The 57,671-nt window shown below is 35.5% G+C and carries 54 protein-coding genes (2 of these 54 cut by a window edge); 1 reads left to right on the forward strand and 53 read right to left on the reverse strand.

Going from position 1 to position 57,671, the window contains the following annotated elements:
- The 18 genes from LT143_RS13930 to LT143_RS14015 all read right to left on the reverse strand — a co-directional run.
- On the reverse strand, positions 1–41 hold the start of the coding sequence (locus tag LT143_RS13930; RefSeq protein WP_246943825.1) for a LacI family DNA-binding transcriptional regulator. It extends 970 nt beyond the left edge of the window; the window shows 41 of its 1,011 coding nt (coding positions 1–41); the start codon lies at positions 39–41; its stop codon lies beyond the left edge, outside the window.
- A 130-nt stretch (positions 42–171) separates the two neighbouring features.
- Positions 172–2,118, reverse strand: a complete 1,947-nt coding sequence (locus LT143_RS13935) for a beta-galactosidase (RefSeq protein WP_246943826.1) — start codon at positions 2,116–2,118, stop codon at positions 172–174.
- Positions 2,119–3,051 carry an aldose epimerase family protein gene (locus LT143_RS13940; RefSeq protein WP_246943827.1) on the reverse strand — a complete coding sequence of 311 codons (933 nt, stop codon included), beginning with the start codon at positions 3,049–3,051 and terminating at the stop codon, positions 2,119–2,121. It abuts the gene before it with no gap.
- A complete protein-coding gene (gene galT / locus LT143_RS13945; RefSeq protein WP_246943828.1) occupies positions 3,048–4,568 on the reverse strand; it encodes a UDP-glucose--hexose-1-phosphate uridylyltransferase in 1,521 nt (506 codons plus the stop codon). Before galT ends, LT143_RS13940 begins: the two co-directional genes overlap by 4 nt.
- Positions 4,569–4,570: 2 nt before the next feature.
- Positions 4,571–5,557: a UDP-glucose 4-epimerase GalE gene (gene galE, locus LT143_RS13950; RefSeq protein ID WP_246943829.1), complete on the reverse strand. Its 987-nt coding sequence runs from the start codon at positions 5,555–5,557 to the stop codon at positions 4,571–4,573.
- Positions 5,554–6,732: a galactokinase gene (locus LT143_RS13955; protein ID WP_246943830.1), complete on the reverse strand. Its 1,179-nt coding sequence runs from the start codon at positions 6,730–6,732 to the stop codon at positions 5,554–5,556. Before LT143_RS13955 ends, galE begins: the two co-directional genes overlap by 4 nt.
- A gap of 12 nt (positions 6,733–6,744) precedes the next feature.
- Positions 6,745–8,985, reverse strand: coding sequence for an alpha-galactosidase (locus tag LT143_RS13960; RefSeq protein WP_246943831.1), 2,241 nt, complete (start codon positions 8,983–8,985; stop codon positions 6,745–6,747).
- 13 nt (positions 8,986–8,998) lie between these two features.
- Complete coding sequence (locus LT143_RS13965; protein WP_246943832.1) at positions 8,999–9,820, reverse strand: carbohydrate ABC transporter permease; 822 nt, start codon at positions 9,818–9,820, stop codon at positions 8,999–9,001.
- On the reverse strand, positions 9,817–10,671 hold the full coding sequence (locus LT143_RS13970; protein ID WP_246943833.1) for a carbohydrate ABC transporter permease: 855 nt from the start codon (positions 10,669–10,671) through the stop codon (positions 9,817–9,819). The genes LT143_RS13965 and LT143_RS13970 overlap by 4 nt, the downstream gene beginning before the upstream one ends.
- Before the next feature lie 83 nt (positions 10,672–10,754).
- A complete protein-coding gene (locus LT143_RS13975) occupies positions 10,755–12,047 on the reverse strand; it encodes an ABC transporter substrate-binding protein (RefSeq protein WP_246943834.1) in 1,293 nt (430 codons plus the stop codon).
- Between the two features lie 359 nt (positions 12,048–12,406).
- Complete coding sequence (locus tag LT143_RS13980) at positions 12,407–12,970, reverse strand: TetR/AcrR family transcriptional regulator (protein ID WP_246943835.1); 564 nt, start codon at positions 12,968–12,970, stop codon at positions 12,407–12,409.
- A gap of 12 nt (positions 12,971–12,982) precedes the next feature.
- Positions 12,983–13,690, reverse strand: coding sequence for an MBL fold metallo-hydrolase (locus LT143_RS13985; RefSeq protein ID WP_246943836.1), 708 nt, complete (start codon positions 13,688–13,690; stop codon positions 12,983–12,985).
- A 125-nt stretch (positions 13,691–13,815) separates the two neighbouring features.
- The gene (locus LT143_RS13990; protein ID WP_246943837.1) at positions 13,816–14,268 is read right to left on the reverse strand and encodes a threonine/serine exporter family protein; all 453 of its coding nucleotides are present in this window, start codon (positions 14,266–14,268) and stop codon (positions 13,816–13,818) included.
- Positions 14,269–14,286: 18 nt separating this feature from the next.
- On the reverse strand, positions 14,287–15,045 hold the full coding sequence (locus LT143_RS13995) for a threonine/serine exporter family protein (protein ID WP_336296619.1): 759 nt from the start codon (positions 15,043–15,045) through the stop codon (positions 14,287–14,289).
- A 122-nt stretch (positions 15,046–15,167) separates the two neighbouring features.
- The gene (locus LT143_RS14000) at positions 15,168–16,883 is read right to left on the reverse strand and encodes an ABC transporter ATP-binding protein (protein ID WP_246943838.1); all 1,716 of its coding nucleotides are present in this window, start codon (positions 16,881–16,883) and stop codon (positions 15,168–15,170) included.
- A 75-nt stretch (positions 16,884–16,958) separates the two neighbouring features.
- Entirely contained in the window at positions 16,959–17,951 is a 993-nt protein-coding gene (locus LT143_RS14005) for a Gfo/Idh/MocA family protein (protein ID WP_246943839.1), read from the reverse strand.
- A 156-nt stretch (positions 17,952–18,107) separates the two neighbouring features.
- Positions 18,108–19,217: an ABC transporter substrate-binding protein gene (locus LT143_RS14010; protein WP_246943840.1), complete on the reverse strand. Its 1,110-nt coding sequence runs from the start codon at positions 19,215–19,217 to the stop codon at positions 18,108–18,110.
- Positions 19,218–19,682, reverse strand: coding sequence for an ABC transporter substrate-binding protein (locus LT143_RS14015; protein WP_246943841.1), 465 nt, complete (start codon positions 19,680–19,682; stop codon positions 19,218–19,220).
- Between the two features lie 151 nt (positions 19,683–19,833).
- On the opposite strand from LT143_RS14015, the gene LT143_RS14020 reads away from it, so the two are divergent.
- Positions 19,834–21,165 carry a hemolysin family protein gene (locus tag LT143_RS14020; protein WP_246943842.1) on the forward strand — a complete coding sequence of 444 codons (1,332 nt, stop codon included), beginning with the start codon at positions 19,834–19,836 and terminating at the stop codon, positions 21,163–21,165.
- Between the two features lie 58 nt (positions 21,166–21,223).
- On the opposite strand, the gene LT143_RS14025 is transcribed toward LT143_RS14020, so the two are convergent.
- The 35 genes from LT143_RS14025 to LT143_RS14195 all read right to left on the reverse strand — a co-directional run.
- Complete coding sequence (locus tag LT143_RS14025) at positions 21,224–22,483, reverse strand: MFS transporter (protein WP_272495806.1); 1,260 nt, start codon at positions 22,481–22,483, stop codon at positions 21,224–21,226.
- Positions 22,484–22,561: 78 nt separating this feature from the next.
- Positions 22,562–22,861, reverse strand: coding sequence for a DUF5658 family protein (locus tag LT143_RS14030; RefSeq protein ID WP_246943843.1), 300 nt, complete (start codon positions 22,859–22,861; stop codon positions 22,562–22,564).
- Between the two features lie 92 nt (positions 22,862–22,953).
- Positions 22,954–23,418 carry a VanZ family protein gene (locus tag LT143_RS14035; RefSeq protein WP_246943844.1) on the reverse strand — a complete coding sequence of 155 codons (465 nt, stop codon included), beginning with the start codon at positions 23,416–23,418 and terminating at the stop codon, positions 22,954–22,956.
- Between the two features lie 187 nt (positions 23,419–23,605).
- On the reverse strand, positions 23,606–25,417 hold the full coding sequence (locus LT143_RS14040; RefSeq protein ID WP_246943919.1) for an ABC transporter ATP-binding protein: 1,812 nt from the start codon (positions 25,415–25,417) through the stop codon (positions 23,606–23,608).
- 219 nt (positions 25,418–25,636) lie between these two features.
- Positions 25,637–25,930, reverse strand: coding sequence for a lasso peptide biosynthesis PqqD family chaperone (locus LT143_RS14045; protein WP_246943845.1), 294 nt, complete (start codon positions 25,928–25,930; stop codon positions 25,637–25,639).
- The gene (locus tag LT143_RS14050) at positions 25,923–26,888 is read right to left on the reverse strand and encodes an ATP-binding cassette domain-containing protein (RefSeq protein WP_246943846.1); all 966 of its coding nucleotides are present in this window, start codon (positions 26,886–26,888) and stop codon (positions 25,923–25,925) included. The genes LT143_RS14045 and LT143_RS14050 overlap by 8 nt, the downstream gene beginning before the upstream one ends.
- Positions 26,889–27,117: 229 nt before the next feature.
- Positions 27,118–27,273 (reverse strand): paeninodin family lasso peptide, encoded by a 156-nt coding sequence (locus LT143_RS14055; RefSeq protein ID WP_246943847.1) that lies wholly within the window; start codon positions 27,271–27,273, stop codon positions 27,118–27,120.
- Positions 27,274–27,564: 291 nt separating this feature from the next.
- The gene (locus tag LT143_RS14060) at positions 27,565–28,713 is read right to left on the reverse strand and encodes a nucleotidyltransferase domain-containing protein (protein ID WP_418909838.1); all 1,149 of its coding nucleotides are present in this window, start codon (positions 28,711–28,713) and stop codon (positions 27,565–27,567) included.
- Between the two features lie 125 nt (positions 28,714–28,838).
- Positions 28,839–30,650 carry an ABC transporter ATP-binding protein gene (locus LT143_RS14065; protein ID WP_246943849.1) on the reverse strand — a complete coding sequence of 604 codons (1,812 nt, stop codon included), beginning with the start codon at positions 30,648–30,650 and terminating at the stop codon, positions 28,839–28,841.
- A 1-nt stretch (position 30,651) separates the two neighbouring features.
- Positions 30,652–31,086 carry a lasso peptide biosynthesis B2 protein gene (locus LT143_RS14070; protein ID WP_246943850.1) on the reverse strand — a complete coding sequence of 145 codons (435 nt, stop codon included), beginning with the start codon at positions 31,084–31,086 and terminating at the stop codon, positions 30,652–30,654.
- Positions 31,087–31,120: 34 nt separating this feature from the next.
- On the reverse strand, positions 31,121–32,089 hold the full coding sequence (locus tag LT143_RS14075; protein ID WP_246943851.1) for an HPr kinase/phosphorylase: 969 nt from the start codon (positions 32,087–32,089) through the stop codon (positions 31,121–31,123).
- Between the two features lie 80 nt (positions 32,090–32,169).
- Complete coding sequence (locus LT143_RS14080; RefSeq protein WP_246943852.1) at positions 32,170–32,328, reverse strand: paeninodin family lasso peptide; 159 nt, start codon at positions 32,326–32,328, stop codon at positions 32,170–32,172.
- Positions 32,329–32,333: 5 nt separating this feature from the next.
- Complete coding sequence (locus LT143_RS14085; RefSeq protein WP_246943853.1) at positions 32,334–34,274, reverse strand: asparagine synthase-related protein; 1,941 nt, start codon at positions 34,272–34,274, stop codon at positions 32,334–32,336.
- Between the two features lie 185 nt (positions 34,275–34,459).
- On the reverse strand, positions 34,460–35,344 hold the full coding sequence (locus tag LT143_RS14090; protein ID WP_246943854.1) for a glycosyltransferase family 2 protein: 885 nt from the start codon (positions 35,342–35,344) through the stop codon (positions 34,460–34,462).
- A gap of 5 nt (positions 35,345–35,349) precedes the next feature.
- Entirely contained in the window at positions 35,350–36,462 is a 1,113-nt protein-coding gene (locus LT143_RS14095; protein ID WP_246943855.1) for a glycosyltransferase family 1 protein, read from the reverse strand.
- Positions 36,463–36,490: 28 nt separating this feature from the next.
- Positions 36,491–37,483: an SDR family oxidoreductase gene (locus tag LT143_RS14100; protein WP_246943856.1), complete on the reverse strand. Its 993-nt coding sequence runs from the start codon at positions 37,481–37,483 to the stop codon at positions 36,491–36,493.
- Positions 37,484–37,485: 2 nt separating this feature from the next.
- Positions 37,486–38,871, reverse strand: a complete 1,386-nt coding sequence (locus LT143_RS14105; protein ID WP_246943857.1) for a nucleotide sugar dehydrogenase — start codon at positions 38,869–38,871, stop codon at positions 37,486–37,488.
- On the reverse strand, positions 38,858–39,970 hold the full coding sequence (locus LT143_RS14110) for a glycosyltransferase family 4 protein (RefSeq protein WP_246943858.1): 1,113 nt from the start codon (positions 39,968–39,970) through the stop codon (positions 38,858–38,860). The genes LT143_RS14105 and LT143_RS14110 overlap by 14 nt, the downstream gene beginning before the upstream one ends.
- A gap of 270 nt (positions 39,971–40,240) precedes the next feature.
- Positions 40,241–41,470, reverse strand: a complete 1,230-nt coding sequence (locus LT143_RS14115; protein WP_246943859.1) for an acyltransferase family protein — start codon at positions 41,468–41,470, stop codon at positions 40,241–40,243.
- Between the two features lie 326 nt (positions 41,471–41,796).
- A complete protein-coding gene (locus tag LT143_RS14120; RefSeq protein ID WP_246943860.1) occupies positions 41,797–42,894 on the reverse strand; it encodes a hypothetical protein in 1,098 nt (365 codons plus the stop codon).
- An 18-nt stretch (positions 42,895–42,912) separates the two neighbouring features.
- Positions 42,913–44,370 carry an MBOAT family O-acyltransferase gene (locus tag LT143_RS14125; protein ID WP_246943861.1) on the reverse strand — a complete coding sequence of 486 codons (1,458 nt, stop codon included), beginning with the start codon at positions 44,368–44,370 and terminating at the stop codon, positions 42,913–42,915.
- Positions 44,371–44,448: 78 nt separating this feature from the next.
- Positions 44,449–45,147 carry an acylneuraminate cytidylyltransferase family protein gene (locus LT143_RS14130; protein ID WP_246943862.1) on the reverse strand — a complete coding sequence of 233 codons (699 nt, stop codon included), beginning with the start codon at positions 45,145–45,147 and terminating at the stop codon, positions 44,449–44,451.
- Positions 45,140–46,291, reverse strand: coding sequence for a UDP-N-acetylglucosamine 2-epimerase (gene neuC / locus LT143_RS14135; protein ID WP_246943863.1), 1,152 nt, complete (start codon positions 46,289–46,291; stop codon positions 45,140–45,142). The genes LT143_RS14130 and neuC overlap by 8 nt, the downstream gene beginning before the upstream one ends.
- A 53-nt stretch (positions 46,292–46,344) precedes the next feature.
- On the reverse strand, positions 46,345–47,388 hold the full coding sequence (gene neuB, locus LT143_RS14140; protein ID WP_246943864.1) for an N-acetylneuraminate synthase: 1,044 nt from the start codon (positions 47,386–47,388) through the stop codon (positions 46,345–46,347).
- A 115-nt stretch (positions 47,389–47,503) separates the two neighbouring features.
- Complete coding sequence (locus LT143_RS14145; RefSeq protein ID WP_246943865.1) at positions 47,504–48,412, reverse strand: 6-hydroxymethylpterin diphosphokinase MptE-like protein; 909 nt, start codon at positions 48,410–48,412, stop codon at positions 47,504–47,506.
- Entirely contained in the window at positions 48,384–49,211 is an 828-nt protein-coding gene (locus tag LT143_RS14150; RefSeq protein ID WP_246943866.1) for a 6-hydroxymethylpterin diphosphokinase MptE-like protein, read from the reverse strand. Before LT143_RS14150 ends, LT143_RS14145 begins: the two co-directional genes overlap by 29 nt.
- 41 nt (positions 49,212–49,252) lie before the next feature.
- The gene (locus tag LT143_RS14155; protein WP_246943867.1) at positions 49,253–49,747 is read right to left on the reverse strand and encodes a KdsC family phosphatase; all 495 of its coding nucleotides are present in this window, start codon (positions 49,745–49,747) and stop codon (positions 49,253–49,255) included.
- Positions 49,744–50,754 (reverse strand): KpsF/GutQ family sugar-phosphate isomerase, encoded by a 1,011-nt coding sequence (locus LT143_RS14160; RefSeq protein WP_246943868.1) that lies wholly within the window; start codon positions 50,752–50,754, stop codon positions 49,744–49,746. Before LT143_RS14160 ends, LT143_RS14155 begins: the two co-directional genes overlap by 4 nt.
- Complete coding sequence (kdsA, locus tag LT143_RS14165) at positions 50,726–51,565, reverse strand: 3-deoxy-8-phosphooctulonate synthase (protein WP_336296620.1); 840 nt, start codon at positions 51,563–51,565, stop codon at positions 50,726–50,728. Before kdsA ends, LT143_RS14160 begins: the two co-directional genes overlap by 29 nt.
- A 70-nt stretch (positions 51,566–51,635) precedes the next feature.
- Complete coding sequence (locus LT143_RS20625) at positions 51,636–52,895, reverse strand: phosphotransferase (RefSeq protein WP_246943869.1); 1,260 nt, start codon at positions 52,893–52,895, stop codon at positions 51,636–51,638.
- Between the two features lie 46 nt (positions 52,896–52,941).
- Positions 52,942–53,676, reverse strand: a complete 735-nt coding sequence (locus LT143_RS14175; protein ID WP_246943870.1) for a 3-deoxy-manno-octulosonate cytidylyltransferase — start codon at positions 53,674–53,676, stop codon at positions 52,942–52,944.
- Entirely contained in the window at positions 53,673–54,476 is an 804-nt protein-coding gene (locus LT143_RS14180; RefSeq protein WP_246943871.1) for a 6-hydroxymethylpterin diphosphokinase MptE-like protein, read from the reverse strand. Before LT143_RS14180 ends, LT143_RS14175 begins: the two co-directional genes overlap by 4 nt.
- A 3-nt stretch (positions 54,477–54,479) precedes the next feature.
- Positions 54,480–55,661, reverse strand: a complete 1,182-nt coding sequence (locus LT143_RS14185) for a glycosyltransferase (RefSeq protein ID WP_246943872.1) — start codon at positions 55,659–55,661, stop codon at positions 54,480–54,482.
- Positions 55,662–55,683: 22 nt separating this feature from the next.
- Positions 55,684–56,925 (reverse strand): glycosyltransferase family protein, encoded by a 1,242-nt coding sequence (locus LT143_RS14190; RefSeq protein ID WP_246943873.1) that lies wholly within the window; start codon positions 56,923–56,925, stop codon positions 55,684–55,686.
- Between the two features lie 54 nt (positions 56,926–56,979).
- On the reverse strand, positions 56,980–57,671 hold the end of the coding sequence (locus LT143_RS14195) for an ABC transporter ATP-binding protein (RefSeq protein WP_418909836.1). It continues 1,096 nt past the right edge of the window; only the last 692 of its 1,788 coding nucleotides appear in the window; its start codon lies off the right edge, out of view — the gene reads right to left on this strand; it ends in the stop codon at positions 56,980–56,982.

Below are 57,671 nucleotides of genomic sequence, written 5' to 3' on the forward strand. Positions count from 1 at the left end.
GAAACGCCTGCTTTAGATGCGATATCCTTTAGTGTAGCCATAGCTTGACACCCTTTCTCTTTATTTACGTGAGTTTTATTCAAGCTAGGCACTACACTTAGGAAGGTACTTGTCATAAGCTTAAAGCAAGTCTAGTACCTCGTTATACTATAGTTTCGTTCCTTCGCTTTCTTACAACCTGACAACTTTGCTTTCATACGGTTTTAATGCAAACTTTTCAAATACTTGATCTTCAGCTGTATGGTTCATTAAAAATAAGAACTCACCTTCAGTTGTTGTACGCTTTACAACCTCAACTCCATCTGGAGACTCTATAAATGTCATGTTATTATTTGTTAAAACATCTCGGGCTATATCCGTTAAAACAGACTCATCTGCCCCATTACCTACATAGTACACGGTACCTTCCATGTAGTCATTTTTAGTGATAGCCGCTTCAGGGTAAAAAGGATCCTCATATTTATAAAGGACTTCTGCTGTAGTTGGTGTGAGGATGTCTCTCCAAACACCGCAGGTTGCAGTTTTTCCTTCTTTTGAACCCACGCCCTTTAATGGAACATACTGCCCTGATGAAAGAGCTTCAATTTCACTGATTTCAATACCGCAAGCTTCTGCTATATATCCAGGGCTCGTTAATTTAAAGTGGACGTTGTTCGTTTTATCTTTTAGACCTGCTCTAAAACTAAATATAATTGTACCACCATTAGCTGCAAATTCCGTTAGCTTTTCACCTAAGTCTCTGTCTATGATTTGTAAGGCTGGAACTAGCAATACTTTATAAGTTGAAAAATCTCTATTCGTTGAGATTACATCAATCGGTGTATTTAGCTTAAAGAATGGTGTATAAAGCCTTAACAGCTCATTTGTAAAATCAAAGTCAGCACTTTGTTGCTGGAAGCGCCATGACCAAATATTATCATAATCATAAAGAGCTGCTACTTCTGCAGCAATAGGTGACTGTAATACATTTTCATACTGGACGATGTCAGTAAAAACAGACTGCACTTCCTTATACTTTCTTCCATATTTATTGTCATGGTCAACAACACCATAACAGAATTGCTCCGCACCTTTTGTCATCCCTCGCCATCTAAAATAAAGGAGATCTGTACATCCATGTGCAAATGCTTGATATGACCACATTTTCGCTTGATTAGGACGAGGTAAATATCCAATGATGTTATGCCCTTGTGCGCCCATTAATTCTTCAACAATCCAGTAGTTTTTTCCTAGTAAACCGCGGTTGAAGTCATGAGTCATGGCGATCGCTGCTGGTGGAATCGGCTCTGCTAATCCTCCCCACACTGGATAGTTGTCATAAGAAACGAAATCCATTAACTTTACGTTTTCTTCATGATCAAACCATTTATGAAAGAAACCACCCGATACATTTGTTGTTACGAGCTGGTGCTCACCTTTTAAGGATCTGACAATTTGTGTTTGTTCATGAGCATAACTATTTACTGAGTGTGAACGAAATCTTGCCCAGTCTAATTGTAGAGAAGGATTATGTGTTGTGATTGTCTTCTTAGGAACCGGGATTTCAGAGAAATCATTATATGTTTGACCCCAGAAAATCGTTCCGTATGTTTCATTTAATTGGTCAATAGATTCATATTTTTTTGCTAAAAAATGCTGGAAGGCATTATGACATTTTTCACAATAGCACATGTCACTACCCTCATGACCAAATTCATTATCAATTTGCCAGGCAACGATAGCTTCTTCATCTCGATAATGATTGAGAAGTTTTTCAGTAATTTGGGCACTATACTTTCTATAAACATCTGAGTTAAAGCAGTATTGTCTTCTACCACCAAATACACGGACATTCCCACTTTCATCCTCTGATAGGATAGAAGGATACTTTGCTGCAAGCCATGCAGGGAAAGTAGCAGTTGGTGTACCGAACATGACATATAAGCCTTGTTCTTTTGCCTTTTTGATTACCTCGTCAAAGAAGGAAAAGTCAAACTCCCCTTCTTTTGGCTCCATTAAATGCCAAGCAAACTCCCCAATACGAATCATATTGGAGCCAAGTCCTTTAATTCCTTGTAAGTCCTGATCCATCATATCTTTCGGCCAATGCTCAGGATAATAATCTACTCCGATATACATTTACTTTCCTCCTACTTCAATATGAAACCACCAATTAAATGTTCCATTACCTTCTACTGTGGAAACTTTACGAATTGATTTTGCTACATAGACACTGTCATATACACCTGTACATGGCTCTAACGCCAAGTTGTAATCTCCTCTATATCCACCCTGTGTCTTCCAGATCCCTAAGTACGGAATTTTATCTGCTGGGTAATAGTAAGTAAGGGTCCGGTTTGTATCCTCCTGGATAATTCCACATTTCCCCTCTTGAAGCTTATTTGTGAAGTAAAACTTTTCACAATTATTAGCAGTTACCGGCTCCATTTTAGATAAATCTAATAGCTGACCCGTTTTTAGGGATTGGGTAACAGGATAAGAATGCCTTGTACCCCATTCACCAAGATGCTCTGTTCCATGCTCAACCGACATGACTTCGTTTAAAGCAGATGGTAGAACTATCTTGGTTGCTTCATTACAACGAAGTAAAGCATGCGGGGTCCATATAAAGTAAAATTCATTCTTGCTTCGATTGATTACTTTATATTCTAAACATAAACGATTTCCATCTAAGTAAGCTTTCTTTTCTAACGTATACGGAAATACCTGACTTTCCACTGAGAACATGATGGACTGGTCTTCTATCTCATAGTTCCATGGCATTGCCCAAACCTCACCATGGTCAGGTACAACTTCTCCACTCACAGGGTACAAGCATTGATCAATGCTTGGAAACACCTCGTCAAAACCGCTGGAGTCAAATTTTGAGAAATCTGCCCCGTATGGTGGAATAGTCAGACTTTCCTCTGCTGATTGAAATAGACGTTCCTCATTCGTTACTTTATCAATAAATGAAGCAAGCTTACTTCCGTAATCAGGTAGGAATGTAGCTATGATCCATTCATTTTCGAGTACAATACTCTTTATGCCTTTATACATGCTTTCTTTCATTCGCTTAACTCCTGTAAATAGGTAATAAATCGTTCAAACGCTTTTATTCCTTGATCATCCTGCTTAAATACACCTGCATGCTCTAGAACAGTCGAGAACCTTTTCCCCACTTCCTCCTGCAGGAATGCTGTTGGAGAACAAGTATTGTTACTATAAGCTTGCTTAAGATCCTGGTACCAATCCCAATGCTTTATAAGGTGTTCTGGCCATTCATTTTGTTCAACAGGCTTCTCAAGATAAGACTCTATTTGCTTGAGTTCTTCTTTTAACCGACCTGGCAAAACAGCAAGTCCCATTACTTCAATTAGCCCGATGTTTTCCTTTTTAATATGATGAAGCTCTTGATGAGGGTGGAAGATCCCGTCTGGATGCTCCTCATTGGTTCTATTATTTCTAAGCACGATATCCATTTCATATCGTTCACCAGAGCGTCTAGCTATTGGTGTTATCGTATTATGTGGCGTATCATTCGTATTAGCCAAGACTTCAGCTGCTTCATCATTATAGGAAAGCCATTTTGACCAAATATACGTTGTCGCGTTTAGTACATCTTCCTTATTTCCTCTTACACGTAGAACAGACATAGGCCAATGGACAAGATGAACTTCACAGCTTGGAAATTGTGATAATGTATACGTTCTTAAAGTAGCTGCTCGTTCAATTGGGAATGTATAGTGACCACCTTGGAAATGATCATGACTCAAGATGGAGCCGCCAACGATGGGAAGGTCAGCATTAGAACCCACAAAGTAGTGTGGAAACTTCTCAACAAAATCAAGCAGTCTACTAAACGTATCACGTGAAATCTTCATGGGTAGATGCTCTGCACGAAACACGATGCTATGTTCATTGTAATAAACATAAGGAGAGTATTGTAAAAACCAATCTTCCTCATGTAAGGTAATCGGAATGATACGGTGATTTGCTCTAGCAGGGTGACGCAATGTCCCTTGGTATCCTTCGTTTTCCGCACAAAGCAAACAAGTTGGATAGTTCGTTTGAGGAAGCTCTTTTAACTTCGCTATTTCCTTTGGATCCTTTTCAGGTTTAGATAGATTTATTGTAATATCGATTTTTCCGTATTCTGTCTCGGTTTGCCATTTCAGGTTTTTTTCAATACGATCCATCCGAATGTAATTAGAGGCTGTGCTTACTTGATAATATCGATCAGTCGCTTTTTTAGGATGTTTCGTATATAGGTTTGAAAATTCACGAATTAGCTCGGATGGACGAGGGAGTAAGCAGTTCATTAAAGTGGCATCTAATAAGTCACGTTCTGTGGTTGTGTTATGCTCAATGACTCCTGCTTCATATGCCCAATCTACTATTTTTTCTAGAATTAGATGAGGAGATGAATAACTCTTTACTTCAACGATCCCTGCCTCTTTCCACTCATCTAAGCCAAGAGTCGCTAGTAAGCGGTTTTGAACATATATACGATCTTCTTTTTGTAGCAATTTTTGCTCTAAACCGTATTTGATAAGCTCATTCAATGCATAATAAGGCTGTTCCTTCATCACTATTCACCTCTATATCCATTCGGATTTTGCTGATGCCATTCCCAGGCTGAAGTGACAATTTCGTCAATATTTTTATATACCGGTTTCCACCCAAGGACTTGCTTCGCTTTCTCTGAAGAAGCAACTAATTTGGCAGGGTCACCTGCTCTTCTTTCTTCCAATAAAACTGGAATGTCATGATCGGTTACTCTTTTGCATGATTCAATGATTTCTTTAACAGAAAAACCGTTACCGTTCCCTAAATTAAATATTTGACTTTCATTTCCTTGTCTTAAGTAATCAACTGCCAATAAGTGTGCATCGATTAGATCTAGTACGTGAATATAATCACGAATACATGTACCATCCGGTGTAGCATAGTCCTCACCAAATATGGCGATGGATTCGCGTTTTCCAAGTGGGACTTGTAATACAAGTGGAATTAAATGCGTTTCCGGCATGTGATCTTCGCCTAATTCTTTCCCATACGCACCAGCTACATTGAAATAACGAAGTGAAACATAGCGTGTTCCATTTGCGGTCTCTACCCAATTCATCATCTTTTCAATTGTTAGTTTTGTTTCTCCATAAGTGTTCGTAGGAGTGGTTGGTTCTTCCTCTGTAATTGGAAACGTTTTAGGCTCTCCATATACAGCTGCGGTAGATGAGAATACAATTTTCTTTACACCGTATTCACTCATGATTTCTAGTAAAACTTGTGTACCATATACGTTATTATCGTAATACTTAAGAGGATTTTGCATACTTTCACCAACTAAGGAATTAGCTGCAAAATGAATGACCGTATCAATATCGTATTGTTGGAAAACATTTTTCAAAAACTCTCGGTCCCGAATATCTCCCATGCAAAAATGAGCATCAGGGTGAATGGCAGCTCGATGTCCTGTTTGTAAGTTATCAACGACAACCACCTCTTCCCCCTTTTCAATGAGTTTAACTACAGCATGGCTACCGATATAGCCTGCGCCTCCGCATACTAAAATCATTGAATTTGCTCCTTTCTATTTAGCTCCTTGGCTCCGCAACCTACACCTACTACATAGAAACTTGCCTCATATCCTACTTTCTCTTTGTAGGCCGTACCAACCTGTTCGATAAATGAATCAATGTGTTCATTATTAACGATATTAACCGTACATCCGCCAAAGCCTGCACCCGTCATTCTCGCCCCAATTGTTCCTTCATGCTTCCACGCAGCTTCTACAAGAGTATCCAGCTCCATGCATGATACTTCATAGTCATCTCGTAAAGATAGGTGTGATGCTTTCATTAATTCACCGAACTGCGTTAAATCTCCAGCTTTTAATACAGTAACCGCTTTAAGAGTTCTCTCATTTTCTGACACAGCATGTCGAACTCGAAGTATTTCCTCATCTGAAAGAAGTTCTTTGTACTCTTCAAATTGTGCTAGAGATAATTCACCCAGTGAAGAAATACTTAGCTTAGCTTGAAGCTTTTGCAAAGCTCCATCACAGGTAGCTCTTCGCTCATTATAAGCAGAGTCAGCAAGACCTCGCATTTTATTTGTGTTGGCAATTACAATTGAATTATTTTGCAGCTCCATTGGAAGGTATTGATAATCGAGCGTATCACAGTTTAGAAGAATTGCCTGATCTTCTTTCCCCATACCAATTGCAAATTGGTCCATAATGCCGCAGTTTACACCAATATATTGATTTTCTACCTTTTGACTTAGCTTAACAAGTGGGATTCTATCTACATTTAACTGATAAACCTCGTTCACCATGACAGCTGTTACAAGTTCAATGGATGCTGAAGAGGATAGCCCTGCACCATTTGGGATATCTCCAAAGAACATAGCATCAAATCCTTGTGTAAAAGATTGACTTTTGTTCATCTCCGCAATAATCCCTTTTGGATAGTTCGCCCAATCATGTTCTTTATTATAGGACAGGTTTTCTAGAGTAACTGAGATGGTACCAACCTCTTCAAAATTTTTAGAGTATAGGTTTATCTTGTTGTCCTCACGCTGTCTAATCACTAAATAAGTACCAATTTGAAGAGCGCAAGGAAGGACGTGTCCCCCATTGTAATCAGTATGCTCTCCAATTAAGTTAACTCTTCCTGGTGCAAAAAATAAACGCAGATCGTCTATTGAACCACCATATATGCTTGTAAAATTGTGTAATAACTGTTCCATTCCGATCTCCCCTTAATTAAGTGCCTCCAATTTCCAATACATCCCTTGAAAATCTCCTACTGCCTCTTTGTTAGTTTTTGCTGTCTGAACCGTTCCTGTATAAAACGGCGGAAGTATAAATCCAGCATTCATTAACTCATCCCCGCCTAGGGTTAAGTTCATCCCTTTAATCTCATACTTCTTATCAGTAGATAAGCCTTTTAAACGAACTCGTTCAAATCCTGGATTCGGTTTTGCTAGTATTCGATAATAACCTAAGATCACTTCGTTTTGATCCTCAGATATAACCATCCACGCTACATCGTTTTGTTCAAAAGGACTTTTTAACCGATAAAAAGTACCCTGTTGAAGTAGCTTTCTATTTTCTTTATAGAATGCAATATCGCACTTAATAATTTCCTTTTCTTCCTCAGTAAACTTTGTTGCATCCAATTCGTACCCAAATACACCAAACATAGCTACAGCAAACCTCGTATGAAGAGGGACTGTTCTCCCTACCTGATGATTCGGAATCGCTGATACATGAGCTCCGATTGACGATAATGGATAAACGTATGATGTACCATATTGTATTTTTAATCGTTCGATTGCATCTGTGTTATCACTTGCCCATGCTTGAGGCATGTAATAAAGCATGCCTGGATCAAAACGATTCCCTCCACTTGCACATGACTCAAATAAGACGTGCGGAAAACCAGTAGTAATCCGATCCAGCAGTTCATATAAACCCAAAATATACCGATGGGCAATTTCTCCTTGATGTTTTGAGCCCCATGCCACGGACCCAATTTCTGTCATATTACGGTTCATATCCCATTTTACATAGGTAATATTTGTAGAGGATAAAATTGCCGCTACTCTTTCATAAATATAGTCACGAACCTCTTTTCTAGTAAGGTCTAGAATAAACTGGTGACGTCCATGCGACCTCAATCGCCCGGGCATATTAAGCACCCAATCCGGATGCATTTCATATAACTTACTTTTTTCAGAAATCATTTCTGGTTCAAACCAAAGGCCAAAAGATAGACCCCTCTTATTAAATTCCGACGCTAGCTTTTCTAAACCATTTGGTAGTTTAGATAAATCTACAAACCAATCACCTAGTGAAGTTCGATCATTATTACGTCCTTCAAACCATCCGTCATCTAAAACAAATAAATCAATTCCGAGTTCCTTTCCTGCATCTCCTATAGCAAGTAGTTTTTCTTCATTAAATTGAAAATAAGTGGCCTCCCAGTTATTGATTAAAACCGGACGTTCTTTATCCCGCCATTCTCCTCTCGCTAAACGAGTACGATATAAACGGTGGTAAGTTTGACTCATTTTATTTAAGCCTTCATCTGAATAAACCATCACCACTTCAGGTGCTTGAAACGTCTGTCCTTGTCTTAAATTCCACCTGAAGTCAAACGGATTAATCCCCATAAAAACACGAGCTGTATCATAATGATCCACTTCTACTCCAGCTAGGAAATTTCCGCTATAAATGAGGCTAAATCCATACACCTCACCACTATGTTCGGTCGTGTGTGGTGCCTTCAGGACTAGAAATGGGTTATGCTGCGAGCTGCTTGTTCCTCTCTTACTATCAATATATTGCACTCCTCGAGCTAACAATCTATTTGTAACATGACGTTCTCTAATCCATGCCCCATCTAGGTGACACATTTCATACTCAGACGTAGGTAAGTCTATTACAGCACTTAAAAAACGTTCAATATTGATATCTTGTTTTCCATTGTTTCGTATTTGCGCACTTCTCGTAATGACATTCTCTTGCTCATAAACTGTATATAAAAGATCTATTTCAGATGCAAGCTTCTCGTCCTTCAAGGTAATACATAGGGTGTGAGCCTCATCCTCATGTTCAACATAGGTTGCAGGAAGGCCTGTTAGTCCCGGCTTCCCTTTCATTAGTTTGTAAGACTCATAGACGAAATTCGTGATTCTGCTACCATCCTCTTGCCATAAATGCAAAGCAGGCTCTCTAAAATCAGTTGTTCCATAAGAAGGAAATTCCTGTTTAATTGCCTCTAATGAGAAGGTGTCATCTCCCTCAAAAGGGAACGTAGCATTTCCGATTGGTTCATTTGGTATCACTAAAAGGTGTGAAAAGCTTTCAGCTTGTTCAATTCTTTTTCCATAGTATAGTTGTCCCAATTGCCCATTACGAAGAACCGTAAAGATGTAACTGCTGTCTTTTGATTGCAAATGGAACTGTTTTAATTCCTCATTTAGATGGATTGGCATGTTCTACACTCCTCTACTTCACAGCACTTCCAAGCATTCCAGAAATAAACTGACGTTGCAGTGCTAAGAAGAAAATAATTATTGGTACAGTCGCAATTGTAACCCCAGCCATTACCTGACCATAATCAATACGGGATAATCCGAATAAGCTTGATAGTGCAACCGGGAATGTATACATATCTGTAGAAGATACTGCGATTAATGGCCATAAGAAGTTATTCCATTGAAACATAAATAAGAAAATAGCTGTGGCTGCTAAAGCTGGCTTCATCGAAGGTAAAACGATTCTAAAGAATATTTTCCATTCTCCAGCTCCATCAATTCTTCCCGCTTCGATTAACGAATCTGGGAAAGCTAACAGGTTTTGTCGCATCAAGAATATGGCAAATGGATACGCAAGGTTTGGCAAGATCAGTGCTTGATACGTGTTTAGCCAACCCAGTGATGCCATCATTTTAAATAATGGAATGATTGTTGCATGGTACGGGACCATCATTGAAATTAAGAAAATAGTAAAGATGAGATTTCTTCCTCTAAATCTAAATTTTGCAAATGCATAGGCTGCTAATGTACTAACAAATAATGCAATAATTGTATAAGTAGTTGAAACGAATAAAGAGTTAAATAGAACCCTTCCTATTCCAATCGATTCATTTAGATTTGTTATATTTACGATTAACTGATCACCAGGAACAAGTACTGGAGGCTTTGAGAACATCGAACCACTCTCGTTTGTTGCCCCAATCATTGCCCAGTAAAATGGGAATAAGGAGACAATCGCACCAACAACCATGAACAAGTATAGAAAGCTTTTACGCAGTGGTTTATTCATCATTTATCATCACCTGTCACTTTAAATTGAATATAGGTTAAGATCCCAATTAACACCACGATGACATATGCAATCGTCGATGCATACCCGAAGTCAAAATATCTAAATCCAGTTTGATATAAATACATCCCTATTGTTAGCGTTGCATCACTTGGACCACCCTTTGTTAAGGTAAACGGCTCATCAAATAGCTGCAGTGTACCAATCGTTGATAAAATACCTGTAAATAAAATCACCGGTTTTAGCTGTGGAATGGTAATGGAGAAGAACTGTCTTATTTTACCTGCCCCATCCATACTAGCTGCTTCATATAATTCATCAGGAATATTTTGAAGTGCAGCTAAATAAATCACCATGTTATAACCGACCCATCTCCACGTCATCGCAATAATTAATGCAGCCTTTGCCCATACAGGGTGTGATAGCCAAGGTATGGAATCCCATCCTAAGCCTGTTAACATTTGATTGATTACTCCATCACTCATTAACATGATTGAAAAAATAATGGAATAAGCAACCAGTGATGTTACAGCTGGCAGGAAAAATGATACTCGGAACAAACCTCTTAGCTTTAATAAAGCTGAATTTAAACAAGTTGCAAGTACAATCGCAATAAATAGCATGATTGGAACTTGAATAATCATAATGACAAAGGTATTTTTCAGTGCTGTTAAGAAAATTTGATCTTTAAAGAGTTTTTGATAATTTTCTAAACCTGTAAATACCATTACTCCGCCTTCACTAGACTGGAAACTTAAAATAAGGGAGCTTATGATCGGATAGACCATAAATACAGAGAATAAAAGAACTGCAGGAGCAATAAATAGGTAGGGGATATATGCTTTTACTTTCATGTCCAACCTCGTCTCTTTTGACATAATTTTTATAATGAAAGGGAGATAGAAAATTTCTACTCTCCCTTTCATTTTTTTACATATTAGTGAGAATTCACTTCGCGCTCAGTACGATCCTTTAAGCGGTCGGCTGCTTCTTGTAAAGCTTGTTTTACATCTTTACCATTAAATACATCAGCCTGAGCTTTAATCGACTCATCTAATGCCATTGAGTAATCGTTTGTAAAGTTAACTGTAGGGATATCCTTCATTTCATCAGCAAATAGCTTCCAAATCGGTTGGCCACCGAAGAATTCTACATCACCTGTGAATACATCTGTGTCATAAGTCGTGTTTAATGAAGGGAATAATCCGTAACTTTCCATTGCCATCAATTGAACATCAGTATCTGTTGTGAAATACTCAAGGAAATCATATGCAGTATCAGCATTTTCAGATGCAGCAGGAATCATCCAACTACTACCACCAAGGTTTGAAGCACGGTTTCCACCTTCTTCAAAGGCAGGTAATAAAAATACTCCCCAGTTCCCCTTGGAATCTTTCGCTTGGTCGATAATTGTACCGTAGTACCATGCACCAAATGGAATGGTTGCTACTGAACCATCAACAGTTGCTGAAACAACACCGTTCCATCCGTCAACATCTTTAATTAATTCAGCATCATCAAACTTCTTTAATGTATCCATCGCTTGAACAGCCTTAGGGTTTGTTAAGTCAATGTTTCCTTCAGCATCAAAGTAGAACACACCTAATTGGTTTAACATCATACGGAAAGTTGGGTCATCCTTGAACTTATCAAGTGGCATTGCATAAGAACCAGTTGCATCCTTAATTTTCTTACCAGCTTCTAAGAATTGATCCCACGTTTCGATTTCATCTGGATTTACACCAGCTTTTTCAAATAAGTCACGTCGGTAGAACATTCCACCAGGACCTGCATCAAATGGCATTGCGTAGAAGCTACCATCAACAGTTGATAAATCCTTCTTAAATTGTGGGAATAACGCTTCATTCTCATCGAAACCTTTTTCAGTTAGATTTAAGAATCCTTTTGGAAATGCTTCGACATAGCCATGAATGCGGTCATCTTCAACAAGAACGATATCAGGTAGTCCTACACCACCAGCAGCTAAACCAGTAGATAGCTTGTCATACACATCTAGACGACCAATGTCTTCAACCTTTAACTCAACGTTTGGATTTTCTGCTTTGAATTTTTCTGCAGCCTCATTTAAAGCTCCTACGTTAACGTTCCAAGCCCAAGCTGTTAAAGTTACTTTTTCCCCATCTGATGCTACCTCACCGTTGTCAGAGCTACAAGCAGCGACAACCATTGAAAAAGCTAGTAATAAAACAAGTAACGAAAACTTCTTCATCTTTCTTCCCCCTCATTTTTGAAATAAACACCCATGTAAAGCGCTTACACTTCACAACGCTAAAATTCAACTAATCTAGCTTTTTATCACATTTAGTAAAATTTTAGTGGAAATAAAGTTTGGAAACTCCGTATAAAACGCTTACATTTGTAATTAAATTTTAGTAAAGTTAATTTAGGTTGTCAATAAGATATCCAAAGCAAATGACGATTAATTTCCATCTTTTTCTACATATTTCATTGTTTTACTAGTTAAAATAATAAAACTGACTATTACTTTACTAATTTATATCATATTTTTAGTAAAATGTTAAGTAAAATTAAGTTAATTTTTACAGTACTAAAATACTCTCTAATTATTCATGTATGCAGAAGACCAGCCAAAAAGGTGGTGATGATGAGGTGTAGGCTCTTGTCTAGATTTACGGGTAGGCCGAAGCCACCTTTTTGTTCGAGGGAGGCAAATCCGTGAAGAAGGCTTCGTAGGCCTCGAACTGCATGAATGGCATCTTCATCTTTAAGTTTATAATTCTCTAACACTTGGATGACTAGTTCAACAATCCCTTTCCCAGCTTCCTGAATTTCAACATCCTCTGGATTAGGTGTTGCTAGAGTAAGTTCATACAATCCAGGATTCTCTCTCGAGAACTGAACATAAGCATTAGCCAAAGCATGCACTGCATCATCGCCTACTTTTCCAACCACCGCATCTGTCATATTCTCTAACAATCTAGTCAACCCCGTTAAGGCTAGCTGCTTCTTCAACTCTTCCAATCCTTCAATATGGTTATATAGTGAAGGTGTTTTAATGTTTAACCCTTTTGCCAATGTCGCCAACGTAACCGCTTCAATTCCTTCTCTATTTGCTAATTCAACCGCAACTTCAATGATTTGTTCTTTTGTTAATCCCATTCTTGGTGACATTCTATTCACTCCTTACTTGATCGTCTTCAGCGCTTCTTCTATTGCACGGTCCATCCGCACAACTGGGTCCTTGATCATTTCTCCATGACCTACTGCCAATAATGTTGGTTTCAACTCTCTTATCTTCTTAGCACTTTCCACCGCCAATTCCTTATTCCATGTTGCCATTGCAGGAAAAGGAAAAAACAAGTTAAGTTTACCCGAAACAGCCAATCCACCCTTTGTTTGAAAAGCATCCCCAGCTATAATCCCTTTACATCTCATATCAAAAAATGATATTGAACCTGGTGTATGCCCTGGTGTCGAAATTGCTACTAAGGAACCAATCTGGTCTCCATCTACTAGCAAAATATCAGGACGAGTCTTCACATTCTTTGGAACTCCCCCCTTAATTGGACTGTCCGGTTCATCTGCATCCAGTGATCGATCTCCATCTAATAATCTAGTATCTCGCTTAGAAAGATAAACAGGTACATCGGGGTAAAGCTCTCTCAACGAATCAAGCCCCAAAACATGATCATCATGTGCATGCGTTAACACAATTCTCGCAATCGGCTTTCCAATCTCCATAGCAGCCGTAACAATTCCTTTTACACAAAAACTCATACCTGTATCAATTAACGTCAATCCATCCTCTTCCTCAACAAAGTAGCAATTTATAGGAAATATCTTTGGCATAAATGCAATTTGATATATAGAACCAACACGAGTCAATTTCATCGTAATCCTCTCCTCTCTCTACAAAACTAACACCATTAGTTTTATAATAGTTTATAATAAACTAATGGTGTTAGTTTTTACAAGAAGTTTTTACCATAAAAAATAACACCCACAGCAAATGGGTGCTATCCTTGAACCTTCTCTTGTCGTCTATATTGAATTTTCCGAATTACCTGATTAACCACTTCAGAAGAAACAAGCCCGATTGCAATCGCCCCTGATATTAAGAATACCTTTACAGCTGACTCAATTGCAAAGGTGTACTCATTTGATACAATATTCCTCATCGCATCATAAGCCAACCCACCAGGAACGAGCGGAATAATACCAGCTACACTAAAAATAATAATAGGAGTCTTATAACGTCTCGCAAAAAACTGACTAATAAATGCGATGAAAAATGCAGCTGCATACGTAGCTATGATCACATCCACTTTATATTCAACTAAAACAAAATAAATCATCCACCCGACCATTCCAACAAATCCACATTTTACGAGACTAGTTCGGGGTGCATTAAATAATATGCCAAATGCAGCTGATGCTATAAAGCTTGTTATTACTTGTTGAATCCACATAGTAGCTCCTCCCCGTCACTAGAATAATAAAATGACCATTGAAATTCCACCGCCAATGGCTGTCGCTGTTAAAAATGCCTCTGCCCCTTTGGAAATGCCAGAAACAAGATGTCCTGCCATCAAATCACGAACGGCATTCGTAATTAATAACCCTGGAACTAATGGCATTACTGAGCCGATAATAATCTTATCTAGCTCGTGTCCTAATCCACTGACCACAAATAACTGAGCCAATAAACCAATGACTAAAGCAGCAGAAAACTCCGCAAAAAACTTAATTTCAATGACACGATTGATATAAGCAGAAACGATGAATCCAACTCCACCTGCAATACATGCTGGGATAAAATCATTCCACCCACCGAGAAACATAATGAGAAAACATCCACTTGCAATCGCTGCAGATACAATTTGAAGCCAAACTGGAAAAGCTTCATTAGAACGGTCTACTTCCTGTAGCTGTTCATGAGCTTCATCCACCGTCAACTCCCCACTACTAATTCTTCTAGAAATACTGTTAACAATCGTAACCTTATGTAAATCCGTCGTACGGCTCATAATTCTAACAAGTTTAGTAGGCTCTGGACCACCCGTTGAAAAGATAATTCCTGTTGGTGTCACATAGCTTTCCGAATACTTAATACCAAAAGAGGCTGCTATTCTTGCCATCGTGTCCTCAACACGATACGTTTCAGCACCACTTTGCAGCATAATCTTTCCCGCTAAAAGACAAACATCTATAATATCATAACGCCTCTGCTGTTCTTGTGTTTTCACGATTATCACCTACTTTGAAGAATCTCCTAAAAACAAGGTAACATACCTTTTATTTCACATCACCCATTTTACGTATAAAAAGTGTAAAAAACCCTTAGCCAGTTATGACCAAGGGTTCTCCATTATTTCGAAAACTGTACGCGGTGTAAATTCGCAAAGATCCCGCCTTTTTCAAGAAGCTCATCATGGCTTCCTTCTTCGGCAATTCCATCCTCTGTTACGACAACAATCTTATCCGCATTTCGAATCGTTGCCAGTCGGTGCGCAATGACTAGTGTCGTACGGTCCTTTGCCAGCTCCGTTAACGCTACCTGAATAATCATTTCTGTCTCTGTATCTAGTGCAGACGTTGCTTCATCCAGAATTAAAATTGGAGGATTCTTTAAAAACATTCTCGCAATCGCAATTCTCTGTTTTTGACCACCAGAAAGCTTCAAACCTCTTTCTCCAATTTGTGTTTCATATCCAAACGGTAAAGAATGAATGAAGTCCTCTAAGTGAGCACGCCTTGCTGCATCAGCAATTTGCTCATCTGTTGCCCCTAACATTCCGTAAGCAATATTTTCACGAAGAGTTCCCGTAAACAAGAATACATCCTGCTGAACAATTCCAATCTGAGAGCGTAACGAATGCTTCGTCATTTTTCGAATATCCATGTTATCGATCGTAACCGATCCTTCGTTTACATCATAAAAACGTGGAATTAACGAGCAAATCGTTGTTTTTCCAGCTCCAGATGGACCAACAAATGCCACTGTTTCACCCGCTCTAATGTTTAAATGAATATGCTCAAGCACAGCCTTATGCTCATCATAACGGAAGCTCACATCGTGGAACTTAATATCACCACGTAGGTTCGGCACCTCAACCGCATTCGGTGCATCCTCAACCTCTGGTTCTTGATCAATCAGCTCTGTAAAACGTTTAAAACCAGCCATCCCTTTCGGATACAGCTCCATTAAAGCACTGATTTTATCAATCGGACGTAACAGAACATTAATAAATAGAACGAACGCTACTAATTCACCATAAGTCAGTTCACCCGTGTAGCTTAACCATGCCCCATAAACTAACACGAGTAAAATAATGAATCGAGTTAGCATGTAAACACCAGAAGAACTAAATGACATAATCTTATAGGCATTTAACTTTGCTTGACGGAAACGTTGGTTATTTTTAAAGAATCTTGCAATCTCAAACTTCTCATTTGTAAAAGATTGAACCACGCGCACACCCGATACACTGTCCTCAACTCTAGCATTAACATCAGCAATATCACCGTACATTCGCTTCCAAGCTTTGTTCATTTTTAAGTTACAATACACAATTAATAAAATTAAAAATGGCATCACGATAATAGAAGCAAAAGCCAACTTCACATTAATCGTTAACATAATCCAAAAAGCACCCAGGAATGTCATCACCGCAATAAACAAATCCTCTGGACCATGGTGAGCAAGCTCTCCAAGATCAAAAAGGTCGTTTGTAATACGACTCATAATATGACCCGTCTTCGTATTATCAAAAAACCGGAACGATTGTCTTTGCACATGCTGAAACAACTGCTGACGCATATCGGTCTCGATATTAATCCCAAGCATATGCCCCCAATAGTTCACGACAAATTGAGCAAACGTACTGATTAAATAAAGCACCAATAACCCAACACTCACCCACACAACGGCTGACCAGTTTTGAGTCGGTAATAATGAATCAATAAACCATTGAACAGCTAACGGAAACCCAAGCTCCAAAATGGCTACAAACACTGCGCAACTAAAATCCAATATAAATAATTTCTTGTGCGGCTTATAATAGGTAAAAAATCGCCGAATCATCTAGCTGTTCCCCCGTCTGTACTACTACTTTTTTATATTCGAATTATATGCCCATCGGTAGCATTATTCAAGACATTAAAGCTTTACTTGCTGCCCCGTCCTCATGGACTCATAGCAAGCCTCGATCGTTTTAATATTGTTATAAGTTTGCTGTCCAGTATAGGAAGGCTTCCCACCATTTAAGATTGCATCTGAAAAGTGCTCCACCATTAATACATATTGATTGCCGCTAAACGTCTCATTTCTAATCTCACCTTTTTCCGTTGTCACCATGATCTCTCCAAGACCATCCTCACGTCGGTCCGGTCTAAACGCCATTGGAACGGCGATTCTACCTTTCGTTCCTTCCACTACATATGTATCGTTCATAGGTTGTTCAAAGCCAGAGTAAATGCTTGCTGTTACTCCATTGTTAAAGGTGAGGATACCGGTAGCACTTGTGTCCACTTGATATTGGTCATGAATCGTAGCATCCACGTATACCGCAGTAGGCTCTTGACCAAGTATGTTTCGAGCGGCATGGATGCAATAACACCCTACATCCCACACACTGCCCCCACCTAGCTCCGCATTTAATCGAATGTTTTGGCTATCCTCTAAATTAAGCTTAAATGTAAAAGTACTACTAAAATGCTTCACGTCTCCAATTTCACCACTCGCGATGATTTCCTTTACTCTCGCGTGCTGTGGCTGAAATTGATACATGAACGCTTCCATGAAAAGGACGCCGTGCTGCTCACAAGCCCCTACCATTTCCTGAACATCCTCACTCGTTAACGCAGCCGGCTTCTCACAAAGAACATGCTTGCCTTTACTTGCTGCCTTCAACACCCATTCTTTATGTAAAGTATTCGGTAATGGAATATACACCGCTTGAATATTTGGGTCATCTAAAAGCTCTTCATAACTTCCATACACATTTGGTATATCAAACTTTTGAGCTACCTCTTGCACCTTTTCATTACTACTTCCAATTCCATATACATTCGCATTTGCTGCATGTTGTAAAGCTGGAATGACTGCTTTTTGAGCAATATTAGCCGTACTTAAAATTCCCCAGTTAATCATGAACGCTCATCCTCTCAGGTTTGATATCTTTATCATATCTGATTAGGAAAAAAGTGACAAAGATTGAGTGAGTCAAATTTGGATTGTATAAAAAACCCCAGATATAGCGTGTGCCCCCGACATAAAAAAAGAGCAGCCTCTCCCAGCTGCTCACTACTAAAACCTCCTAGACCAATGATTCAAACTTACCTCTGTCTCAGCAAACTCCAAAGAAGTTCGATAAGGCCTAAAGTTTACTTCTTTATTCACTGCATACAAATCCTGTGGACTACACAAAAATAGCCCTAATGCTTCTTCGTACACATACCGATCAATTTCTTTAGAAACGGCCAACAAATCATCACGATCAATATGTGCAGACAGCTTCTTGAATAAAGCCTCAAACTCCGGAATCTCAGGCCCCATTCGTAATGCTCCATCCGCCCCAAAAAATTCACGGTGGAAAAATGCCGGTGTGGCTTCCAAAAATAAAGCCGCAGCACTTGCTAAAAATAAGTCCCAACTAGGCACTAGTTTCTTTTCTGCCATCATCCGCCTTGTTTTAACCTCATCTAAAACTGAAATGACGGTTACATTTACACTAATCCGTAATGCCTCTCTTAGTTGTTCTGCTAGGACAAATGCTGGGTGCTCAAACTCCTTAAAAGTTGCTATTTCAAAAGCCCTTCCTTCTTGCCAGCCAGCTTCATGTAACAAACGTCTTGCCTCCACTGGATCATATCCTCGAGGTTCTAACCCTTCCGGAAAATCAAATACCCAAGGAGTTGTTAAAGCCGGAATTACATCTGCATAGCCATAAAATCCCTCTTTAATAAAGCGCTCCCGATTTACTGCTAAGTTAAACGCCAGCCGTAACCTCCGATCCTTATAATCATGCTTAAACCGATTAAACAGCCCCACCACTACTTTATTTCCATTCACATTAACCAATTTGGCAAACCTTGACGCTAACACTTTAGAAGCATCCTTTGGTTTAACCACATTCACGAGGTCCACCTGTCCCTCGGTTGTCATACACAAATGTAAAGCAGCCTCAGGTGATACATCGTTTCTAAACACAACCCGGTCTAGTCTAGGTCCACGCTTTTTATCCCAATAATACGGATTGGCATCTAACACAACATAAGGTGTTCGCTCTTCCTTTGTGGAAATCCACGTTGAGGAAAAGGGTTCCTCATTGATGACTGCCTGAACATTAGAAATAGAAGAATAACCGTCTGTTAACATAAATGGACCCGTGCCCCACGAGCCTGGTGCATCAAGCACTCACCAATGTCCTTCCGCTGTTCCAATTTTTTTATAACCAAACCCAAGCTTTTGCCAAAACAACTTGTTAGCAAGATGGTAAGCACGAAGCTTCCCTAACGCTAATCCATCTGATTTTGGAAGCAGAAGCCTAATGGTTTTTTCATCTACTGCCTTCAGCTTTCGCCCTTTCGGCAGATTCAACCATGTCCCTGGTGGATGCGGTGCTATCCACGGTTCTACCTGCTCAAAGTTCCTCAGCACATCCTTTATCGTAAAAGACTGCCCATTATGATAAATAACCCCTTTTCTAAACTCCAGCTCCAACGTTTTATCGTCTATCCATTTCCAACTGGAAGCTAACGAAGGCACAATTTTCCCGACACGATTTGCCCTCACTGCCTCCTCCATCGTATTGAAAAGCACATACAGCCAGTTCAATGGCGAAGGATCGACCACATAAATCATGCCATTTCTCGTGCTCATCTAACACCTCCATCTACCGGAATAGTTATATATACGATTAAACTGGCGATGATATCCACATCGGTTCGTAAAACCAGATGTATAATAACGTAGAAGTTAATGAAAAATACCGTAGAACTCTTCTTTTTTGTTTGTACCTGGAGGTGATTTTGTGGGACTTGAGGTTTTTATACTCGTTATATTAATTTTCGTAAATGCCTTTTTCGCCGCATCTGAAATTGCGCTTATTTCTTTGAATGATAATAAAATAAAACTGCAAGCTGAAAACGGAGATAAAAAAGCGATGATGCTAGTCAATCTCCTGTCTGAACCAAGCCGTTTTTTAGCTACGATTCAGATAGGAATAACACTAGCCGGCTTTCTAGCCAGTGCCTTTGCAGCAGAAAGCTTCGCAGGAGTACTAACAGAGTTTCTCCTAGAATTAGGTGTACCTCTAAGCCCTAGATTACTTGGTACCATATCCGTTATTGTGATTACTCTTGTTTTATCGTACTTTACACTTGTATTAGGGGAGCTTGTACCGAAACGACTAGCTTTACAAAAAGCAGAAGCGATTTCCATGTTTGCAGCAGCTCCGCTCACATTTTTACTAAAAGCTTCTTCACCGTTTGTTAAGCTACTTACTTTTTCAACCAATACCATCGTTCGTCTATTCGGTGTCGATCCAAATGCACAGGAAGACAATGTGACCGAAGAAGAAATCAGAATGATGATTGATGTCGGGAAAGAAAACGGAACGATTCAAGAAGCCGAGAAAGTAATGATCAATAATATTTTTGAATTTGATAATAAAACAGTCTCTGATATTATGACTCATCGTACGAACATCGTGGCTTTGCCGATTGATGCAACACTTCTTGAAACCGTTCGATTTGTGAATATTGAAAAATACACCCGCTTCCCTGTTTATGAGGAAAACATCGATCGTATCGTCGGTATCCTTCACAGTAAGGATCTCATTCAGTTTGTTGAAAACTGTGAGGAAGCTCAATTTAATATGAGAGATCTTATTCGTGATCCGTTTTTCGTCCTTGAATCGAAACGAATTGATACTCTTTTTAAAGATCTACAGTTGCATAATGTTCACATGGCCATTGCGATCGATGAATACGGCGGCACCGACGGAATTGTTACGATTGAAGATATTATAGAAGAAATTGTTGGTAATATCTTTGATGAGTACGACGAACCTGAGTTTGATGAGGAAGAGATTGTTCAATTGGAGAATGAAACGTATGTCATTCCGGGGACCACGAATTTATATATCGTAGAAGACCTCCTAAAAACGGAGTTCCCAACAGAAGAGTACGATATTTTAAGTGGATTTCTAATAGGTCAACTCGGATATATCCCGGCTAATGATGAACAGCCTGAAATTGAGTATAAAGGCTTTTTGTTTACTGTGATAGAGGTTAATGATAAGCGGATTGTAAAAGTAGAGGTTAGTGTGAAAAAGGTAGAAGAGCCTGAAGACGAAGAATGATCTTAGTCTCAGGCTCTGATGCATTTTATTTTCAGAAATAAAAGGATGAAATCCACGTCTACCCTTCTAAACCTACAGGCTCCTCGTTCTTCATCTTGATAAGTGGGATGATCAACAGAGCGCCTAATAAAAACAAAATTCCTGACAGCAAGTATACACCTGGTAAAGTAAATGGTACTTTCAATACTCCCGACGCCGACATCCCAACCACCATCATCCCCATAAACATAGGATTCAGCACACCGTTCACACGTCCCACAAATGCTTCATCCGTATTACTCAGGATCAACGTGTTAATCCCAATGTGGATGCAAGGGAAGAATAGTCCATTGAACACCTGTAACAGGATCGTCAGCGGTATCAATGTAGACCAACCAATTCCGATCGTACTAATCATACTTGCGACGATACCGATGGTCAGTAATACCTGAGGTCTCACCTTTTTGGAGACTGCCATTACAATTCCACCACCAACAAGCATTCCGATCCCATTTGCCATCAATAGCCATTGTAAGAAATCCTTCGTCATACCCAGATTTTCAATCGTTACGAATATCATTAGTGGTTGAATTAATCCAACAGCCACACCACAAACAGCAAATAATCCACCCATTACCTTTAACACCTGTTTAGACATCACATACTTAAAGCCATCGATTAATTCCTTCTTAAAATTATCCGGCTCATCGCTTTTTGCTTTTTCAAGATCCTTCGGTAAAAATAACAGCACCGCTGCTGATAATAAGAACATCGCACCCATTACACCGATCGATGTGAAAATACCGTACTTCTGATAAACAAATGTACCAATTAAAGGACCAATCACCATAAATATCGCCATTAGAGACTGGAACATGGCCATCACACCTTGAAGTTGCTCAGTTGGAACATGTTGTTTAAACAATCTCATCGCAGACGGCATCGAAAACTGTGATAGAATCGCCGACACTAATGTAGCAAAGAATATTGCATACCAAGAGCCATACATAAGTGTAAGTAACACAACAAAGATTGAAACGGCAGAAAGAAAATCACACCAAACCATCGTTAACTTTGGCTTCCACCTGTCTGCAAACGTCCCTCCTATAATAGAGAAGAGAAAAATCGGCGCAAACTCAGCAACCGAAATTAATGAAACATACAGCGGATTATTGTTCGTAATATCCGTTACATATAAAAGAATGGCAAAATTCCTTACCCAAATTCCTAATTGAAGTAAAAAATTTGAAGCCATAATGGCTAACACAATACGATTCGCAAATATACTTGCAGGCTTCCCCGGCATAATCGGAGCCCCTTGATTCTGGACCATTTCCATCATGATCTCCACCTTTCCTAGATGAATTATCGGTGGAAGTTATATGGAAGTCAAGATAATTAAGTGTAAAAGGAATATTCAGTTGAATGCTTGATAGATCCATGCTACGTGGAGGAAAAGAGTTGCTGTATAGAGTGTGCTAGCTAGGTAGGTTAGAGATTTGAACCAGAGCTTAGTTGGGATTTTATTATAGATGATGAAGAGATATAGGACGATGGAAAAGGTAGCTTTTACTGTTAAGAATAAGAATGGGTGGATGGTGTACAGTTCGTTCATGATTGGGTTGGCTTCTTGCATTAATGACAGATTAAGGCCTAAAAAAGAGAGGAGACCGTCTAGTAGGTTTAGGATGGCTAGGTAATGGAAGGTTAGTTTCATTTTGGATGGTCTCCTTTCTTAGTTTGGTAGTGGTTGTGGTTGTTCTTTTTAAAGAACGCAATTATAAAATATAAAGCCCTATTTTCAGGACTTTATAAATTTACACTCTTCTTTGAAAAAGTAGTGATTCCTCTTAGGAAGTTTCCGAATTTTGTTGGCTTTTGACTGTAGTATCTCCTTCTGACTAAATACCAGACTACCCAAATACCTATCGTGTTTTTGACCATATCGATTATGGAAAAGGAACGATATGGGACGAAGTATTGGTGAATTTCGTCTGATGCTGCGTAGAGTAAAGAGAATACTAATGCAAAGATCTCTTTTGTTGTTGTGAGCTTGCCGAAGGATAGGAAAGCCAGAATGATCAGGAAGTATAGGATTCCGAATTCTATTAGGTGGGCTAGTTCTAGGGTAGCGCCAAAGATCAGAAATATGTATGAGTTGGTCCAGTAGTGCTCGTAGAGGCTTGGGTTGAAGTTGGCGGATTGATGCCAGATAAGGATTATATAAAGAATTGGAAGTATAGTTAGCATTAACCTAGTAATGAATTTAATCATATTGTACCTACCTTCATGGGAATACCTTAATAAGTGTTAACAAAATGTATATTTGCTATACTTGAGACTTACTTTTATAAATCTAATAGGACTTCACGACTATGTTCTTTTTTAAACATGCACTCTTAAACGAGATAAGGCTGTGAAGATAGGTAACCCCATTATCAAACATGAAAAACACTCTATACTAAATAACCGATCTTACAGTTTTTTCTTTTCCATACCCCAAAATAGAATCCCAGGAATGTTGCTGATCTAGACCAAGTTGTGAATAAGTCCCCTCTGTTACAAAACTCCCTTTTTCAAGGACTATGATTTTATCCGCATTACGTATAGAAGAGAGACGATGGGCAATAACAATAATGGTCATTTTTCCTTTCAATCTTTCCAATGCATATTGAATTTGTTCCTCATTTTGTGTGTCTAGCGCACTTGTTGCTTCATCCAATATAAGAATGGAGGGTTTTCTTAATAGCGCTCGAGCTAACACTAATCGTTGACGTTCACCACCTGATAACCTTACCCCTCTGTCTCCAATTAGAGTTTCCAATCCATTTTCAAGCCTTTTTACAAACTCAGAAGCAGATGCCATTTCTAGAGCTTCCCATATTTCAGTCTCTGTTGCCTGTTCATTTATAAGTAGAAGATTCTCTCGTATACTACCACTAAATAAAAAGGGATCCTGTGGAACATAGCTAACTGAATTTCTCAGTGATAACACATTTTCCTTCTTAAGAGCTATACCATCGATGAAAACTGTCCCTTTTATTGGAACATTAAGCCCCAGTAAAATATCAATTAGCGTACTTTTTCCCGCACCAGATGGTCCAACAATCGCTGTCATTTCATATGCTTTAAACCCTACATTTATATCTTCCAAAGCATAAGAAGCTTGATTGGTTTGGTATCTAAAATAAACATTTTGGCATTGAATCCCCTCGGTAATGCGTAAAGTTTCTGCTCTATTAATTTCCTCTTCACTAATCTCTTGTGCTGACCGGCACTCTTCCTGCAGTTTCATTAAAGCTTCAAAGGAAGGTAGCTTAGAGGCCAGCTTCTCTAGCTTTGATTGAATACGGGAAACAATGGGCCAAAGCCTAGAAAAAATGACGACGATCAAGATTAACTGCGCTGGCTGGGATTTAAACATCTCAATAGCAACGAAAACAAAGATTGCAATAAGAATCGCTGATGTTGCTTTATAAACAATTTGGGAGTTTAGCTTCATGATTAAAAGCTGCATTGAATTGTGCTCTGCCTTCTGTAAAATAGAGCTCATCCAGCTTATATGCTTTTTCTCTAATGTATTACTTTTGATCTCCTTCATCCCATTAAGTTGATCGGTAATACCCGCAGAATAGGCTTTAGACAAATCATAGTTCTCTTGTCCAAAGTCTTTTGATTTTTTTACAAAATGACGAGAAAGAAATAATAGTATCAGTCCAAAAAACATGACTACAACCGTCATAAGAGGTGATAAAAGAAAGGCAATCACAATCTGAATAGAAGCAAAGATCAGTGATGAAATAAATGTGATAAACAAGTTAGTCCCAGATTTGACTTGTTTAATTTCTGAAGTAAGACTTTTAACCAGATCTGACTTACGATGTAGAAGAAAAAAAGCCCAATTGGACTGTAATAAACTTTTGTACGTATCCTCACGTAGGTGTCGTACAAATTTTTGCTGAATTCTTTTATTAATAATCGCTTGCTTTCTATTAAACAAGCTTTGTCCTATTACGATAAAAACATAAAAAGAAAGAATGATAATTAAGCTTGTTCGCTCTGGTATCCCATCAAATATTCCGAAAAGCCAGCTAAAGTATGGAATATCCTGAAAGCCAACATCAATTATTCCAATAATATTAAGTAACGGTAATATTAATAAAATTCCAACAGACTCTAATAAACCAATCACAACCATTGCTATGAAGTTATAGAAAAAAATATTTCCCGAGATGGAATATAGCTTTTTTGAAAAATAAATGAAGTGCTTCATTTCTATCCCTCCTTGCAGCTGACCGTTTAAATCTATTAGATTCTTTTGAAACAACTTACCTACTACTGTAAACTTATTCATAACCTTAGCCCCTGTTAAGTATTATGAAAAACTTGCCCATACCATTTATATAAAGGGCCATATTAATAACAGCTTCAGCTTCATATAGCATTTAAGGAAAGAAACATATTATCTAACCTCCTAATAAGGCCTTCATTATTAATCTACTATTTTAATCAGATTTTCTGTTTTTAAATGTTCTAAGAATGGTAGGATTTGTTCCTTACACTCTTCCTCTTCAACATCATATTGGCCTACCAATTTATCAATTAGTTCAGAAATGGATTTTGGTGTATTAATTAGATCCCAAATTGCCCCCCCAATTTCTCCAAGGTTATAGTACTTTCCATTTTCAATACTGAGCATGACCTTTTCCCCACCCATATCACTTACAATGTTTCCTTCAGATTGCAATACTATAGTTTCTAGCGAAATGATCTCATTTTTAATCATGTGGATTCTCCTTTTTAATAGTTTTAATTATTAATTGAGCTAATTTATTAGCAGTAAAGCCATTCTGTGGTCGCTTTAACTGAAACATATTAACCTCATTAGCTACTTTAGTAGTGGTGCTGAAATGCCAATCCATTAGTCCAGAGTCAGGTATGAAAGACCTTCGAAAAGTATGATAGTATAGTGTTCTTACTTTATTTAAATTATGAATCGGTTCTTCTACAATTGACTCAGAATCAAATTTAGATAGCTCAAAGATTCCACCTAAAGGTAAAGTGCTATTAAAATAATTATTAATAGGAATTCCAAACTTTGTTCTCTCAATTACAGAGTCATTCTTTATGAGCTTTCCATTGTAAATAGGCTCAAAGGGCTCGGTCTCTAATCCGAATTCATTTAATGTTTCCTGCCAAAGACGTTGGAATGGAAAGGAAGGTAAAACAGTTGGAGTATTGTCTTCATCTAAGGTAACACCGATGATGTCATCACTAAGGAGTGGATAACCCATATCTGAAAAGGCCTTAGCGAGAGTAGATTTCCCAGCACCTGACTTACCTACAATAGCATACACCTTTCCCTCAATTGCGACCGCACTTCCGTGTAAAGGCAATATCTTACGCTGTAATAGGAGCCCAGCCATACAGGTACTAAGAAGGAACAACTTAATTTTTGTAAGATCAGATCCTGGGTAAGGAGAAATTGCAATTTGGGTTCCGTTTTGAATTAGAAATATAGCTATATTTCTCCTGTTAAACATAATAAAATTCTTACCCACAACAGGTTCTTCAGTTGGAGATGACCACTCTTTCCACTGTTTCGTTAGATCCTCAACTTTAACTATCACTTCTGGAACTATACTTTTTTCAACCGCATCAATCTCTAACAACTCGGGGAGTGGGAGATCACTTTTAAATATTATCCCATAAGCTTTATAAAGTTTTTGTGTAGTAGTTAGCATATTTCCTCCAACAACATAAGTTTTTTTTTATAAAAAACGTACTGGTAATAAGGCGCTGTAGGATAAGAAAAGTTTAACAATTCACCTTGTTCATTATAATGAATATATTAATTCATCATTTTTTCCAGTCAATAAATTCATATAGCTAATGTGAAGAAATTAAATATATCTTCAATAACAATTTAGCCCTTATACAAAATTGTATTCGGGCCAACTAAAACTTATATTGCTAACTACCAAATGAATCGCCTGAGTCATTTGAATCGCTTGAATCACCTGAATCACCTGAATCGCCTGAGCCCCCAGCACCTTTGCCCCGACCATTATTCATAGTTAATTTTACATCAAGTTCTTCCAAGTATGGTGGTTTCCATTTTTTCTTCATCCCTGCCTCCCCCTTTCTATAATAGAATTGTATTATTAGAAATTTGACCAAGTTATATGTTCCTAATAAAGAACATTAACTTAATACGAAAATATCACCATATATTACCAGTGTCAATTCTTTATTTTCTACAAATATTTTAGTCCATTTAACTTTTAATATGTATCTATTAAATAATATGATATCACTCACTGGTATACCTTTTAGGTTTCTATATACCCTAATAATAATGTGTATTAACCTAGCTCTACTATATAGTACTTAAATAAGCTAGATACCTAGATCCACCATTTAAGTAAACATCCTTCTTCTCGCCCAAAGATATGGTCTGAGAAGGAAGTATAAAAAGTGATATTTCTGCGGTAAGGGTAATGTTTCGGCATCCTCCGGAAAAGGATATAAGAGACTTAACAAATAGAGACATTTTTGTTGCCAGGAAAATGATGAAAATAGATATTTACTGTGATAGCTTGATACCTCATCTGGAACCGGTACAGTATGAAGATTTACCATTCTTTCAAAATAAAAAACTACTAATTGCGCTAATTTTTCACCTTGTTTATTTAATAGAAGTTTATCTATATTTGGTAGTGGTGTATCAAATATACTCGATGATAAAATTATTGCCTGTGAACCAACAGGAATGTAATGATTTTTCATAAATAATGTATAAATAAAATTCCAGTCTAAATCCCGCTCTAAAAGTTGACGTATATCTAGTAACCAACGTAACCGTGACCATGCATGTCTTGCTCCATGGGTTGAAAGAAAAAAGAATAAATCTTCTTTTCCTAAGATGTAAATAGGTTCTTTTGTTATCGTACTCACTCTTTTTCTATTCCATAACTCTGAAAAAGAAGGCTCTTTTGCTGGTCCTGGATTCAATCTCCAATGCAATTCAACCTTTACCTTTTTTTGAGGGTGTACATAAGTAACATGGTGATGACGCCACCTCCAATCATTTAGAACAGTTTTTATATAATCATTTTTTATATATCCCCGCTTACTTAGAATCTCTTCTGCACATTCTAATTGTTTAATTGGTACTAGCACATCTAAATCTGAGGAAGTCCGCAACGAAATATCACCATATAGGTCCTGGGCAAGAACAGGTCCCTTTAATACTATTAAGGGGATATTTTTTTTTGTAAATAATGAACTTATAATAGACATTTCACCAGATAGGTGAAGCATTCTGATGGTATTTTGTTGGTACATTGATTCTAATGATCTCAAAATATTTTCTGGTACAAGCTCTTCTTTCTCTCTTAATTTAGGATATATAAATGAAAAAAGACGATGGTGTTCAATTAAATCAGTAAATAGCATCCAATCTATATTTGCAAATTTATTTGGTATAATTTGATCATTAATAATATCAAGTACTAACTGAAACTCTTTTGAAACATGATTTAAAGATAATCGGATGCTCATTGTTATCACCTGTATTTTTTAATTAGTGGTTCTTAACTATCGTTCTTTATATTGAACATTTATTTCTTTAAAATTTATCATTTATAAAATATTATGTCAACAGAAAGTCTCATATTGAGAACGTTTCTGAGTTAGTTAGCTACTTTAAATTGATTTCCTAACAACTGACTAAACAACCCATTTCTATCGTTTGAAAGAACATCGTATTCTCCAAATTGTACAATTCTACCTTCTTCTATTACTATGACTTGGTCTGCATTTTTTATCGTAGAAAGTCTATGAGCAATAACAATTACTGTAATACTCCCCTTTAACTGTTCGATCGCATGTTGGATTTTCATTTCATTGACAGAATCTAGAGCACTAGTCGCCTCGTCTAATATTAGAATAGAAGGCTGCTTTAGAATTGCTCTTGCTAATACTAGCCTTTGGCGTTCTCCACCAGATAATTTGATTCCACGATCCCCAATGACTGTATCAAGACCGTTTGGTAGATTGTTTACAAATTCAGCTGCTGAAGAGAATTCCAAGGACTTCCATAATTCTTCTTCACAAGCATCCGGCTTTACCATTAATAAATTATCACGTATTGTTCCGTGGAAAAGAAACGGATCTTGAGGTACATAACTTATTGAATTTCTAAGCGCTAAAAGCTCCCTGTCAGAAAGATCCCGTCCATCAATGGAAACCATTCCTGACTCAGGCTTAAGTAGCCCCATTAGTAAATCAATAAGTGTACTTTTCCCTGCACCCGATTTACCAACAATAGCCGTCATCTTGTTTACATTAATTTTTAGATTAATATCTTCTAGAGTAAAATTTGTTGACTCTTTGTCATATCGAAAATTAACATTTGAACACTTTAAATTTTCATTTAACACTATCTGTTCTACTCGTTTCTCCTTAACATTAAGTAATCCACCAAGGTCCTGAGAACCTTGACTAGATTCTTGGAGTTCCATAATTTTTTCTACCGCAGGCATAGCAGATGAGATATTTTCTAAACTTGATTGTATACCAGTAAAACGTGGCCATAAACGAGAAAATATCAAAATAATTAGTAACATTGATGCACCACTACTCTGAAAAAGCTTAAAGGAAATATAAATAAAGAAAGCAATAATTAATGATGAAAACAGTTTGTAGATTAGCTGGGAATTACTCCTAACTTTAGCACTCTCATATCTTTCGTGTGCAACCTTATCTGACCATTCAGATAACCATTTATACTGCGAAGCTTCTAATATATTACTCTTTATGTCTTTCACTCCATTGAAATGATCGGAGATGCCTGCTAGATATTCTTGAGATAATTCGTTCATGACTTTCCCTAATTCTCTAGATCGTCTACGATATCTTTTGGATATCAACGTGATAAAAACTCCACACATTAATACAAAAAGGGTCATTTTAACAGATATGAACATTGCGATGATAAGTTGAATGGCTGTAAATACAAGCGAGGCCAAAAATTGTAGTAATAAAAATGTGCTGTTCGTCACTCTTCCAAGTTCTGATGTAAGAGAATTAACTAAATCAGACTTTCTTCGCTTAATATAAAATTCCCAATCAGCTTTCAATAATGAACGGTATAAATCTAATCGGATATGATTGATGAAACCAGTATGGATTCTTATATCTCTTAAACCTATATTTCTTGATAATAAGCTCTGGCTACTTACTAATGTTACATAAGCTAAGAGGATTATTAATAGCGCTTGTTCTTTCGGTATTTCCTGTAAAAAACCAAGTAAGTGAATTCCAGGGATATCAGTGATACTTATATCAACGATACCAATTACACTTAATAGTGGAATAAGCAAAATAATACCTACACTATCTAATAGACCCATTAACATGCTTCCAAATAGATTAATATATAGTATTTTCCCTGAATAGTGATGAAGTCTTTTTAAGAAATAAAATAATGGAGGTAGTTTCATCTTATTTTTCACCTACAAGATTCGTTATTTTGGCGAACTTACCTGTTACCGTAAATCTATGCATCTCTTCATAACCAGTAATATATAGAGAACCACTTCTCAACCATGCATGAGCAATCATCTTTCCATTTTCATCCTTACTTGTCCCTAAATAGAGGGTGCTATTAATATTACGCCTCTCTAGCATTTTTAGTGCGGCAATCGCTCTCACAAAACATTTACTTTCCCAAAAAGTATACTTACTCATAATATGGATAGCATGCCTAATGTATTTTAAATCCTTCATTTCAAACTCTGATGTTATCTCGTCTGTTTCCTTCATGTAGCTCCCGAGTGAAGGAGCTACCTTTGAGAATGGACGATACAATAATTGGCAACGAGCCCAGCCTAAATAAAAATACGCTTCTATCAATAGATAGAGATTCTGTTTTTCCATATTTAGTAGAGTCTTTAGTTTTCTTATCATTCCATCACCTATTGACTAAAACATCATTTGTATTGGCTAAAGGTATCTCTGTACTATGAATTGTTGTCAGAACCTGGTCTACAATTTGGAAAGCAGAGAACCCTATTTCTGGTCTTATTATTTGATGAAACGGGAGAGTGTTAGATAGCAGTGTGGATTGACGGAAATGCCATTCAGTTAGCTCCATTTTAGGTATGAGAATCTGTCGGTATGTGTGAGTATAGAGCTTCTGTAATTGCATAAGTCCGATAATTGGTTGTATTTGAATCATCTTAGATGATAATTTATCTGATTTGATAAGTTCAAAGATCCCTCCTAATGGAAGTGGTGAATCATAAAAACCTTCATTTATAGGCTTACAAAATTTATTCTCCCTTCCATAAATCGGTTTTAGCTGATCGTTGCTAAATCCTAAAGCGTCGAGGCTTTGCTGCCAAAGCTTTTGTTGTGGATAAGAAGGGATGACAATAGGTTGGTTTTCCTTATCAAAAGTGACGGCTATCACATCATCACTTAGTAATGAGTATCCCTTCTCCATAAAAGCTGAGGCAAGTGTAGATTTTCCCGCTCCTGATTCACCTACAATGGCATACGCTTTTCCATCTATTGCAATCGCACTACCATGTAAAGGATAAATACCTCTTTGAAGCAGCAAAGCACCGAAGCAAGAGCCTAATGTGTACAATTGAATAATATCTTCATTAGCACCTTCAAACGGTGAAACGGTGATCTCCTTACCGTCGTTAATCTGGAAAATAGCAATGTCAGGAACTAAAAATGTAACCGTTTGATCGGTTACCACAAACTCAAATGGGTTTCCATTACAACAGCACCTGAGATCATCATTTACTAGAATACGAATATCGGGACTTGCCTGAAAAATCATTTTTTCTATAAGTGCGGATAATAGTATATCGCTATATATGGTTAAACCGAATGCTTCGTACACCTTTAAACTTGTTGTTCTAAGCAATTTCCTCACTCCAAATAAATTAAATAAGTTAGAAGCTCTTACACAGGGGTATAAGAGCTCTTAAACAAGCTATTTAAACCTTAGCTTTCATGATGAAGTACTAATCTACCATTTGGTTTCCTTCTAGTATTATCACCATTATAAGCTTCATCATGGTCAGGATGATCCAAACTAGCAGCTTCTGTTCTATTAATGTCAAGATACTCTAATTCAGGCTTTGTCCAAACTTTTTTTGTCATCTAATTCACCTCCTCTCATTTTTAATGAAACGGTAAAGAACAAGGCTATCCATTAGTATTTTTATGTTCCTTGAGTAGGCAAGTTCTGGTTTTACAGCCTCCTTTAAACAATCTCTAGAGCTTATAAGATTTTCTTTATTTACAATCTCCATAAAACCCTTGTCATTGCACATTGCTTCAACTTCAGTAGTAAACTCTCTCCACCGTGGAATCATACGGTGGATCCAGTCTGCACCTTGAACCCCTCTAACCTTCATGTTTAATCGCACATTATCAGGTAGATAGTCTTTGGTTGCTCTTCTAATTAGAGCCCGGTTTAACCCGTTTTGTACGTATTGTTCCTGAGGAACCGACATACAAAATCTAATGACTCTAATATCATTTGTTGGATCCCGCTTCCAAAGCGAATACTGTAAAGAGAGTTTGGCTGCAAGAGAGTTACTTGCATTCCACTGAAATAATTGCTCAAAATGTTGCTTACGAATAGCAAAAGGATCTTTTAAAAAAGACCTTCCTGTTTCGTCAATCTCATATAAATTCCTCAGTTTATCGTAGATATATGTCCGATTAGCAAATTCCGGATTAATTAGTGAAGAATGACTCGTTGAATGAGTTACATTTCTTTGTAAGAAAGGAAAAGCTTGTGTAAAAACTGAAGATAATACTGTCTTTCTTCCAGAGCCTACATTAAAACTAAATGACTTTACCTCTTCTAAAAGACGAATCCACTTTAGTTGTTTTAAAAGCTGAGCATAGTATGGAAAGGCATCTCCCCATGAGATGGAAAGATTCCCTCGACCTCCATTAAGTAGCACACCAACATCCATTTTATTTGCTTCTTCGAACATCCCCTTTAACCAAAAAGAATTAACATAGAATTTATAGGGAGTTTCCAAATGACTCATAATGCTATCAATCTCTGAATAGGAATCTCTTCCTTCAAAGTCAAAGTAATGATCCTTTAATCCCCCTATATAATCTACAGTCGATTTTATATACGGCGTTTCATTTGCTATTATGTGACTAGCCGTATAATCTTTGAAATCACTAGGTGGTATGTAACTAAATGTATGTAATGGTTTATTTTGTTTCTTCAGCTCTCGTGCAGCAAAGCTAACTATGGATCCAGAATCCAATCCGCCACTTAATTGGGCACCGACTGTCTTACATGTTCGAATTCGTGAAGACACGGCTTGTTGGAACACATCTCGAAAGGCTTCAACATACTCATCATTCGTTAGATTTTGAGGAACTCTCTCCCCTTCTAAATAGTTATACTGCCTTAATGATACTTTCCCGTTTTTTATGGTTATGCTATGTGCAGGTGGTAACTGTTTGATTTCTTTATAAGGAGTGATAGAGGTATCAGCAACATCTACCATCCCTGCAATTACTAAAAATTCTGCTACCCATTCCTGATTTAACGCTTTACTTACAATTGGTAAGTTTAGTAAAGGTTTTATCGTTGTACAGAAAATAAATTGAGTGAGATTACTATAGTAATAAAGGGTTCTTCCTCCTGAAAAATCCCTTGCACCAAATAGTTTCTGTCTCTTCTCATCCCAGATCATAAAAGCAAAATCCCCGACTAAATATCCCGGGCATTCTTCTCCCCATTTTTGATAGGCACGTAGAATTAATAAACTATCAGGGATCCAGTTTCTTATATCTACATCTATTTGAAGTCTCTCAAAAAGTTCTTCCCTATTATCAATGATTGCATCTGAAGTAATCGTCATTTGCTGTTCAGCATCATAGAATGGTAGAGTTTCATTTATTGACTCTGGAGTGATCCACTGTGCATGGCAGGCTAGAAATACTTCATCTTTTAGCCATACTTTTGTGTCATCAGCTGGAAAGTGTATGATCGCATCCATTATTCTCTTGTAGTAATCTGGATTAACAGTCTCTTTATTCATTTGATAGATACCAGCTATAGCACTCATTACATCCTCCAGTCCGTTCTTATTTAAGAACTTGTGTAAAAAAAAAAAAACCAAGTAACCTACGTTCTTTATATTGTTCTTTAAAAAGAACAATATAAGATATAAATTAACACCTTTTTCCAAAAGTGTCAACATCAAAAATTTTAATAAATACGTTCCTTATTTATTTAATAGAATAGTAACTATTATTTGTTTTGTACTTTAAAGTGAATGTATTTGTTTAACACTATGCCTAATGGCAGTGCAAAAATAGTCAGAAGCTTTGTAGGAGACTGCTTTATCATACTGTCGTTTTTTACAAAAAGACTACACGATACATAATGGATTGCCTGCTTGAACTTAAAAAATAGACTTGTATTAGGTAGTTTCATCATCTCCAAACGATAAAATCCGAAGCTATTAGGGTTTTGCTTATATTGCTTTAGAATGTTCATAGATGATCCATCTGGTAGGTACTCGACAATACATAATGGTTCATTGAGAAGAAGCATTTCACACTCTAGATCCAGCATAAAATATTTATAAGATAGAGGCACTAGTTTCTCATTTGGAAACAATGGGTATGGGAACTTCTTTGTCAACTCAGTTCGATAGACAAGCTTTTTATCACCCTTAACTCCATGTTTATGGTATAAGTTAAATAATGTTGAGCTTTTAAACTCATTTGGTAGTTTAGTACCTATTACATTTCCGCTACTATTACAATCTAGCCCAATAATCCCACCAACATCTCTACTACCATGTTCCTTCCAATAAGAAACAATCTTCTCAACCGCAAAATCCGGCATATAATCATCACTATCAATACATACATTTAATTCAGTATCTATTAAACTATAGGCGGTATTATGTGCACCATGCATTCCTTGGTTTTCTTGTTTATAGTATCGAATTGAAATTATATTCTCCTCAATCCAATTGTTCACAAGTTCTTCCGTGTGATCTGTTGATCCATCATCAATAATTAACCAAATAAACTCTTTATTGGTTTGTCTTTTAAGGCTCTCATAACACTGATGAAGGATATAAGCTCGGTTATATGTCGGGGTAAAAACAGTAAGGATTGGCATGAAGGTCACCTCGCTTTTGATAGATAGAAGTCTTGCAACCAAAGAGAAGTACTCTTTATATCATAGCCACGTTCTCTGATCTGGTTTATTTTTTTAGTATCCATATCTCTTTGTTCCATCTTAAATTTTTCAAACTCATTAACCCAAGCATCAATATTAGTTATGTTTATATGCTTTATTAAGCCTAATCCCAAATCTACTTCTTTTGTAATCTCACTTGAAATTAAGCAAGGTACTCCTGCTGCCTGTGCCTCAACAAGTGTGACCGGCAATCCTTCATGCAAGGAAGGAAACGCGAATAAATCAAACGCTTGAAGTAATTGATTAACATCACTTCTAACACCTAAGAATTGAACATTTTCCTGAATCTTTAATTCTTCTACTCTAGCTTCTAAACTTTTCCTTAATACACCATCGCCACATAATAATAGGATCGAGTCAGGTTTTCTCTTTAAAAATTCAGCAAAGACCTCTACTAAAAACATATGATTTTTTTGTTTAGTAAATCTACCTATATGACCGATGACTAACTGATGATCTTTAAACCCTAGCTCTTTTCTTTTCTCTCTTCTTACTTCTGGAGAATAACTGAAGGTTTCTGGTTCTATTCCATTGTTAAGAAGTTTCGCATCTTTTGCCTTGCTCCCAAATAACCATTTAGCCGCCTTATCGGAACAAGCAAAAGTGAAATCAGAGTTACCCGGAATGTACAAGCTTGAATACCACTTATACCCTTTCGCTAAGAAACTACCTTCTCCACCTGTGTTATGGCTATGAGTGATGCAATATTTTATCCCATTTTTCTTGGCTGCCCTAACGACTAAGCCACTCATTTGATTTAGATGGGTGTGTACAATTTGAAAGTTATTATGACTTGAAAAGAATTCGTCAAGTGACTTGATATATCCTAAATGACCTACTTCACTAACATATGGAATTCGATGAACTCTTCCACCAAGCTCTTTTATCTCAGGATCGAAAACTCCCTCTTTACACGTTAAAAAATCAAATTGAACTTTAGACCGGTTTATGCTTCGATATAAATTCATGATTAGGGTCTCCGCGCCACCTCTGTTCATATTGACAACTACATGTAGAATTCTAACTGGTTTACTCATTCAAATCCTCCCGGTCACACGTAAAATCTTATACTACCTTTAGTACCTCTAAATCCTCTTTATACCAATCTATTGCTGCTTCAATTCCCTTCTCGAAGCTCCATTCAGGATCATATTCTAACATTTCTCTCGCTTTTGAAATGTCTGCATTACTATGTCGTATATCTCCCGTTCTTGGTGTACCAAAAATAGGTTCTATATCCTTTCCTAATGCTTTTAATAAATCATAATAAATATCTATCAAATATTCCCTTCCTCCAAAGGCAATGTTAAATGCTTGACCAGCAGCTTCACTGCTTGCTTTACAAGCCTTTAAGTTCGCCTCAATGACATTTTCAATATACGTAAAATCCCTACTTTGCTTTCCGTCACCATTAATGACCGGTTGTTCATTATTCAGCAATTGCTTAATAAATTTAGGAATAACGGCAGCATATGCCCCGTCCGGATCCTGTCTTTTTCCGAATACATTAAAATACCTTAGACCATAAGTATCAAGACCATATAGATTCGTATATAGCATTGCATATTCTTCGTCTGTCTTTTTCGTTAGGGCATAAGGAGACAATAGCTTTCCTTCACGTCCTTCCTGTTTAGGTAAAGTCGGCTCATCACCATAAACAGAAGAACTAGATGCATAGACAAATTTTTTAACACCATTTTGTCTTGCCGCCTCAAGCATATTTAATGTACCTTTCACATTAATCTCTTCATATAGGAGAGGTAACTCAATACTTCTTGGAACACTTCCCCATGCTGCTTGATGAAGAACGTAATCTACTCCATCACAAGCTTTCATACATGTTTCAAGGTCTCGTATATCTCCTTCCATAAATTCATAGCTAGAATAATGAAGAAATAAGTCCACATTTTTTCTTTTACCAGTAGAAAGATTATCGAGTCCTCTCACGTGGTAACCTAAATTCAGGATGGATTCTACTAGGTTAGATCCGATGAATCCCGCTGATCCGGTCACCAAGAATTTAGTTCCTTCTGGAAACTGCAAATGCTGATATCCCATTCCTATAACCTCCAATATAAAAAGCCAGCATCCTCAGCTTCTTTTTGATTAAACATTCCTTTGATATCCATTAGTACATTGGCTTCCCCTGTGGGAGAGAGTTGTTCAGAGGTAGCAGCGATTTCACTATATACTCCTGAATCTATGTATCTTGGTAGGGATCCTTTATACATCCTCTTAATGTCTTCTAACGTAATAGACTTAAATTCTTCATGTGGAACGGCAAACATAATAGCATCCATTCCTTGAATATTCTCTGCATCACATGTGATAATTCGGTACTCATTCCAGAGGTCATCTTTATTGGCAAGTGGATCTACCACTTTAACTTCAATCCCGTACTCCTCTAGCTCTCTAATGACATCCACGACTTTCGTATTCCGTACATCCGGACAGTTTTCTTTAAAGGTGATACCAAAAATCGCTACCTTCGAGCCATTTATTTGCTTATTTGCCTTTATCATTTTCTTCACAATACTTTCCGCTACATACTTACCCATATCATCATTGATTTTTCGTCCTGAGAGTATGATCTGAGAATGGTATCCCAGTTGCTCTGCCTTGTACGTAAGGTAGTAAGGATCTACACCAATACAATGCCCTCCCACTAAACCTGGAGAAAAGTTGAGGAAATTCCACTTCGTTCCTGCTGTTTCTAAAACGGCTTTCGTATCAATCCCCATTTTATTAAAAATAATCGAGAGTTCGTTCATAAAGGCGATATTAATATCACGTTGAGAATTTTCAATTACCTTTGCTGCTTCTGCTACTTTAATACTTTCTGCTTTATAAACTCCTGCATCTACAACAAGCTCATAAACTTTTGCTACGATGTCCAGTGTTTCTTGGTCCATACCAGAAACTACTTTTATAATGGTTTCCAGTCTATGTTCCTTATCTCCTGGATTAATTCTTTCAGGAGAATAACCGACTTTAAAGTCCACTCCACACGTTAATCCTGACTCTTTTTCAAGGATGGGGATACAGATCTCTTCGGTTACACCTGGATAAACAGTAGATTCATAGACAACGATTGAGCCTTTTGTTAAATTTTGACCAAGTGTTCTGCTGGCTGATTGAATAGGAGTTAAGTCAGGGGTATGATCCTCTTTAACAGGGGTTGGTACGGCTACAATATGAAATCTTGCCTCTCTAAGCTTTTTTTCATCTGAAGTAAAATCAACTGTAGTGTTTTTAATAACATCATTTCCCACTTCTCTTGTTGGGTCGATCCCACTCTTATATGACTCAATCTTTTCTTTACTAATATCAAACCCAATCACATTTACTCTATTGGCAAATGAAACTGCAATGGGCATGCCAACATAGCCAAGACCAATTAACGAAATTTTTTCTTCCTTATTAACAAGTCTTTCATACAAATTCATATTGTCCCCTCCTTACAACTTGATTAATTTCATCTAAATAAGCATTTATGACAATTTTCCGATCATACTGTTGCTCCATTTTCTCACGTCCAGCAATACCCATTGTCCGCTTTTGTACATGAGGCATGTTGATAAATTTCTCGATGGTATCTACTAAACTATCAACGTTTTTCACTTCAAAACCTAACCCGCTAATTCCCTCATCAAATGTTTCCTTGCAACCTGGCACTCTCGACGCAAGAACCGGACGACCAGCTGATGCTGATTCAAGGAGGACATTCGCTGTCCCTTCATGGTGGGAAGGAAGAATAGTAGCATGTGATTGTTTAATAAAAGGCTGAATATCTTGTTGTTGGCCATGGTAAGTAATCACACCAGAATGATGGAGGTCTGTTAATCGTTGATGGTAATCCTCTTCACAGCCACCTACTAAATCAAAATGTGTATGGGGATATTTTTGCCTAATCATGCTGGCGGCCTGGAGAAGTTCATCAATTCCTTTTGCCTTCATCATGCGTCCAATAAAGAGGAACCTTATGTTTTTTTCATCCTCAGGATATTTTGTAAATGAATGGTGATATATGTTTACACCAGACCCAGGTACTAGCCTTGTTTTATTTTTCGTAATTTGATTGTTCATAAAGAATGTCAAATTCGTATCATTTTGAAAGAATAAGCAAGAAGCTTTCTTCAGTCCGATCTTATAAAGGAACATCGTTATCCTTTGAATTATGCTCTTATTTTCAAGTGAAGTCCCTAGTCCGGTAATATTGGTGATATAAGGAGTATGAGTCACTCTACAGGCAACACCACCGTAGACATTAGGCTTAATCGTATAAGTAAGAACTAGATTCGGCTTTATTTGTTTATTGAGCCTTATGTATTGTAGGAGTAGCTTTGAGTCTTTAAGAGGGTTCGTTCCTCTTCGATCTAGTTTAGTCTCTACAAAATGGCAGCCTAGACTTTTTAGTTTAGGTACATATTCATCATTTGGTAGGGAAATATAAACTTCGTTGCCCTGTTGGATTAGTTCTTCAAGTAATTCTTTTCTGAAGTTGTATAGACCCATACCGTAGTTTGCTAAGAATAGAATTTTCATATTTTTCTTTTCTCCCTAACACATTAATACAGAGATTTTAAGTGGTTTTTTGAAGATATCCATATTGTCTTAGCCCACCTAATAATATCTGATGTATATTAATCACTACCCGTATTGGTTCTCAATAAAGAACGTGAAGGTAGAAAATTTAACTTAGAGGTATATTTTGTATTACTCCGATATGATATGTTAATAATAACACACTTGTCGTTCTAAATAAAGAACAATTTGACACTTTATATTATACGAAATCAACAATATTTATAACTTTTAAACTACTTCTTTTTGCTTATTTAACATCTTGCCACGTTGACTAGAGATCAATCTATTAGTTCTTGTTTTAATAAAATCTCTTAAAAGATGAGTTTTAGCTTCTGTAAACAGCGAAAACAGATAGGCAAACACACACATCATAAAAACAATAAAGACTTCAAAAATAACTGACATTACGCTAGGCTGTAACCCAGTATAACCATTTGCAGCTAACCAATAATACACTACATTAATTATAGGATAATGAATTAAATAAAGACTAAATGAAAAACTAGAGATTAACTTGGCAAACTTCCCAATTGACCTTACTTCAATATTTATCATCTTTAACAAACCACCATGTAGTAAAGAATAGGTTAAGAATCCAAAGGAAAGTCCAACAAATAAATTTACACCAAATAATTGCATTAAGTCTTTTAACTCTTGATTTATAAAAAATAATCTACCCGTCATCGCAAGTGGATGAACAATCATAGATAAGAATAACACCATTAGTGCAGTTAATTTAAAAAACTTATGTGTTAAAGAATTAACTTTTGGTAAAAAGAGTACAAGTGGTCCTATCAGCCATATAATAAAATATGTATTCATTCGAATTCCAATCACTGATACTATGGAAAAAACTAAAAGAGTGTATAAAAGCATGTGAGTTTTACTCTCTTTATTTAAGAATAAACATGCGAGTAGAGGAAATAGCATGTAGTACCAAAACTCAAAACTTAGGCTCCATAAGGGTGCATTTGAGCCATAAGAATTTACATATATATTCTGAAGAAAGAATAAGTTTCCTATGAGTTCAATTAAGTTACTAGAAATGCTATCGTATCCTTTATATCCCCCAAACTGTACTGCTAAACTATCCAAAATAAACGTTATTAATAATGCAGGAACTAAAACAACTAACAACCTAGAGAAACGGTTTATTAGGTAAGATTGCCATGACCATTTATCCTCGTAAATCGCTTTTAGAACAGATCTTGAAATAAATAAACCGCTTATTACAAAAAATATTATTACCGCAGGATTACCCAGCAAATTTATAAGATATAATAATTTTACAAATATATTTGGGTTTTCTAAATGTCCATAACCCACAAACAATCTAGAACTTAAATGTGCCATTACCACTAGAATAGCTGATATACCACGAACTAAGTCTAAAAAAATTAAAATATTTCCATCTAACAATTGATTAGCCTTAGAGAAGTTAGAATAAAACTTTCCCATCTTTCCACCATCCTTATTTATTTATAATAATTTGGAATTATACCAACACTCTACTTGAATCATTCCAGACAGCCTTAAATAACTAAATATCTTTCTAATACGTATTTAAAATCCTTGGTTACCTTCCATTTTTTATGTACATATAAAAGTATTAAAATAAACATGGGAAAGGAAGGAAAGATGATGTTGATTGGAAAAAAATTCTCTTTCCTCTGCACCGAGCACATATAGCTCTATTTCAATAACAAATATTTTTTACAGCGATATTTATTGTTTTTTTAAAAGGGGAGTCCCTAAGTAATAACTAAAGGCTATGCCATTAGTTATTACTTTAGCTGTACTAAATTGAACTTACTAACTTGGTCATTGAACTTGTCTAAATTTAGATTTATATTTGTTTCAGTAACTAAAAAATTTCCTTTGCTGATATCTTGTAGGATTTTCTTATTAATTTCTGGTGAATAATGACTTATGTCTTTATAGTTATTTAAATTAAAAACAATATCTTCGTCGTGCGAAAAATCATAAATCTTGACATTATCATAATCTTTTAATTCATTAAACAAATATTCTCTACTTTTGATAATATTATCTATGTTAGTTGGGTTTTTATCAAAAATACGTTTATTCATTAAGATAGAATATGGAGGATAAAACAAATAGAAATTTGTATCTTGGTTTTCCATAATTATAGGTACAATATTTGTGTCAATGTTTTCTTTTAGTCTATCTAAGGAAAAAGTGTCGCTAAATTCTTCATTTCTGCCTAGGTCCTTTTGTACGGTTGTTTTGTAATCTTCCATAACAATCTCATTGCTAAAGTCCATACCATGTGCCCAATAATATAAATAATCTAGATTTTCTACAGGTTTTTCCTTTAGAACAACTAGAGTAGCAAATAGTTCTGCTAACATTGGTGATAATTTATGAAAAATAGAATATAAACTATATTTCGTAATTGAAATATTTAATAAATATCCAATTTCATTAAAATTATTATTATCATATAAAAATTTGGGAAACTCCTCTTTTACATAATTGGGATCATTGCCTAAAGAAAAATAATCTATTCCCCATATCACATTTTTTATCTCATTATTATGAAATGCAATTTCCGCAATTTTATTCTGTTCATGAGCGGAAGATCCTGATAACGATAATTTTAATGTCTCCGTATTTGGGAATATTTGATTAACCTCACTTGGAATGAAGTTTTCTGTCATTGAAGTACCTAAGATAATAGTATTATATTCATAATTTTTTGCTAACCCAACCACTTGCCATCGTTGCTGATCCCAGTAAAAGTTTATCCGCTTAGTATCACGATAGTATTGTAATGGATCCATACTAAAATTAAATAAACCAATTAACAAGATAAATAGTATTATGTAGGAAAGAGTAGATCTTATCCATTTTTTTCTCATTTCCAAACTCCTTGTTTATTAGAAATTAAAGTATAAAAATTCACTTATTTTATGGAAATTCAAAAAAGAATAAACGAAAAATATTGATGTTACTAGCATTGTCTTAAAGCCAAATTTAATGTTTAACGTTAATTCTTGAGAGTTTTTTAACCTAAAAGCAATATAAGAAAAGATACAGAATAAAATAAATGCATTTAATAATTCTCTATTTGACTCAATCAAAAAGGTATTAAAAGTTATACCATAATTAGTTAAGAAGTATAGTTGTTCTTCTATGATCACTGGTAATACAATACCATTCACTCCAATCATCCCTTTTAATACTTTAATAGCGTCTTCCCATGTCGTAGCTCTAAAAAATACCCATGTTATATTTACAAAATTAAATGTTAAAAACCATGCAACAATTTTATTTAGCCTAAACCCTAGAGATCTCCAAAAGCGATTAATAACCGTAGCTAAACCATGTAATAACCCCCAGAACACGAATGTCCATCCAGCTCCATGCCAAAAACCACTAATTAAGAATATAATCAATATGTTAATATAAGTTCTTGATTTACCTTTTCTATTTCCACCAAGAGGAATATAAATATACTGGGTTAAAAATCGACTGAGCGTTATATGCCACCTTCTCCAAAATTCTTGTATATCTAATGCTTTATATGGGGAATTGAAATTCATAGGTAAAGTTATATTAAAGAGTAAAGCAGCTCCTATCGCCATATCGGTATAACCGCTAAAGTCAAAATATAATTGAAAAGTATAAGATAAAGAAGTGATCCATCCTTCTATGAATGATAGACTTACAGCTTCATCAAACCCTTTATTTGCCCAAACTGCAAAAGAATCAGCAATGGCCACCTTTTTAAATAAACCTATAGAAAAAATAAATAGCCCCAAGGAAATATTGCGATAATTAACTACCTTATTTCTTAGTTGTTTGAACTGTGGCATCATTTCTTTATGGTGAACGATTGGGCCAGCGATTAACTGAGGGAAGAATGTGACGAATAATGCATAGTTTAGGAAGTCGTATTCCTTTGTTTCATTTCTATAGGCATCTACCAAATATGCTATTTGTTGAAATGTAAAGAAACTTATGGCTAAAGGCAATGCTAACTGAAGGAGTGCAAGATTAGTTGTAAAGATTTCATTAACATTTGTGATAAAAAAGTCAGAATACTTAAAGTAACCCAGTAGTCCCACGTTAAATGATATTCCGATTGATAAACCTAGTTTTTTATTAAATTTAAGATTGTCTTTCCCTAGTGATGACCCAACAGCATAATTAAATATCATGGATGCTAGAATAAGGGGTAAATAAGCTATATTCCACCAACAGTAAAAAAATAATGAGCTAGCCACTAACCATGCTTTTGATGCTATTAAGAGTCGTTTCTTATTTAGAAAGAAATATACAATAAAAACCACTGGTAAAAATGCAAAGATAAATTCATATGAATTAAAAAGCATTATACATACTCCACTTCTTATAAATATAAATTCTCAATAAAGAACAACAGGATTCATAAACCCCAAATAGCCGTAGTATTACTTTATTGCATTAAGCTTAAGTTTCAACACTTCTATGTCATGTGGTTCATCAATATCTATATCAAACTTTTGCTCCATGACAAATGCTAATTTATTATCATTTAAGCTTGTATTTGAATTGAAATTATGGTTAATTTTATTAATATATATTGCGCCATTTACTTTATAAATTTTAGGAAAGTCTTGTCTCCTTACAGTACTATCAGTACTTAACATATTATGTACCATACCATTAGAGTCCAAGGTTCTAAACAAAATTGGATGCTCGTTAACTTCAGTAATACTTACCAAGCTTTCCTCATTTTCATGCACTATCTTTTGAATTGAAAGGTCTATCTGTTCAGCCGTCCTTAACGGTTGTGTTGGTTGTAAAAGAACAATATAGTCATAATTACATCCATCATTATTTAGCTCTTCTAAAGCATGAATTAAGACATCAATGGTTTTAGCTGTATCATCAGCTAAGTATGGCGGTCTAAGAAACGGTACTTCTGCTCCACATTTTGTCGAAACCAATGCTATTTCTGAATCATCGGTAGACACAACTACTCTATCTAAGTATTTCGAGTCCATTGCTGCATCAATTGTATATTGAATCAGAGGTTTTCCATTTACATTAATGATGTTCTTACCTGGAATGCCTTTACTTCCACCTCTAGCAGGAATAACAGCTAAAAATGATTTATTTTTATACATAAGCTTTATCACCTGTGTAGTAATAATCTATAAATCTCTTTTGAACATCAATATCCCAAATTTTTCCCTCTTCTAAAATAGCTAAGAATTTATCATCACTATTACCATCACCGAATTCATTACTAAATACTCGAAGCCCATCCTGTTTAAAAATAGCCTTTAATATACTTTCTTTGCTTTCTTCTACAGGGGTGATGGTTTGATTTTTTGTAGTATCATATCTTCCTAATTGTCTAGTACCAATATCGATGGAAGGGACTCCGTAAACACCCGCTTCTCTAATGCCAGCACTTGAATTTCCAATTATGAAATCACAATGTTTTAGTAATGTTAAGAAATACTCAAAACGCATAGAAGGAAACAATTTGAATCTTGTATTATTGTTGAGACGTTGATATTCATTTAGAATTATATTACTACCTTCATCATTATTGGGATAAATAACTACATAGTTACCATCGCTTTCTATCAAAGCATCTATTAGTTGTTGCACATTTCTTTGAAGCATATTAACCTGCGTAGTTACAGGATGATACATTAAAACAGAAAATTGATCAAAGCTAATTTCATAACGTTCTTTTACTTGTTCAATGGATGGTAAATCATTGGACAGCATTACATCTATATCAGGTGAGCCTATAACAAAAATGCTCTCTTCTCGCTCTCCCAACTGAATAATTCTTTTTTTGGCCTCATCATTACTTACAAAATGAATATGTGATAGCTTAGTTATGGAGTGCCTAATTGATTCATCTATCGTACCTGAAACCTCTCCTCCTTCAATATGGGCAACTTTTATATTATTAAATGCACCAACAATTGCCCCTCCTAAAGCCTCAAGTCTATCACCGTGAACAACAATCAAGTCTGGCTTTAATTCATGTACATAATTACTTAAACCTAGAATAGTATTACTTAATGCCATATCCATTTTAGAGTTTTGCTGTTGATTAACAAAATGATATTTATTTTGGAAACCATCTTTATCTAATTCTTTCCATGTAGAACCATATGTAGAGAGCATGTGCATTCCAGTAACAAATATATAAAGTTCTAAGTTTGGACTATTATCTACTTTTCGCATTAAAGACTTGATCTTTCCATAGTCGGCCCTAGTACCTGTTAAAAAAAGGATTTTTTTCATCAAAAAACTCCTATTCTAGTTTTTTTGAATATTAATTTGTTAAACCCCAAAGCTTATACAATATCTTTCCATGATAGGTGATGGTCATTTTGTATATTCTTATTAACCTGTTTTCCTAATATTGATTTATAACTTCCTGCTGTGATTTCACCTATGCCTGGTCTCTTAACCCAGATATTATCTTCTGTAAGGGTATCACCCTGTTTTAACTCCTTAATTGTTACTACTGTCGCAAATGCAAAATCAGTAGTCACTTTTTCTTCAATTGCTGCCTCTTTTTTTCCACCTCTCATTTTTGAAATCTCTGAGCTAGCAACTATTAATTCTTGTAAATCTTTTGGTTCCATTGAGCACAAGATATCAGGACCTGGTCTTTCCTTGGAATCGGTAAAATGTCTCTCCAGTATTGATGCACCCAGAGCTGTGGCTGCTAATGCCGCATTATTGTTGGCCGTGTGATCAGATAATCCAATAACAGCGTTCGGGAAGGTATTCTTTAGTTCTTCCATGCCACCAAGTCTTACTAAATGAGGGGGAGTCGGATATAGATTTGTACAATGAAGAAGAGCATATTGCACTCCTTTTTGTTCTAGAATCTCAACGGTTTGCTTTATACTTTCAATATCATTCATTCCTGTAGAAACAATCATAGGTTTACCATATGATGCAATATGCTCAATTAATGGATAGTTGTTACATTCGCCTGATCCAATCTTGTACGCCAATACTCCCATTTTCTCTAACCTTTTTGCTGCAGCCCTTGAAAATGGAGTACTTAAAAAAATCATACCTAATGACTCAACATACTCCTTTAATTCAAGCTCATCTTCTTCATTAAGAGCACATCTCTCCATTACCTCATAAATAGATACATTTGTATTTCCTGGTATCACTTTTTTTGCTTCTTTACTCATCTCGTCTTCAACAATATGAGTTTGATGTTTTATAACTTCCGCTCCAGCACTATGGGCAGCATCTACCATTTGTTTAGCAACCTCTAGACTACCTTCATGGTTTATTCCAATTTCAGCAATGACAAATGGTTTAAAGTCTTCCCCGATTTTTCTATCTCCAATTTGGATAATTGGTTTAGTCATCTATATCCCTCCTATTTATTTATTTATTTATTATTATTTTGATTCTCTAGATAATAAGAATGTAAATATAAAACAAATTAGTTAAATATTTCTTAGTATCTACCTTCAACGCTTCCTATAATGCATTGTGTATGTTTATTTCCTCCTCACACATTCGTTGTATTCCAACAAATTCTCCATTTTTATTAAATAACTCATCAAAATTAACCCTTGGAAACACGTCTAGTTTTCCACCTCTAGTAGCGTTATATATTTTCACTCCTATATCATCACAATGTTTTTTTGCAGATAAGTACGCTTCAGTCATTTCATATAAATTTACTGGAATTTCTTTATTTTCTTCAATAGACTTATAATATTTTTCATCAAAATAATCCTTACCTATTAGCATTTCATTATATTCAATACTGCCATTTTTCGTTTTAATAACGCCATAATTATGATCAACACCTATTAAATAAATCTCTTTAAATCCCATATACACAGCAAGTTGAATATTTGAGTAGGTTACTGTTCCATGATGAATTATCTTTTTCGATAAATCTTTACTGAACTTTGGCAAACCATTTTTATCGTAATCATAACAAGCTCTCAAAAAATTACATTCCTTGTTGAAATGCTTCTTTAACAATTTATAACTTTTATTTTTAATTACTACGAACATCTTTTCTTTTTCCATCTTATATACTTCATTAAACAATTTACTAGCTATAATTGAATCCGCAAATGTATAATAAAAAGGTCTCCATTCAGTTTTATCAAGTAGTAAACTTATTCTATTACTTGAGAATGAAATCTTACTTTTAATCATGTTTAAATCACTTACTGTTAAACTAGGTCCATTGCCGATTACAAAGCAACTTTCACCTTTGTGTATGTTCTTAAGTTCTCTTATTCTTGTTGATAAAAATCTGACTCTCAAGTTAATAAATAATGTTTTTAATTTTCTCTTAAAGGGCCCTATGGTAGTCCACACTATTATGGATATTGTGTTATTAATTAATGTTTTGATGTAATTTATCATTAGTATCTCCTAAAATATCATCAAAGTTCTTTATATCAAAAACATCCAAGTAGGTAACTCTTGTTGCGTTATATATTTTTCTTCCGGAGCCTTCATATGCTAATTTAGCTTTTTCCATTCCTGAATACATTTCTGCAGGAGCTTGCCCTGCTTTTTTCTCATCACTTCTAACATAATCTTTGGTAAAGTAGATTTGCGTATTGGTATCATTTTTGAGAGATGATAAATCTTTTGTTTTTGATACTGCTCCTTTAAAATTGTAATCATGCCCAATTAGATAAACTTCGGAAAATCCCATATAAAAAGCTATTTGAAGCATACTAAAGGAAACTGTACCTGATGAGTATAACGTTTCCATGATATTAGTTGAAAATGTACCTCGTTTATCTTTATAAAGATTATTGTTAAAAAATATATCTGCAGTAGTAAACATGTTTTTATAACCTTTTAAAGTGAATTTTTTACCTGCTTCAACTAAATTAATATCAGTTAGGTTCTCTCCCATTACTACTGGATCTACAACCATATAAAAAGTCGGTCGCCAGTTTGTTCTATTAAAGATTTTATAGATTTTATTAGAAGCAAAAGTAAATTCATTTTTTAGTTTTTCTAGATCCTGAGGTTTTAAACTTGGGCCATTCCCGATAATAAAACATCGTTTTCCCATATATTTGTTCTTTAATCTGAGTATTTTATAATTATTTATAGTTAATGGTATGTTTATTTTTGAAAAACTATTAACAAAACTAGTTAGTATTGCTTTAAACTTCCTTTTAAAGTACCTCATTATTACTCTCATATTTAATATCACCTGCTTTGATCGGTCTATTTTGCTTTGCCTTATTTAAGAATTTTGTGTCTAGCAATTAAGTCAATATATTCCCTGACGGCACCATTACCACCATTGGAGTTACAAACATAATCTACTACTTCTATCACTTCATTAATTGCATCCGCCGGGCAAGCTTTTAGGTAGCATACATTCATACAATCCAAATCATTTACATCATCACCTATATAAGCAACGTTATCGTATGTTAATTGGTATTTTTCAATTATTTTATCTAATACTTTTAGTTTATCCTCAATTCCTTGGTACACTTCTTCAATTTTTAGTTCAGCAGCACGCTTTGATAAAATCTCAGAAGTCTTGCCTGTAATAATGACTGGTATAATATTGTATTTACTCAAACTTATTAATCGATAACCATCCTTGACATTAAACGCTTTAAATACCTCACCATTTTCTCCAACATAGATTTTCCCATCAGTAAGTGTTCCATCTACATCCATAACAAGCATCTTTATTTTTGATAGATCTTTATTCTTTATCATACGAATATACCCACACCAAGAATATCGTTTACTCTCACAGTTCCAGCGAGTCTACCATTTTGAATGATTGGTAACGCAGAGATATTCTTGTCCTTCATCATTTTTAATGCATCAACAGCGAGCATATTAGAATTGATTGAGATTGGTGTTTTAACTAGTACATCCTCTACAGATAAATCATAGACATTCACTTCTCTGGTAAATGTTCTTCTTAAATCACCATCTGTAAACACACCAATTAGTTCTTGATTCTCATTTACTACATTAATAATTCCTATCGCTTTTGTACTCATCTCCACAATCGCATCTTTTAGTTTAGTTCCCTGCTTAACAACTGCATTTTTTTCTCCTGCATGCATAATATCACTTACTTTTATTAATAATTTCTTACCAAGTGAACCTGCTGGATGAAACAATGCATAGTTACTTTCATGAAAACCATATATTTTGGCTAAACAAACTGCTAATGCATCACCCAACACCATTCCAACAGTTGTACTAGATGTTGGTGCTAGATTCATAGAACAAGCTTCCATAAATTTCGGAAAGACGAAAGAATGATCACTATATTTGACAAGCGTTGAATATTGGTTACCAGAGATTCCAACTAATGTTGCCCCTATTAATTTTATATTTGGTAAAATCTTTGTTATTTCTTCACTTTCTCCGCTATAACTAATTGCAATTACAATATCATCTTTCGAAATCATTCCTAAATCACCATGTTGAGCCTCTGCAGGATGGATGAAAAAAGAAGATGTTCCAAGACTTGATAATGTAGCTGCTATTTTTCTTGATACATGTCCTGGCTTTCCCATCCCTGTAACAACTACTTTGCCGTTACAGTTAGAAATCAATTCAACAATTTTTACAAACCTCTCATCGAGTGCATCTCTTACTAGATTGATAGCATTTACTTCAGTGTCAAAAACATATCTTGCTTCCGAAAGAATATCTATTTGATTTTCAATTTTCACATCAGATAGAGTAGCTATGTTGTTCAACATCTCGCACCGCCTTATATACTTTAATTAATTTTTGTAGGATTCCTTCTATCTCATTAAGCTTCACCATATTCGGGCCATCTGATTTAGCATTATCGGGATCTTCATGAACCTCCATAAATAAGGCATCTGCACCAACAGCTAAAGCTGCTTTTGCTAGGTGTTCTACATATTCCCGATTACCACCAGTAGATGTAAGATTTCCTCCCGGTTTTTGAACACTATGTGTGGCATCAAACACGACAGGATATCCAAACTTCTTCAATTCAATGATGTTTGTCATATCAACGACTAAATTGTTATATCCAAATGTGTTTCCTCTTTCACATAAAAGGATGTTTGTATTATTTGATTCCTCTACCTTCGTAATAACGTTCTTCATATCCTTAGCCGACAAAAACTGAGCCTTTTTAATATTCACTGGCAAACCAGTTTCAGCTGCCGCCACCAACAGGTCCGTTTGTCTGCATAGAAATGCAGGTATTTGAAGCATATCCACAACCTCAGCGACAACCTGTGCCTGATAAGGTTCGTGAATATCTGTTACTACAGGTACACCTAATTCATCTTTAACTTTCTTTAAAATACGAAGACCTTCATTTAATCCCGGCCCTCTATACGATAAAACAGATGTTCTGTTCGCTTTATCGAACGAGGACTTAAAAATAAAAGGAACACCAAGGCGATCCGTAATTTCTTTCATTTTCGAGGCCACTTCCATTACTTGTGTTTCTGACTCGATTACACAAGGTCCTGCCATTAAAGTAAAGATGTCGTTATCTACTGAGACATTACCAACTTTCATTATTTTCATTTGATTGTTACCCCTTTTCTATATAAGTTTTTATACTATTCATTGACTCCTTAATGAAGACTCCAAGGTATTATATAATTTTTGATTTACCTCCTTGCATGCCTTCAAGTTCTAACGATATAGATTCTAGATAATCTAAAGCTGGACTATAAAAGTTTTCAAAACAATTCTCAACTTCATTTTTATTAAAAGTAACAGCCCAACTAACAATTAAAGTATAAATGAAAAATAGTTTTTCTACTGGTTCATAATTACATCTATCATGGTCCAGAAAATTATTTCTTATTATATCGAATGGTAGCTTTATAGTACCTAAGAACAATGCAATGTCTACCCACCTTGGTCCAAGTCTTACCCCAACCCAATCAATTATTTTTAATTCTCCTGTGTGATTGTTAATTAACATATTGGCTTTAAAGAAATCACCATGCTGCAATGTAAAATGAACTTCTGGACTTATAAATTTATAATAATTTTCACCAAAAATGAGATTGTTTAGGTGATCAACAACTTTTATAAAATCTACAGGAGTCATATTTCTTTTTAGAAATTCACTAATGCAAGAAAAAACCTCTTTATTATTTTGACTAACAAGATAAAATGCTTTAAATAATTCATGTTTGTTTATTAGATTAGTATTATGAGTTAGTTTTTGAAGACTTAAGCTATCAGATACTTCGTTATAATCCATAGAAGTTATTAAATTATTCAATTTAAATACCTTATTAATGAAATCAGTATTCGTATTTATGGGGACTTCTCCATTAATTTTTTTCATAGTAATAAAAGTTATATCATTTATAGTTAATATACTTATAATACTTGGTGTAATAGTATGAAAATCTGGATTTTCAGTCTGGATATCTCTGATTAAGGAATCACCTTTTGAATTTTGACTTTCTACTATTTTTGTCAATAAGGTCTTCTCTTCATATATATGCTCTATTAAGCCGTAATTTTGGTGTCCTCCTTTAAAAATAAACCTATGTGAGAGTAATAAATTATTATCAGGAAGTTTTTTTTCAATTTCACTTATTATTTCTTCTAAAGTAAGACCACATTTTACTCTTAAGCCCTGTTTTAATATATTCGTAGCACCATGCTCATCCTTTGCTTTCCAATATGCTCTTGCAAGTTGCTGATAATTATAAACATTTCCAGGGTACATCTTTATTATTTTTTCCCCTATTCTAATTGCCTTTGATAAGGTGTCCCTATTATAGTAATATCTTATAAATTTTTCTTGCCTTTTTATGTTTAAAAACTTTTTTATAGTTACTATTAATCCGTTCTTAATAATGCTTGCAAGACCCTTTTTATATAGATTCACTTAATTCCCTTCTAACAACTATAGATTTTATTTTTATTAATATTAATTAAACCATGACAATCTTCTTCAAGTATTCTTCAACCTTCTCTATATCTTTTGGAGTATCAACGGAAATAGTTTTGCAATGTGCATTTATGTAATAAATGTCCTTCCTATTTTCAATAAACCGAAACGAGTCGTTCTCTTCTATTCTTTCAATTGGTCCTCTAGGAGTTTCGTGGTAGTATTGTAGCGCCTTTTTAGTAAAAGCACCCACTCCCACAAATTTCTGGTATGTATAATTCATACCTCCCTTTGGGTATGGTATAGGACTCCTTGAAATAAAAAGACAAATCCCATCCTTATTCGTTACAATTTTCAAGTTAGATGTATCCACAACTTCAACAGGATCTGTAAAATCGGTCATAAGGTTCGACACATAAAACTCATTACTATTTAAATTGATTGGAATACATTTCGCTATATCCTTTGCTTCTATTGCTGGTTCATCACCATTTATCATGACATAAAGATCTGCACTTATGTGCTGGGAAACTTCATAAAGCCTTTCGGTAGCTGTATCATGATCTTGTGAAGTCATGATAACTTTTGCCCCAAACCCCTCGCATACACTCTTAATCTCTTCACTATCTGTTGCGACATACACCTCTTCAAAGCACTCTACTTCCTTAGAATGTGTGTAAACCCACCAAATCATTGGTTTCCCTAAAATCTTTGCTAGTGGCTTGTTATAAAATCTAGTAGATCCACCTCTTGCGGGTATAACTCCTATTATTCTCATCCTATTAACCTCTCTCCCAATTCAATATTGTCAAAATTCACTCTTTCAAATACTTCCAATTTACCTCCACGGGTTGCATTGTATATTTTTATGTTATGTTTATCTGCGTAATTTTTAGCTGCTAAAAACGCTCTTGTTGAAATATCTACATTTGGGATATACAAATCATTTTTGTCGTTATTATATTCATTAGTAAAATAATCCTTGGCCGTCTCATCAATGATTATTTCGCCTTTATCATTAATCATCTTACTAAAATTATGATCTACTCCCAGAAGGTATATTTCTTTAATCCCCATATATACAGCTAGCTGAATAGCTGTATATGCAACTGTATTTCCCCAATAGATCCCTTTAACAATGTCTTTAGAGAATTTCGGCTCGATATTCCTATCACCAAACTTAAAGATGTAATACTTTGCATTTTTAAATTGAATTTTATTGTCCCTTGGAAAGTTTATAGGGAAAAATTTATTTTTGATATTTAAATTATTGATCTCTTCTTTACTTTTAGTAATAGTTTTATCATCTTCAGCGCAATAATATGTTGGTCTCCAATCTGTTTGATTAAATAAATAGTATATTCTATTGAAGGCAAAGGTGATTTCATTATGCAATTTACTTAAATCTCCAGTAGTCAAACTTGGACCATTGCCTATAATGAAACACCGTTTGTTTAAATGAATATTCTTCAGCGATTTTATCTGTCTACCATTATCAGAATAGGGAAATAGTAACTCATTTAAAGCTTTATTCATTTTATAAACTATGCTATTTATTGATTTTTTTAATCTTTTCATATACTAACTTACCTCAATCAATCCATATATTTTCTTCATGATTACTTCCGGACTAAATTGGTTTAAAACTTCCCTATTTTCCTTCTTTAATTTGTTATACAGGTAATTATCCATGATTAAAGATTCAATACCCTTAAATAAACCCTCTGGCGTTGGTTCTACAAGTAGTCCATTTTCCTTATCCCTTATAAACTCTGCTGGTCCCATTGACCTTGCTACCGTCACAGGTATATTTAAAGCTAGTGCTTCTAGTACCGTAATTGATAAAGACTCAACTAGTGAAGGATGGACATAAATATCTGTAGCCTTTATATATGGGTAAGGATTAGATATTGCACCTAAAAGGTAAAATTGATTCTCTAGTCTATATTCTTTGATCCATCTCTCAATTTCTTTACGTTCTGGACCTTCACCTATTAGATACCATTTTACGTTATACCCTGCTTCAACTAGTTTCTTACAGGTATGAACACAATTAATCATTCCTTTTTCAGGAGACAATCTACCTACACTTAGTAGGGTAGTTCCATCATTATGAAAAATATTATACCTAGTTTTTTCATTTGCTTTGTTCTGAATTTCATTAACATTTATCATGTTTGGTATGGTAATGATTTTATTTTGAACTTTCTGTTCCTGCATATTGTCTATTAGCATGTCTCTGCAACTATCCGAAACAGCTATTAATCTATCAAACTTCCTTAATAATTTAGTCCATCGTTTTGTTTGATCTTCGGAATAATCATACGATCCGTGATGCCACCATGTTACCTTCTTTTTACTATTTACAACATATCCAACAAAATCAGTACAAAGACCTACTCGGTATGCTATAGCGCAATCATACTTTTTATTAATTCTAAAGAGTGGCTTCGCAAGATATAGTGCTTTAACTCCAGCTACCCTCTTTAACAGAAATACTAATCTTAATAATACTGCAAACCAATTTTTATTTTTTATATTCTCTAGTAAACACTTTTTAAATGGACCGTAAGTCTTTGAAAAATCATAATAAATAATATTTACATTTTTAGGAACTTCATTTACATAGTCCCCTAACTCCTCAAAAAGTATAAGATCTACTTCATAATTATTGAAATCTATACTTTTTAAAACATTAATAAGAGAGTTCTCAACTCCACCTACATTTAAATGCCCGTTTACAAATAAAATTTTCTTTTTCAAAATAAAACCTCACAATGTTTTGTTAACATCCTCCTAAAATTCCTTTTACTACACTTTTAGGACTAAAATCATTAACAATAAAAGAACTTTTTGATATTTCGTGAGTGATAAATTTCCCCATTATTTCTTTAATACTTTCTTTTGTGTTATCACAAAAGTGATATCTATTAAATTTTTCAAAGTAATTTTTAATTAAGTTTTTTTCTTCTTCTTCTCCATCTAAAATAAAGATTATTGGTTTCTTCGTCCCAGAATAATGATATATTTTCCCAGGAATTTGACCACCTTTTAAATTACATAAATGAATTAGAACATCGGTGTTTTCTTGCACCTTATTAATAATTCCAATGTCTACCCTACCTGAAATTCTGATATTTTCGGTAGAGTGAAAATGTTCATTGGTATCACCAAAAATATTAACAAAAGCATTTAAGTCCATTGAGGCTTCGTAAAATGGTTTTAGGTTTCTAACATGCGAATAGTAGTCTCCAAAATACCCAAATACAACATTACTATTATCTAAAATTTCTTCTGTATTGCTTGTGTTTAAGTAAGGTAAAGGGACACACTTCATCTTGTCTGATGAATTAGCAAAATGTTTTTTTTGATATGATAGTGTTAGCGGACTTACATAATATATCTCATCTGCTTGAGAGAGTAACCTCTTTTCTTCATCTAAAATCATTTCTTTCTTTTGCTTATTATAGAGATCGTAATACCATGGATCTTCCCAGATCTGGATCCATTTTTCAGCAATTACTTTATCTCTCTTTAAAAGAGTGTCTGCTAATGCATGACTACTAGCAGGATATGAGTTAGATATAACTAAATCATATTTCTTTTTACTTTTAAATTTGGAGGCATTTTTTAACCATTTCCTACTTAGATAGTGTGGTGTGTCTCTAGTTAATAGATTATAAAAGACATACTTAAGAAATTGTCTTATATTACTATTTTGTAATACCTCTGAGTCTTCTTTTCGAATATTTAGTTGTTTGGTTTTTGAAGTCCTTCTCTTCCTTCTATCAATAATAAATCTGACAAGTAATCGCATCCTGTCCATTTTGGAAACCGAATTGTAAATATAATAATTAGCCTCTTTCCAATTAGGCATACTTGAGTCAATAGTTTGTAATCCTGGGTCAGACATTATAATATCTACATTGCAGTCATTTTCAATTAACCCTTGAACAAAGCTATTATGACTCATATTTGCAGATGTATTGCAATGCAAGCAAGAACCCGTTATATACAGGACATTCATCTTTAACTCCTTTCTAAAGAAGAAAATTAAATTCGATATTTCTAATAGTTTAATTCATCCAACTGACTGTTTTATCTGACGTTTTCCCGCTTGTAACTTACCTTGATCTACTTTGAACACAATGTCGCAATTTTCAATTGTACTTAATCTGTGAGCAATAATGATCAAAGTCTTTTCTCCCTTTAGTCCATCGATTGCTTTCATTATTTCTTTTTCCGTTTCACTATCTAATGCTGAAGTTGCCTCATCTAAAAAAATAATTTCCGGGTTATGATACAGTGCTCTAGCAATACCGATACGCTGACGCTGCCCTCCTGAGAGCCTTACTCCCCTTTCACCAACAACGGTTTCTACCCCGTTAGGTAGCGTATCAATAAAGTCCTTTAGTTGTGCATCTTCAATTGCCCTTTGAACTGCAGCCTCGTCTATGTCATTATCAGCAATTCCAAATGCAATATTTTTTCGTATAGTCTCGTCTGATAGATATATAGATTGTGGAATATAACCAATCTTTTTTTTCCAAACTGGTAAATATTCTCCCAGTTCTATTCCATCAACTAAAACTCTACCTTTCTCTGGTTCTAGTAACCCCAAAATGATATCAACAATTGTAGTTTTGCCAGCACCAGAAGACCCGACAAAAGCAACTGAACTCCCAATTGGAATCGTTAATGATACATTATTAATAGAATAATACTCTTGATTTGGATAACGAAAAGATACATTCTCTAAATCAATAGATTTTC

It is taken from the genome of Bacillus pinisoli (genome assembly GCF_023036475.1).
GTDB lineage: Bacteria > Bacillota > Bacilli > Bacillales > SA4 > Bacillus_BS > Bacillus_BS pinisoli.

Coding starts and splice junctions, on each gene's coding strand:
- LT143_RS13935 (WP_246943826.1), bottom strand. CDS start 2,118: ATGTATATCGGAGTAGATTATTATCCTGAGCATTGGCCGAAAGATATG.
- LT143_RS13940 (WP_246943827.1), bottom strand. CDS start 3,051: ATGAAAGAAAGCATGTATAAAGGCATAAAGAGTATTGTACTCGAAAAT.
- galT (WP_246943828.1), bottom strand. CDS start 4,568: ATGAAGGAACAGCCTTATTATGCATTGAATGAGCTTATCAAATACGGT.
- galE (WP_246943829.1), bottom strand. CDS start 5,557: ATGATTTTAGTATGCGGAGGCGCAGGCTATATCGGTAGCCATGCTGTA.
- LT143_RS13955 (WP_246943830.1), bottom strand. CDS start 6,732: ATGGAACAGTTATTACACAATTTTACAAGCATATATGGTGGTTCAATA.
- LT143_RS13960 (WP_246943831.1), bottom strand. CDS start 8,985: ATGCCAATCCATCTAAATGAGGAATTAAAACAGTTCCATTTGCAATCA.
- LT143_RS13965 (WP_246943832.1), bottom strand. CDS start 9,820: ATGATGAATAAACCACTGCGTAAAAGCTTTCTATACTTGTTCATGGTT.
- LT143_RS13970 (WP_246943833.1), bottom strand. CDS start 10,671: ATGAAAGTAAAAGCATATATCCCCTACCTATTTATTGCTCCTGCAGTT.
- LT143_RS13975 (WP_246943834.1), bottom strand. CDS start 12,047: ATGAAGAAGTTTTCGTTACTTGTTTTATTACTAGCTTTTTCAATGGTT.
- LT143_RS13980 (WP_246943835.1), bottom strand. CDS start 12,970: ATGTCACCAAGAATGGGATTAACAAAAGAACAAATCATTGAAGTTGCG.
- LT143_RS13985 (WP_246943836.1), bottom strand. CDS start 13,690: ATGAAATTGACTCGTGTTGGTTCTATATATCAAATTGCATTTATGCCA.
- LT143_RS13990 (WP_246943837.1), bottom strand. CDS start 14,268: ATGTGGATTCAACAAGTAATAACAAGCTTTATAGCATCAGCTGCATTT.
- LT143_RS14000 (WP_246943838.1), bottom strand. CDS start 16,883: ATGATTCGGCGATTTTTTACCTATTATAAGCCGCACAAGAAATTATTT.
- LT143_RS14005 (WP_246943839.1), bottom strand. CDS start 17,951: ATGATTAACTGGGGAATTTTAAGTACGGCTAATATTGCTCAAAAAGCA.
- LT143_RS14015 (WP_246943841.1), bottom strand. CDS start 19,682: ATGAGCACGAGAAATGGCATGATTTATGTGGTCGATCCTTCGCCATTG.
- LT143_RS14025 (WP_272495806.1), bottom strand. CDS start 22,483: ATGGAAATGGTCCAGAATCAAGGGGCTCCGATTATGCCGGGGAAGCCT.
- LT143_RS14030 (WP_246943843.1), bottom strand. CDS start 22,861: ATGAAACTAACCTTCCATTACCTAGCCATCCTAAACCTACTAGACGGT.
- LT143_RS14035 (WP_246943844.1), bottom strand. CDS start 23,418: ATGATTAAATTCATTACTAGGTTAATGCTAACTATACTTCCAATTCTT.
- LT143_RS14040 (WP_246943919.1), bottom strand. CDS start 25,417: ATGAAGCACTTCATTTATTTTTCAAAAAAGCTATATTCCATCTCGGGA.
- LT143_RS14045 (WP_246943845.1), bottom strand. CDS start 25,930: ATGATTAAAAATGAGATCATTTCGCTAGAAACTATAGTATTGCAATCT.
- LT143_RS14050 (WP_246943846.1), bottom strand. CDS start 26,888: ATGCTAACTACTACACAAAAACTTTATAAAGCTTATGGGATAATATTT.
- LT143_RS14055 (WP_246943847.1), bottom strand. CDS start 27,273: ATGAAGAAAAAATGGAAACCACCATACTTGGAAGAACTTGATGTAAAA.
- LT143_RS14065 (WP_246943849.1), bottom strand. CDS start 30,650: ATGAAACTACCTCCATTATTTTATTTCTTAAAAAGACTTCATCACTAT.
- LT143_RS14070 (WP_246943850.1), bottom strand. CDS start 31,086: ATGGAAAAACAGAATCTCTATCTATTGATAGAAGCGTATTTTTATTTA.
- LT143_RS14080 (WP_246943852.1), bottom strand. CDS start 32,328: ATGACAAAAAAAGTTTGGACAAAGCCTGAATTAGAGTATCTTGACATT.
- LT143_RS14085 (WP_246943853.1), bottom strand. CDS start 34,274: ATGAGTGCTATAGCTGGTATCTATCAAATGAATAAAGAGACTGTTAAT.
- LT143_RS14090 (WP_246943854.1), bottom strand. CDS start 35,344: ATGCCAATCCTTACTGTTTTTACCCCGACATATAACCGAGCTTATATC.
- LT143_RS14095 (WP_246943855.1), bottom strand. CDS start 36,462: ATGAGTAAACCAGTTAGAATTCTACATGTAGTTGTCAATATGAACAGA.
- LT143_RS14100 (WP_246943856.1), bottom strand. CDS start 37,483: ATGGGATATCAGCATTTGCAGTTTCCAGAAGGAACTAAATTCTTGGTG.
- LT143_RS14105 (WP_246943857.1), bottom strand. CDS start 38,871: ATGAATTTGTATGAAAGACTTGTTAATAAGGAAGAAAAAATTTCGTTA.
- LT143_RS14110 (WP_246943858.1), bottom strand. CDS start 39,970: ATGAAAATTCTATTCTTAGCAAACTACGGTATGGGTCTATACAACTTC.
- LT143_RS14115 (WP_246943859.1), bottom strand. CDS start 41,470: ATGGGAAAGTTTTATTCTAACTTCTCTAAGGCTAATCAATTGTTAGAT.
- LT143_RS14120 (WP_246943860.1), bottom strand. CDS start 42,894: ATGAGAAAAAAATGGATAAGATCTACTCTTTCCTACATAATACTATTT.
- LT143_RS14125 (WP_246943861.1), bottom strand. CDS start 44,370: ATGCTTTTTAATTCATATGAATTTATCTTTGCATTTTTACCAGTGGTT.
- LT143_RS14130 (WP_246943862.1), bottom strand. CDS start 45,147: ATGTATAAAAATAAATCATTTTTAGCTGTTATTCCTGCTAGAGGTGGA.
- neuC (WP_246943863.1), bottom strand. CDS start 46,291: ATGAAAAAAATCCTTTTTTTAACAGGTACTAGGGCCGACTATGGAAAG.
- neuB (WP_246943864.1), bottom strand. CDS start 47,388: ATGACTAAACCAATTATCCAAATTGGAGATAGAAAAATCGGGGAAGAC.
- LT143_RS14145 (WP_246943865.1), bottom strand. CDS start 48,412: ATGATAAATTACATCAAAACATTAATTAATAACACAATATCCATAATA.
- LT143_RS14150 (WP_246943866.1), bottom strand. CDS start 49,211: ATGAGAGTAATAATGAGGTACTTTAAAAGGAAGTTTAAAGCAATACTA.
- LT143_RS14155 (WP_246943867.1), bottom strand. CDS start 49,747: ATGATAAAGAATAAAGATCTATCAAAAATAAAGATGCTTGTTATGGAT.
- LT143_RS14160 (WP_246943868.1), bottom strand. CDS start 50,754: ATGTTGAACAACATAGCTACTCTATCTGATGTGAAAATTGAAAATCAA.
- kdsA (WP_336296620.1), bottom strand. CDS start 51,565: ATGAAAATAATGAAAGTTGGTAATGTCTCAGTAGATAACGACATCTTT.
- LT143_RS14175 (WP_246943870.1), bottom strand. CDS start 53,676: ATGAGAATAATAGGAGTTATACCCGCAAGAGGTGGATCTACTAGATTT.
- LT143_RS14180 (WP_246943871.1), bottom strand. CDS start 54,476: ATGAAAAGATTAAAAAAATCAATAAATAGCATAGTTTATAAAATGAAT.
- LT143_RS14190 (WP_246943873.1), bottom strand. CDS start 56,925: ATGAATGTCCTGTATATAACGGGTTCTTGCTTGCATTGCAATACATCT.